General features: G+C 60.3%; 52 protein-coding genes and 2 pseudogenes (2 of these 54 running past the window's edge). 24 read left to right on the top strand and 30 right to left on the bottom strand.

Annotated elements, in window-relative coordinates:
* A protein-coding gene (locus tag BFP95_RS04470) for a DMT family transporter (protein ID WP_065880541.1) crosses the window boundary here: on the top strand, positions 1–596 show its 3' portion. It extends 298 nt beyond the left edge of the window; only the last 596 of its 894 coding nucleotides appear in the window; its start codon lies off the left edge, out of view; its stop codon occupies positions 594–596.
* A gap of 245 nt (positions 597–841) precedes the next feature.
* Entirely contained in the window at positions 842–1918 is a 1077-nt protein-coding gene (gene hppD / locus BFP95_RS04465; protein WP_065873052.1) for a 4-hydroxyphenylpyruvate dioxygenase, read from the top strand.
* A gap of 55 nt (positions 1919–1973) precedes the next feature.
* Here the strand turns inward: hppD and rarD are convergent, their stop codons facing one another.
* From rarD to BFP95_RS04450, 3 genes are all read right to left on the bottom strand, one after another.
* Positions 1974–2855: an EamA family transporter RarD gene (rarD, locus tag BFP95_RS04460; protein WP_065873244.1), complete on the bottom strand. Its 882-nt coding sequence runs from the start codon at positions 2853–2855 to the stop codon at positions 1974–1976.
* A 291-nt stretch (positions 2856–3146) separates the two neighbouring features.
* Positions 3147–4157, bottom strand: coding sequence for an aldo/keto reductase (locus BFP95_RS04455; RefSeq protein ID WP_065873053.1), 1011 nt, complete (start codon positions 4155–4157; stop codon positions 3147–3149).
* Positions 4158–4237: 80 nt separating this feature from the next.
* Entirely contained in the window at positions 4238–5140 is a 903-nt protein-coding gene (locus tag BFP95_RS04450; RefSeq protein WP_065873054.1) for a LysR family transcriptional regulator, read from the bottom strand.
* A 101-nt stretch (positions 5141–5241) separates the two neighbouring features.
* On the opposite strand from BFP95_RS04450, the gene BFP95_RS04445 reads away from it, so the two are divergent.
* Positions 5242–5946 (top strand): SDR family oxidoreductase, encoded by a 705-nt coding sequence (locus BFP95_RS04445; RefSeq protein WP_065909366.1) that lies wholly within the window; start codon positions 5242–5244, stop codon positions 5944–5946.
* A 95-nt stretch (positions 5947–6041) separates the two neighbouring features.
* Here BFP95_RS04445 and BFP95_RS04440 read toward each other — a convergent pair whose 3' ends face one another.
* Positions 6042–7352 (bottom strand): MFS transporter, encoded by a 1311-nt coding sequence (locus BFP95_RS04440; RefSeq protein ID WP_065873056.1) that lies wholly within the window; start codon positions 7350–7352, stop codon positions 6042–6044.
* A gap of 160 nt (positions 7353–7512) precedes the next feature.
* On the opposite strand from BFP95_RS04440, the gene BFP95_RS04435 reads away from it, so the two are divergent.
* From BFP95_RS04435 to BFP95_RS04420, 4 genes are all read left to right on the top strand, one after another.
* A complete protein-coding gene (locus BFP95_RS04435) occupies positions 7513–8619 on the top strand; it encodes a sugar diacid recognition domain-containing protein (RefSeq protein WP_065880536.1) in 1107 nt (368 codons plus the stop codon).
* A gap of 91 nt (positions 8620–8710) precedes the next feature.
* Positions 8711–9850: a glycerate kinase gene (locus BFP95_RS04430; protein WP_065909362.1), complete on the top strand. Its 1140-nt coding sequence runs from the start codon at positions 8711–8713 to the stop codon at positions 9848–9850.
* A 53-nt stretch (positions 9851–9903) separates the two neighbouring features.
* Complete coding sequence (locus tag BFP95_RS04425; RefSeq protein ID WP_065909359.1) at positions 9904–10968, top strand: DUF1176 domain-containing protein; 1065 nt, start codon at positions 9904–9906, stop codon at positions 10966–10968.
* 61 nt (positions 10969–11029) lie between these two features.
* Positions 11030–11542, top strand: a complete 513-nt coding sequence (locus BFP95_RS04420) for a GNAT family N-acetyltransferase (protein ID WP_065890961.1) — start codon at positions 11030–11032, stop codon at positions 11540–11542.
* Here BFP95_RS04420 and BFP95_RS04415 read toward each other — a convergent pair.
* The 3 genes from BFP95_RS04415 to ccoN all read right to left on the bottom strand — a co-directional run bounded on the left by BFP95_RS04415 (position 11539) and on the right by ccoN (position 13960).
* Positions 11539–12231 (bottom strand): aspartate/glutamate racemase family protein, encoded by a 693-nt coding sequence (locus BFP95_RS04415; RefSeq protein WP_065873060.1) that lies wholly within the window; start codon positions 12229–12231, stop codon positions 11539–11541. The two genes, BFP95_RS04420 and BFP95_RS04415, sit on opposite strands and share 4 nt — an antisense overlap.
* Before the next feature lie 90 nt (positions 12232–12321).
* A complete protein-coding gene (locus BFP95_RS04410; RefSeq protein WP_065873061.1) occupies positions 12322–12531 on the bottom strand; it encodes a cbb3-type cytochrome c oxidase subunit 3 in 210 nt (69 codons plus the stop codon).
* Position 12532: 1 nt separating this feature from the next.
* Complete coding sequence (gene ccoN, locus BFP95_RS04405; RefSeq protein ID WP_065873062.1) at positions 12533–13960, bottom strand: cytochrome-c oxidase, cbb3-type subunit I; 1428 nt, start codon at positions 13958–13960, stop codon at positions 12533–12535.
* A gap of 177 nt (positions 13961–14137) precedes the next feature.
* Between ccoN and BFP95_RS04400 the strand changes: the two genes are divergently transcribed.
* Together BFP95_RS04400 and BFP95_RS04395 are read left to right on the top strand one after the other, a co-directional pair.
* A complete protein-coding gene (locus tag BFP95_RS04400; RefSeq protein ID WP_065873063.1) occupies positions 14138–14632 on the top strand; it encodes a hypothetical protein in 495 nt (164 codons plus the stop codon).
* A 90-nt stretch (positions 14633–14722) separates the two neighbouring features.
* Positions 14723–15394, top strand: coding sequence for a DUF3313 domain-containing protein (locus BFP95_RS04395; RefSeq protein WP_065909358.1), 672 nt, complete (start codon positions 14723–14725; stop codon positions 15392–15394).
* A gap of 55 nt (positions 15395–15449) precedes the next feature.
* On the opposite strand, the gene BFP95_RS04390 is transcribed toward BFP95_RS04395, so the two are convergent.
* On the bottom strand, positions 15450–16850 hold the full coding sequence (locus tag BFP95_RS04390; RefSeq protein ID WP_065873065.1) for a DUF1254 domain-containing protein: 1401 nt from the start codon (positions 16848–16850) through the stop codon (positions 15450–15452).
* A 156-nt stretch (positions 16851–17006) separates the two neighbouring features.
* A complete protein-coding gene (locus BFP95_RS04385) occupies positions 17007–17372 on the bottom strand; it encodes a response regulator (protein WP_065873066.1) in 366 nt (121 codons plus the stop codon).
* Positions 17373–17610: 238 nt separating this feature from the next.
* Here BFP95_RS04385 and BFP95_RS04380 point away from each other — a divergent pair, with 238 nt between their 5' ends.
* From BFP95_RS04380 to BFP95_RS04360, 5 genes are all read left to right on the top strand, one after another.
* Complete coding sequence (locus BFP95_RS04380) at positions 17611–21108, top strand: response regulator (RefSeq protein ID WP_065909357.1); 3498 nt, start codon at positions 17611–17613, stop codon at positions 21106–21108.
* The gene (locus BFP95_RS04375) at positions 21109–21939 is read left to right on the top strand and encodes a CheR family methyltransferase (protein WP_371914101.1); all 831 of its coding nucleotides are present in this window, start codon (positions 21109–21111) and stop codon (positions 21937–21939) included.
* Positions 21936–22541, top strand: a complete 606-nt coding sequence (locus BFP95_RS04370; protein WP_065873068.1) for a chemotaxis protein CheB — start codon at positions 21936–21938, stop codon at positions 22539–22541. Before BFP95_RS04375 ends, BFP95_RS04370 begins: the two co-directional genes overlap by 4 nt.
* Positions 22535–23728: a hybrid sensor histidine kinase/response regulator gene (locus BFP95_RS04365; RefSeq protein ID WP_065873069.1), complete on the top strand. Its 1194-nt coding sequence runs from the start codon at positions 22535–22537 to the stop codon at positions 23726–23728. The genes BFP95_RS04370 and BFP95_RS04365 overlap by 7 nt, the downstream gene beginning before the upstream one ends.
* 78 nt (positions 23729–23806) lie before the next feature.
* The gene (locus BFP95_RS04360; RefSeq protein WP_049713300.1) at positions 23807–24184 is read left to right on the top strand and encodes a response regulator; all 378 of its coding nucleotides are present in this window, start codon (positions 23807–23809) and stop codon (positions 24182–24184) included.
* 364 nt (positions 24185–24548) lie between these two features.
* Here the strand turns inward: BFP95_RS04360 and BFP95_RS29360 are convergent, their stop codons facing one another.
* From BFP95_RS29360 to BFP95_RS04340, 4 genes are all read right to left on the bottom strand, one after another.
* On the bottom strand, positions 24549–24791 hold the full coding sequence (locus BFP95_RS29360; RefSeq protein ID WP_139115289.1) for a hypothetical protein: 243 nt from the start codon (positions 24789–24791) through the stop codon (positions 24549–24551).
* Between the two features lie 150 nt (positions 24792–24941).
* Positions 24942–26627 carry an ATP-binding protein gene (locus tag BFP95_RS04350; protein ID WP_065909353.1) on the bottom strand — a complete coding sequence of 562 codons (1686 nt, stop codon included), beginning with the start codon at positions 26625–26627 and terminating at the stop codon, positions 24942–24944.
* 2 nt (positions 26628–26629) lie between these two features.
* A complete protein-coding gene (locus BFP95_RS04345) occupies positions 26630–28132 on the bottom strand; it encodes an ATPase domain-containing protein (protein ID WP_065909351.1) in 1503 nt (500 codons plus the stop codon).
* Positions 28133–28276: 144 nt separating this feature from the next.
* The gene (locus BFP95_RS04340; RefSeq protein WP_065890966.1) at positions 28277–29332 is read right to left on the bottom strand and encodes a tetratricopeptide repeat protein; all 1056 of its coding nucleotides are present in this window, start codon (positions 29330–29332) and stop codon (positions 28277–28279) included.
* A 217-nt stretch (positions 29333–29549) separates the two neighbouring features.
* On the opposite strand from BFP95_RS04340, the gene BFP95_RS04335 reads away from it, so the two are divergent.
* From BFP95_RS04335 to BFP95_RS04320, 4 genes are read left to right on the top strand one after another with little or no spacing between them, the layout of a single operon-like run.
* A complete protein-coding gene (locus BFP95_RS04335) occupies positions 29550–30317 on the top strand; it encodes an SDR family NAD(P)-dependent oxidoreductase (RefSeq protein WP_065909349.1) in 768 nt (255 codons plus the stop codon).
* 12 nt (positions 30318–30329) lie between these two features.
* Positions 30330–31514 (top strand): acetyl-CoA C-acyltransferase, encoded by a 1185-nt coding sequence (locus tag BFP95_RS04330; protein WP_065873075.1) that lies wholly within the window; start codon positions 30330–30332, stop codon positions 31512–31514.
* Between the two features lie 12 nt (positions 31515–31526).
* On the top strand, positions 31527–32654 hold the full coding sequence (locus tag BFP95_RS04325; protein ID WP_065873076.1) for an acyl-CoA dehydrogenase: 1128 nt from the start codon (positions 31527–31529) through the stop codon (positions 32652–32654).
* 11 nt (positions 32655–32665) lie between these two features.
* Positions 32666–33439 carry an enoyl-CoA hydratase gene (locus tag BFP95_RS04320; RefSeq protein WP_065909347.1) on the top strand — a complete coding sequence of 258 codons (774 nt, stop codon included), beginning with the start codon at positions 32666–32668 and terminating at the stop codon, positions 33437–33439.
* 77 nt (positions 33440–33516) lie between these two features.
* Here the strand turns inward: BFP95_RS04320 and BFP95_RS04315 are convergent, their stop codons facing one another.
* From BFP95_RS04315 to arnC, 12 genes are all read right to left on the bottom strand, one after another.
* On the bottom strand, positions 33517–34668 hold the full coding sequence (locus tag BFP95_RS04315) for an acyl-CoA dehydrogenase family protein (protein ID WP_065909346.1): 1152 nt from the start codon (positions 34666–34668) through the stop codon (positions 33517–33519).
* A gap of 3 nt (positions 34669–34671) precedes the next feature.
* Positions 34672–35775, bottom strand: coding sequence for an enoyl-CoA hydratase/isomerase family protein (locus BFP95_RS04310; protein WP_065909345.1), 1104 nt, complete (start codon positions 35773–35775; stop codon positions 34672–34674).
* Between the two features lie 141 nt (positions 35776–35916).
* Entirely contained in the window at positions 35917–36624 is a 708-nt protein-coding gene (locus BFP95_RS04305) for an HPP family protein (protein ID WP_065873080.1), read from the bottom strand.
* Between the two features lie 175 nt (positions 36625–36799).
* Positions 36800–37033: a type VI secretion system contractile sheath small subunit gene (locus BFP95_RS29750; RefSeq protein WP_065909343.1), complete on the bottom strand. Its 234-nt coding sequence runs from the start codon at positions 37031–37033 to the stop codon at positions 36800–36802.
* A 166-nt stretch (positions 37034–37199) separates the two neighbouring features.
* Positions 37200–38822, bottom strand: coding sequence for an ArnT family glycosyltransferase (locus tag BFP95_RS04295; RefSeq protein WP_065909341.1), 1623 nt, complete (start codon positions 38820–38822; stop codon positions 37200–37202).
* Positions 38823–38825: 3 nt separating this feature from the next.
* Positions 38826–40205, bottom strand: coding sequence for a UDP-glucose dehydrogenase family protein (locus tag BFP95_RS04290; protein ID WP_049713316.1), 1380 nt, complete (start codon positions 40203–40205; stop codon positions 38826–38828).
* Positions 40202–40603: a 4-amino-4-deoxy-L-arabinose-phosphoundecaprenol flippase subunit ArnF gene (gene arnF / locus BFP95_RS04285; RefSeq protein WP_065909340.1), complete on the bottom strand. Its 402-nt coding sequence runs from the start codon at positions 40601–40603 to the stop codon at positions 40202–40204. Before arnF ends, BFP95_RS04290 begins: the two co-directional genes overlap by 4 nt.
* A complete protein-coding gene (arnE, locus tag BFP95_RS04280; RefSeq protein ID WP_065873084.1) occupies positions 40600–40947 on the bottom strand; it encodes a 4-amino-4-deoxy-L-arabinose-phosphoundecaprenol flippase subunit ArnE in 348 nt (115 codons plus the stop codon). The genes arnF and arnE overlap by 4 nt, the downstream gene beginning before the upstream one ends.
* The gene (gene arnT / locus BFP95_RS04275) at positions 40944–42599 is read right to left on the bottom strand and encodes a lipid IV(A) 4-amino-4-deoxy-L-arabinosyltransferase (RefSeq protein ID WP_065880526.1); all 1656 of its coding nucleotides are present in this window, start codon (positions 42597–42599) and stop codon (positions 40944–40946) included. The genes arnE and arnT overlap by 4 nt, the downstream gene beginning before the upstream one ends.
* A complete protein-coding gene (gene arnD, locus BFP95_RS04270; RefSeq protein WP_065880525.1) occupies positions 42596–43480 on the bottom strand; it encodes a 4-deoxy-4-formamido-L-arabinose-phosphoundecaprenol deformylase in 885 nt (294 codons plus the stop codon). Before arnD ends, arnT begins: the two co-directional genes overlap by 4 nt.
* On the bottom strand, positions 43480–45471 hold the full coding sequence (arnA, locus tag BFP95_RS04265; RefSeq protein WP_065880524.1) for a bifunctional UDP-4-amino-4-deoxy-L-arabinose formyltransferase/UDP-glucuronic acid oxidase ArnA: 1992 nt from the start codon (positions 45469–45471) through the stop codon (positions 43480–43482). The genes arnD and arnA overlap by 1 nt, the downstream gene beginning before the upstream one ends.
* Complete coding sequence (arnC, locus tag BFP95_RS04260) at positions 45468–46499, bottom strand: undecaprenyl-phosphate 4-deoxy-4-formamido-L-arabinose transferase (RefSeq protein ID WP_065873088.1); 1032 nt, start codon at positions 46497–46499, stop codon at positions 45468–45470. Before arnC ends, arnA begins: the two co-directional genes overlap by 4 nt.
* A gap of 412 nt (positions 46500–46911) precedes the next feature.
* Here arnC and BFP95_RS04255 point away from each other — a divergent pair, with 412 nt between their 5' ends.
* Positions 46912–47724, top strand: coding sequence for a M949_RS01915 family surface polysaccharide biosynthesis protein (locus BFP95_RS04255; protein ID WP_049713323.1), 813 nt, complete (start codon positions 46912–46914; stop codon positions 47722–47724).
* Positions 47725–47832: 108 nt separating this feature from the next.
* A complete protein-coding gene (gene xerC, locus BFP95_RS04250; RefSeq protein ID WP_065880522.1) occupies positions 47833–48747 on the top strand; it encodes a site-specific integrase in 915 nt (304 codons plus the stop codon).
* A gap of 125 nt (positions 48748–48872) precedes the next feature.
* Here the strand turns inward: xerC and BFP95_RS04245 are convergent, their stop codons facing one another.
* Both BFP95_RS04245 and BFP95_RS04240 read right to left on the bottom strand, forming a co-directional pair.
* Positions 48873–49730, bottom strand: a complete 858-nt coding sequence (locus BFP95_RS04245; protein WP_065880521.1) for an SDR family oxidoreductase — start codon at positions 49728–49730, stop codon at positions 48873–48875.
* Positions 49731–49844: 114 nt separating this feature from the next.
* Positions 49845–51053, bottom strand: coding sequence for a multidrug effflux MFS transporter (locus tag BFP95_RS04240; protein WP_065909339.1), 1209 nt, complete (start codon positions 51051–51053; stop codon positions 49845–49847).
* A gap of 158 nt (positions 51054–51211) precedes the next feature.
* Between BFP95_RS04240 and BFP95_RS30245 the strand changes: the two are divergent.
* The 4 genes and pseudogenes from BFP95_RS30245 to BFP95_RS29930 form a co-directional block, all read left to right on the top strand.
* A pseudogene (locus BFP95_RS30245) lies at positions 51212–51967 on the top strand (MCP four helix bundle domain-containing protein); the annotation flags it as partial.
* Complete coding sequence (locus BFP95_RS30240; RefSeq protein WP_371905344.1) at positions 51962–52825, top strand: methyl-accepting chemotaxis protein; 864 nt, start codon at positions 51962–51964, stop codon at positions 52823–52825. The pseudogene BFP95_RS30245 and the gene BFP95_RS30240, both read left to right, overlap by 6 nt.
* 328 nt (positions 52826–53153) lie before the next feature.
* A complete protein-coding gene (locus BFP95_RS04230) occupies positions 53154–53573 on the top strand; it encodes a hypothetical protein (RefSeq protein ID WP_065873094.1) in 420 nt (139 codons plus the stop codon).
* Positions 53574–53856: 283 nt separating this feature from the next.
* Positions 53857–54390: pseudogene (locus tag BFP95_RS29930) on the top strand (site-specific integrase); the annotation flags it as partial.
* A 24-nt stretch (positions 54391–54414) separates the two neighbouring features.
* On the opposite strand, the gene BFP95_RS04220 reads toward BFP95_RS29930, so the two are convergent.
* The 3 genes in view from BFP95_RS04220 to BFP95_RS04210 are tightly spaced (each overlapping or abutting the next) and all read right to left on the bottom strand, a layout consistent with a single transcriptional unit that may run on beyond the window.
* The gene (locus tag BFP95_RS04220; protein ID WP_065880512.1) at positions 54415–55491 is read right to left on the bottom strand and encodes a protein-glutamate methylesterase/protein-glutamine glutaminase; all 1077 of its coding nucleotides are present in this window, start codon (positions 55489–55491) and stop codon (positions 54415–54417) included.
* Positions 55454–55987: a chemoreceptor glutamine deamidase CheD gene (cheD, locus tag BFP95_RS04215; RefSeq protein WP_065873097.1), complete on the bottom strand. Its 534-nt coding sequence runs from the start codon at positions 55985–55987 to the stop codon at positions 55454–55456. The genes BFP95_RS04220 and cheD overlap by 38 nt, the downstream gene beginning before the upstream one ends.
* Positions 55984–56277, bottom strand: partial view of a CheR family methyltransferase gene (locus BFP95_RS04210; protein ID WP_065873098.1) — the 3' end only. Its footprint extends 516 nt past the window's final position; 294 of the gene's 810 nt are visible here — the last part of the coding sequence; its start codon lies beyond the right edge, outside the window; the stop codon is at positions 55984–55986. Before BFP95_RS04210 ends, cheD begins: the two co-directional genes overlap by 4 nt.

The raw sequence follows: 56277 nt of genomic DNA, 5'->3' as shown, positions 1-56277 counted from the left end.
TGATCGGCCTGGCGTCCTGGTGGTTATTCAAGGATCGCCTGAACACCAGCAAAATCCTGGGTATCGCGTTATGCCTGACGGGCGCCGCCCTGGTCATCGTCAGTCGCAACCCCCAGGTGCTGAGCGAAGCAACCAACACTTGGCGTGGGGATTTACTGATCGTCGGGTGCGTAGTGGGATGGAGCGTCTACTCGCTGTTTTCCCGTGGATTGAACCAGCGCCTCGGGCCGCTGCAGACGGTGACTTGGTCGATATTGATGGGCACCGTGATGCTCACCGCAACCACGCTGATCATGGGCCGCTTCTCGGTCGAGGCGATTGGCAGCCTGCATGCCCCGCAAGTACTGAGCCTGGTGTACCTGGGCGTTTTGGGGTCGGCGCTGGCCTATATCGGCTATTACGATGGCATCCGCCAAATCGGCGCGACACGTTCCGGCGTATTTATCGCGCTCAACCCGCTAACCGCCGTGATCTCTGGCGCTTTGCTGTTGGGCGAGCCGTTGACTGCGCCGATGCTGGCCGGTGGCGCGGTGATCCTGCTCGGCATCTACCTGTGCAATAAACCCCTTGCACGTGCCAGGGCATTGGGGATTTGATAAGAGTACGGACAAATACGGTTACGCTGTGTAGAATCGATTTACGCATACAAGAATATGACTTGCGCTCACGCAAGCCTCGGCCGTCAGAGACTGATGACACCATGAAGCTACTCGGCTCCCCCCTCATCTTTGGTGATTTCCTCGCCCGCAGCGTGCGAGGCCTCTCCTGTGCGCCGCCCGTGCCTCTCATCCTTGCTGGCAATTGAAACCGTCACTACACAAGAATGATGAGGCGCCAAATCATGGCAGATCTATACGAAAACCCAATGGGCCTGATGGGCTTTGAATTCATTGAATTCGCGTCGCCGACGCCGGGCACCCTGGAGCCGATCTTCGAGATCATGGGCTTCAGCAAAATCGCGACCCACCGCTCGAAAAACGTCCACCTGTACCGTCAGGGCGAGATCAACCTGATCCTCAACAACGAACCCAACAGCATTGCCTCGTACTTTGCGGCCGAGCACGGCCCGTCGGTGTGCGGCATGGCGTTCCGCGTCAAGGACTCGCAACAGGCCTACAACCGCGCGCTTGAGCTGGGTGCGCAGCCGATTCATATCGAAACCGGCCCGATGGAATTGAACCTGCCGGCGATCAAAGGCATTGGCGGTGCGCCGCTGTACCTCATCGACCGTTTCGGCGAAGGCAGCTCGATCTATGACATCGACTTTGTGTTTCTCGAAGGAGTTGATCGCAACCCGCAAGGCGCCGGTCTCAAGGTTATCGACCACCTGACCCACAACGTCTATCGCGGGCGCATGGCCTACTGGGCCAACTTCTACGAGAAACTGTTCAACTTCCGTGAAGCGCGCTACTTCGATATCAAGGGCGAATACACCGGCCTGACCTCCAAGGCCATGAGCGCGCCGGACGGCATGATCCGCATCCCGCTGAACGAAGAGTCGTCCAAGGGCGCCGGGCAGATCGAAGAGTTCCTGATGCAGTTCAATGGTGAAGGCATCCAGCACGTGGCGTTCCTCTCTGACGATCTGGTCAAGACCTGGGACGCATTGAAGAAGATCGGCATGCGCTTCATGACCGCGCCGCCGGACACTTACTACGAAATGCTCGAAGGCCGTTTGCCAAACCACGGCGAGCCGGTGGATCAACTGCAGGCGCGCGGCATCCTGCTCGATGGTTCTTCGGTTGAGGGCGATAAGCGCCTGCTGCTGCAGATTTTCTCGGAAACCCTGATGGGCCCGGTGTTCTTCGAATTCATCCAGCGCAAGGGCGACGATGGGTTTGGCGAGGGCAACTTCAAGGCGTTGTTTGAGTCGATCGAGCGCGACCAAGTCCGCCGTGGTGTGTTGACCGCCGACTAAGCGTAAAAAAGCCCGGCCGAGGATAACCTCGGCCGGGCTTTTTATTGCCTGCCAATCAGGCGCTGCGATGACGTACCAAGTGCTTGAACCCTTCAAACACCAGCACCATCACCGCCAGCCAGATCGGAATGTAGGTCAGCCATTCGCCGCCCTTGATCCCTTCGCCCAAGATCAGCGCCACACCGAGCAACAGTACCGGCTCTACGTAGCTGAGCAGCCCGAACAGGCTGAACGCCAGCAAACGACTGGCGATGATGTAGCTCACCAGCGCCGACGCACTGATCAGCCCCAGCAGTGGAATCAATGCGTAGAGCTTCGGGTAGGCATCCATCGCCGCAAAACCTTGCTCGCCACTCTGCACAAACCACCAGGCCACTGGCAGCATCAGCGCCATATCCAGCCAGAGTCCACCCAGATGATCGGTCTTAAGGTACTTGCGCACGATGAAGTACATCGGGTAGCCGATGATTACCACCAACGTTGCCCAAGAGAAACCACCGGCCTGGTACAACTCGTTGAGCACCCCAAGGCCTGCAAAAAATACCGCGACCCGCTGCAAGTACGAAAGCTGTTCGCCCCACACTAGGCGGCCGGTTAGCACCATGGTGAGTGGCAACAGGAAGTAACCCACCGACACATCCAGGCTGCGCCCGTTCAACGGCGCCCACATGAACAGCCACAACTGCACGCCCAGCAAGGCCGAAGACACCAGCACACCGGCAATCAAGCGCGGCCGGTCCGCCAACATCCGCACCAACTCCCACACCCGTCGCCATTCGCCGCTGACGATCATGAATACCGTCATGCAGGGCACGGTGAGCAACATGCGCCAGCCGAAAATTTCCAGGCCGCTCAAGGGGGTCAGCAATGATGTGAAGTAATACATCACGGCAAACAACACCGAGGCCAAGACCGATAACACAACACCTTTAGACACACTGTCCTCGCGAAAACCATTGATACACAAGAGGGGGGATTTCAAGAGGGTGATTATGGTGCTTTTGGCGGGAGAGGGGTGCTCTGTTTTGGGGCGTTTTTCAGGGAAATTTCTCGTGGGGCCAACGAATTGAGCGCGGTGTTCCAGGCGAAGCAGGTTGAATGTGGGCGCTGTCGAGCCTCAGCGAGGCTGCGATAGCGCAGTGTCATGCGATGAAGATGTTGGCAGTACCGCCGCCTTCGCAGCCTCGCTGGGGCTCGACAGCTCCCACATTGTGTTCACCAAAAAAGCCTAGGCGCGTGCCACGCGGCCCGAAACAAAATGCCCCACATCATTGAACCCCGGTGTGGACGCATGCCCCGGCGTCACCAGCGAATCAATGAACGCTTCATCTTCCGCCGTGATCTTCACATCCAGTGCGCCGATGTAGGCATCCCACTGCGCCTCGGTGCGTGGCCCGACAATCGCCGAACTCACCGCCGAGTTATTCAACACCCAGGCAATTGCAAACTCGACCATCCCGACGCCGCGCCCTTGGGTGTATTGCTGGATCTGCTGGGCGATGCGCAGGGACTCCACGCGCCATTCTGTTTCCAGGATGCGTTTGTCCTGGCGCGCCGCACGGCTGCCGACCTCGGGGGTCACGTCCGGGGCATATTTGCCGCTGAGCACGCCCCGCGCCAGTGGGCTGTAAGGCACCACGCCCAAACCGTAGGCAGCCGCGGCGGTGATCTGCTCGACTTCGGCCTGGCGGTTGACGATGTTGTACAGCGGCTGGCTGATCACGGGTTTGTCCACGCCCAGGCGATCGGCCACGCGAATCACTTCGGCAATGCGCCAGCCCCGATAGTTGGACAGGCCCCAGTAACGGACCTTGCCCTGGCGGATCAGGTCGCCAATCGCCGACACCGTCACCTCCAGCGGCGTGTTGTGGTCCTCGCGGTGCAGGTAATAGATGTCGAGGTAATCCGTGTCCAGGCGCGTGAGGCTGGCTTCCAGTGCGTTGAAAATGCGCTTGCGACTCAGGCCGCTGCGGTTGGGAAGGCCGTCCGGCGGGCCGAACCCGACTTTGGACGCCACGATCCAGTCTTGGCGCTGCTGGGTGATAGCTTCGCCGACAATTTCCTCGGAGCGTCCGCCCGTGTAGACGTCCGCCGTGTCAATAAAATTGATGCCCTGGTCCCAGGCCTTGTCGATGATGCGCAGCGAGTCTTCGGTGTTGGTCTGTTCGCCAAACATCATGGTGCCCAGGGTCAAGGCGCTGACCTTCAAACCGGACTGGCCCAATGTGCGGTAAATCATGGATAACTCCTCAAAGCGGGAAACGTGCCCCATGCAATACCAGACTCAAAGGCTCTGGGACAAGCCCTCTAAGCGTTTCTTCAGGTGCTCAGCAAGGCCTGACAACGCACATGTAAAAAGCGATGCAATACCTTCACCCGTTCCGATACTTGCAGGCGGTGGGGGCACATCAGGTTGAACGGCGTCGGCTCGCCTTGCCAATCAGGCAGCAAGGGCATCAGCCGACCGGCTTTGATGTCGCAGGCAATATCCAGATTGGCTTTATAGGCGATGCCGTGACCGGCCAATGCCCAGCGCCGGACGATTTCGCCGTCATCGCTCAAGTAGTCGCCCGTGACCTCGACCTCCTGAAGCAGCGCACCCTGGCGAAAGTACCAGGTACTGTTGGCCCGCCCCTGACGCATGTAGCGCAGCGTGTTGTGTTGCGCCAGATCGGCCGGTGTTCGGGGCGTGCCATGGCGCGCCAGGTAATCCGGGCTGGCACAGGGGATGCGGTGGTGATCGGGCACCACCGGCAGTGCCACGAGGCTGGAGTCCCGGGGTACGCCAAAACGCAAGGCAATGTCCACGGTGTCGCGGAACAGGTCGGCATTGCTGTCGTTGAGCAGCAACTGCAGGCGGATGTTGGGGTGTTCGCGCTTGAACTCATCCAGCCAGCCCAGCAGCACATTGCGCCCGAAATCCGACGGCGCCGCCAGTTGCAGCAAGCCGCTGAGGCTGTGGCCCTGCTGCCTGATCGCCTGTTCGCCCTCAGCCAGTGCTTCCAGCGCCACGCGCACGCTCTCGAGGTAGCGCCGGCCTTCCTCGGTCAGCCGCATGCTCCGCGTGGAGCGCGCCAGTAACCGGATGCCCAACCGGGTTTCCAGGCGCTTGAGGGCGATGCTCGCTGCCGCTGGAGTCAAGCCCAAGCCTCGTGCAGCGGCAGACAGGCTGCCGGTGTCAGCGGTGCGCACAAAGACTTCAAGGTCGAGGGTCGAGCTCATTTGTAAAAATCCTTTAAAGATCTTGTCGTTTTACCGGGATTTTTCGCTGATTGCCAAGCTGGGAAGATGAACACTCACTTTTTCAATCAGGAATTTTCCCCATGGCTTCTTCCTTAAACGGCAAAACCGTCATCGTGATCGGCGGCAGCAGCGGTATTGGCGCGGCAGTCGCCAAGGCCGCCGCCGCGCGTGGTGCACAGGTGGTAGTTGCCGGGCGCCGCTTGGCGCGTGGCGTCGAAAACGGCCTGCGCAGCGAACCGGTGGACGTCACCGATACCGCGTCGCTGCAACGCCTGTTTGAAAGCGTGGGGCGCTTTGATCACCTGGTCTATACCTCCGGGCCGAGCGTACGCGCCAAGACCTTGCTCGAAACAGATTTGCTGGAGGCTCAGGACAACTTCAACGTGAAGCTGTGGGGCTCGCTGCGGGCTGTCCAGCAGGCACTGCCATTTCTCGACGAACACGGCAGCATCTGCCTGACCTCCGGGCAATTGGGTCGAAAACTGGTGCCTGGGCAGTTCATCAAGGTCGGCATCAATGCCGCGACCGAAGCGCTGGGCAAGCAATTGGCCAAGGAGTTGGCACCGCGTCGGGTCAATGTGATCTGCCCGGGGGTGATTGATACGCCAGCGTATGCAGGGTTGGCTGAAGACCAGCGTCTGGCCATGTTTGCCAAGGCGGGCGGTGGGTTGCCGGTCGGCCGGGTAGGGCAGGCGGAAGAAGTGGCGGCGGGGTATGTATTGGCCATGGAAAACGGCTTTCTGACCGGCGCTGTCATCGACATCGACGGCGGCGGCCAGCTGTAAACACCGGACAACAATGTGGGAGCTGGCTTGCCTGCGATAGCGGTAGTGAATTCACCACCGCTATCGCAGGCAAGCCAGCTCCCACACGGACTGCATTAAGCCTTCAAGGTACGCGTCATCCGCAACGCCAACACACTACCCCCGACAATCACCGCCGCGAGCAGGTACAGCGCCATATCGGTAGACCCGGTGGCATCCTTCACAAACCCAACGATATACGGGCTGAGAAAGCCAGCCATCTGGCCCATGGAGTTGATCAACGCCAACCCGCCCGCCGCCGCGCCTGCACTGAGCATGGCGGTCGGCACCGGCCAGAACATCGGCAGGCCGGTGAGGGCGCCCATGGTGGCGATGGTCAGGCCGAGAATTGCAATCGCCGGGGTGGTGGCGAAATTCACCGCAATCACCAGGCCGATCGCGCCCATCAACATGGGCACCACCAAGTGCCAGCGCCGCTCTTTGCGCAGGTCCGCAGAGCGCCCCACCAGCAACATGAACACCGCCGCCAGTAGGTACGGAATGGCGCTGAGCCAGCCGATCACCAGGTTATCGCTGAAACCCAGGCTCTTGATGATCGACGGCAGCCAGAAGTTAATGGCGTACACGCCGCTCTGGATGCAGAAGTAGATCAGGCCGAACGCCCAGATCGCCGGGTTCTTGAACACCTCAGCCAGGGAGTCGGTGGTGGTTTTGGGTTTGTTCGCCAGGTCGGTGGCCTGGTCGGCTTCCAGCACCGCACGCTCGTGGGGCTTGAGCCACTTGGCATTGGCAAAGCTGTCGCTGAGCAGAAAGTAGGCGAGGGCGCCCAGGATTACGGTCGGAATGCCCTGCAGCAGGAACATCCACTGCCAGCCCGCGAGGCCACCTTGGCCGGCGGCGAAGTGGTTGAGGATCCAGCCGGAAAACGGGCTGCCGAGCAAACCGGAGACCGGGATCGCCGACATGAACAGCGCCATGATCCGCCCACGGCGGAACGTCGGGAACCACTGCGAGAGGTACAGCACCACACCGGGGAAGAAGCCGGCTTCAGCCGCACCGGTAAACAGGCGCAGGGTGTAGAAATGCGTCGGCGTGGTGACGAACAGCAGGCAAGTGGACAGCGTGCCCCAGACAATCATCATCAATGCAATCCAGCGGCGCGGACCGAACCGGGTCAACGCCAGGTTGCTCGGTACGCCACACAGCACGTAGCCGATAAAGAAGATCCCGGCGCCGAGGCCATACACGGTTTCGCTGAATTTCAAGGCATCGAGCATCTGCAGTTTGGCAAAGCCAACGTTTACCCGGTCGAGGTAATTGAACAGGTAGCAGATGAATATGAAGGGGATCAGGCGCAGGGTGATGCGCTTGTAGATGGCGTTTTTATCGTCATCGGTGGCCAGTGCGGTAGCGGCGCTCTGTGACATGGCGTTCTCTCTTTATTATGATTTTTCGCGATGCGAGGGTAACGTTGATCGCCCAAAGAGTCTCGGCCACCTGGCAGGCTGCTGTCTTTGTGCTCGCGCACAGCGAACCCTGCTTTGCGCTGTGCCTATGAACAACCCGCTTTCCAAGGAATTTAGCCCCATGTTCGAGCTGGATCATGACCTGGCGCAGAATATCGTCGATCGCACCATGGCGATTCTGCCCTACAACGTCAACGTCATGGACAGCCAGGGCCTGATTCTTGGCAGCGGTGAGCCTGAGCGTATCAACACCCGTCATGAAGGCGCGCAACTGGTGCTCGCCAATGGCCGCGTGGTGGAAATCGATGGTCAGACCGCCAAGCACCTCAAGGGCGTGCAACCGGGCATCAACCTGCCGCTGATGCACGACCAGCGCCTGATTGGCGTGCTGGGCATTACCGGCGAACCGGAAGGCCTGCGCACCTACGCCGAACTGGTGCGCATGACCGCCGAAATGCTGGTGAGCCACCGCCACCAGCAGGCGGAGCAGCAATGGCGGCGTCAGCGTTGTGATGACCTGCTCGCCTTGCTGCTGGCCGAAACCGGCGACTCGCCGCGCCTGGTGGATGAAGCCCAACAGTTGGGCCTCAAACCGCAGCTGGCGCGCACGCCCTACCTGTTTGAGCTGGGCGCGGGGCAATCGGCAGAGGCCTTGAGTGCCTGGCTGACCTCACGTTATCCGGACAGCTGGTGTGTCAGCTCGGCGCAATATTCACTGCTGTGGTGCCGGCCGGCGGCGGTACAGGTCGATAATCCTCGCCTGCTGGAAAAACTCGAAGGGCTGGGCTGGAATATCCTCCGCGTGGCCGTTGGCGGGCAAGCGGACGGGCTGGCTGGGTTGCGCCGCTGCTATCGACGCGTGGGTGACCTGCTCGCCTATGGTCGCGATGTATTGCCGCAGTCGCGCTTGCTGACGCTCAACCGTTATCGCCTGCCGGTGATGCTCTGGCGCCATCGCAACGACGATGCCCTCGACGAGTTGCTCAACCCGCTGCGCAAAGTCCTCGCCAAGGACAGCAACGGCCAACTGCTGGCAACGCTGCGCAGTTGGTGCGAACACGATGGGCAAAGCCAGGCCTGTGCCGATGCGCTGGGCATTCATCGCAACAGCCTGCGTTACCGCATGGAACGCATCGCCGAACTCAGTGGTGTCGACCCGCTGACCCTCGACGGCATGCTCGCGCTCTATCTGGGCGTGCAGTTGCTGCCCCAGGCTTTGTCGGAATGAACAACAAAGCGCAGCCGTACTTGTGCATTGGACCGGCGTCAGCGGCGGTGCCAACTGGCAGCATGGGCGTTATAAAAACCGGAGAAAGCCCATGAAAATCATCATCGCCCCCGACTCGTTCAAGGACAGCCTGAGTGCCGAGGGCGTGGCCCAGGCCATTGCGGCAGGCCTGGCCCAGGTGTGGCCGGATGCCGAATTGGTCCAGTGTCCGATGGCGGACGGTGGTGAAGGCACAGTTGAAGCGGTACTCGCCGCGTGCAATGGCCAACTGCGTCGCCAGACCGTCCGGGGTCCGCTGGGCGCCACGGTCGAGGCGAACTGGGGCTGGCTGGCCGACAGCCACACCGCCATCATCGAAATGGCCGAAGCCAGTGGTCTGCAACTGGTCCCGTCGGGCCAGCGCGATGCATGCACAACCACCACATATGGCACCGGCGAACTGATCCGCGCAGCCCTGGATGCCGGTGCCCAGCGCATCATCCTGGCGATTGGCGGCAGTGCCACCAACGATGGCGGCGCGGGTGCGATGCAGGCGCTCGGCGTGCAACTGTTCGACGCCGCAGGCCAAGCGCTGCCACCCGGTGGTCTCGCCTTGGCTCGCCTGACACAGATCCGCCTTGAACAACTCGACCCGCGCCTGGCGCAGGTGAGCTTCGACATCGCTGCCGACGTCAACAACCCGCTGTGTGGCCCCCACGGTGCCTCGGCGATATTCGGCCCGCAAAAGGGCGCGACTCCCGAGCAAGTCCAACTACTGGACGGCGCCCTCGGCCACTTCGCCGACCACTGCGCCCAGGTGCTGCCCAAGGATGTGCGCGACGAACCCGGCAGCGGCGCCGCCGGCGGCCTGGGCTTTGCCGCCAAAGCGTTCCTGGGTGCACAGTTCCGTGCCGGTGTGGAGGTGGTTGCCGAACTGGTTGGCCTGGATGCAGCCATACGTGGCGCCGACCTGGTGATCACCGGCGAAGGCCGCTTCGACGCCCAGACCTTGCGGGGCAAAACGCCGTTCGGTGTGGCGCGTATTGCCCAACAACACAACGTGCCGGTGATTGTGGTTGCGGGCACATTGGGCGAAGGCTACGAACAGATGTACGCCCACGGCGTGGACGCCGCATTCGCCTTGCCTTCCGGGCCGATGAGCCTGGAGCAGGCGTGCAGTGAGGCGCCGCGTCTGTTGAGTGAGCGCGCGGCGGACATCGCGCGGGTATGGCGCACCGCTTCCAGGCACTGACGTAACGCCCCATACATGGGACAATCCGCGTCTTTTCGACACGGAGAGTCCCCATGCTGCGCCCCGCACTCCTGGCCCTGATACTGACCGGCACCCCCGCGCCAGCCTTCGCACAACCCCCCTCGGAAACCGTACCACTGCTGCGGGAAATCAAGGAATGGGTGGTCGGTTGCGACAACTTGCGCAACTGCCATGCCCTCAGCGCACCCAGCGGCGTTGATGAAGAAGACTACAGCTCGCTGACGTTGCACCTCTGGCACCAGGCCGGTCCAAAGGGGTATCTGCGTCTGCGCTTCGATCACCGTGGTGAAGCCGTGGACCTTTCCACCTTGCTGCTGGACGGTCAGCCGCTGGGCCTGGCGTTGACCCGCGATTTGCACGTTGAGTTGGACGATCAGGGCGGGGATCCCGAGGTGCAGTCCTATGGGGTGATTAAGGACGCTTCGGCGCGGCGCTGGTTACAGCGTTTGCGCAACGGTCAGCGACTGCAGTTGCCAGGCGATGAGCACGCGCATGTGTCATTGAGCGGGCTGAGTGCTTCGCTGCTGTTAATGGATGCGGTGCAGGGGCGCGTGGATAACGTGACGGCGCTGGTCCGACCCGGTAAGGGCGCTGCCAATGAGGTACCGCCACGCCTGCCGACGCCGGTGCTGCGCAAATTTGTTTCACCGCCGCCGTTAAACGCGCAGGAGCAGGCGGGCCTGGTAGCGGTCGCGTTGAAGGCGGCCACGCCCGAGGAGGGTGACGCCGAAGCACAAGCAGGTGCCTTGACGGCGCAGCAAGCGATGACCGTGGTGAGGTACGACTGTGCGGCCTACAACTGTGAGTACGACGTCAACAGCCGCCAGCGACAAGCGCCCTACACAGAAACGCCTCTCAATGTGCAGCCGTTGCCCCTGGATGGCGCCGCGCTGCAAGGCTCGGTGTGGTATGACGAAGCCTCCGGCACCCTGAGTTATTTCTACAAGCAGCGTGGAGTCGGTGATTGTGGTGGCGCAGGTTCCTGGGTGTTTGACGGCGAGCGTTTCCAGCTCAGCGAGTTTCACATCATGCCGCGCTGCACCGGGGTCGCTTCGGGGGATTGGCCAGCCTTGTGGTCGACCATGCCGGCGCCCTAGCCATCGGGCAGGCTTGGCCCCTACACTGGCCGGCCACGTGTCTTTCAAAGGATGAAACACCATGCACACACCTGAACCCCACATCGTGATCCAGCGCTTCACCGAGGCCCACCTGGAGGGCGTCGCAGCGCTCTATAACGAACCGGCGGTGTGCCGTCAGGTGCTGCAAATGCCTTTTCAGTCGGTCGAGGCGTGGCGCAACAAGCTGGTCCAGGACAACGAGCGCCGTCTCCAGCTGGTGGCCGTGCACGGCGGTGAAGTGATCGGCCAGCTTGGCCTGGAACAATACCAGCGTGTACGCCGGGCCCACGTCGGTTCCTTCGGCATGGGCGTAGCGACGGCGTGGCAGGGCAAGGGGGTTGGCTCCCGGTTGTTGACGGCCGCGCTGGACGTCGCCGACAACTGGATGAACCTGCGCCGAGTAGAACTTACCGTGTACGCCGACAACGAAGCGGCGCAAGGGCTGTACCGTAAGTTCGGCTTCGAGGTCGAAGGCGTATTGCGCGATTACGCCCTGCGCGACGGCCAGTTTGTCGATACCGTGAGCATGGCGCGCCTGCGCACCTCGGCTTAGTCCTGCAAGGCAAACGCCACCGCAGCCTGCGCATGCAGCTCGGTGGTGTCCAGCAATGGCAGGTCGCTGTGCTCCGGCTTGATCAGTAGGCTGATTTCCGTGCAACCGAGGATGATCGCCTGGGCGCCACGTGCGGCCAGGGACTCGATCACACCTTGGTAAACCTTGCGTGACGCGTCACTGATCACGCCAACACACAACTCCTCATAGATGATCCGGTGCACGGCCTGGCGCTCGTCCACCTCAGGCACCAGCACGGTCAACCCCTGGGCGGCCAGACGCGACTTGAGAAAGTCCTGCTCCATGGTGAACGCGGTGCCCAGCAAACCGACCGTCAGCGTGCCGGCGTCCACCGCAGCCGCACCCGCCGCATCGGCAATATGCAGGAACGGAATCGACACCGCGGCTTCAATACGGGGCGCCACCAAATGCATCGTGTTGGTACACAGCACGACACAGTCAGCACCGCCCGCCTGCAAGCGGCGTGCGGCCTCTTCCAGAATCAGCGCGGCGTCATCCCAGCGGCCGGCGTGTTGGGCCTGTTCCACCGGGCCGAAATCCACGCTGTACATCAACAGTTGCGCCGAGCGCAGCGGGCCGAGCGTGTCGCGCACGCGTTGGTTAATGATGCGGTAGTACTCGGCGCTGGACTCCCAGCTCATGCCGCCGATAAGGCCGATGGTGCGCATGCGATGCTCCTGACACGGAAAGTCGCTTCACCTTACGCATTGACGCCTGGATAGTCATACGCAGTTGGCCGCGAAATGACCGGTGCAGTTTCACATGTCCAGATTGGCCCAGCCCGGCTTGGCCTCTTCCGGCGCCACCGCGTTGATCTGCTTGCCAGTCGCCTGCTCCACGCGCCGCGCCGCCTCCGGGTCATCGGCGAAAGGCATCAAGCTGGCGTCGTCCAGGCTCTTGTCCGTCTGACCGCGCAAGCAGTACTCCACCGCGCCATACAGGCACGCCACCATCAGCAAACCCCACATATCAGGCGATCCGCGCATCAAGCTGGGCCAGTTTCAAGTCCGCGACGCGTACCGTGCGCCAGGTGTTGTAGGCCATCAACACCATCCCGGTGAGAAAGAACACGCCACCGGCAAACCGCACCACAAAACCCGGATGACTGGCCTGCAAGGCTTCGACAAACGAGTAGGTGAGGGTGCCGTCATCGTTGATGGCCCGCCACATCAGGCCCTGGGTAATGCCATTGACCCACATCGAGGCGATGTACAGCACGGTGCCAATGGTTGCCAGCCAGAAATGCAGGTTGATCAGCGCCACGCTGTGCATCTGCTCGCGGCCGAACACCTTCGGGATCATGTGATACAGCGAGCCGAAGGTGATCATCGCCACCCAGCCCAGTGCCCCGGCGTGCACGTGGCCGATGGTCCAGTCGGTGTAGTGGGAGAGGGCATTGACGGTCTTGATCGCCATCATCGGCCCTTCGAAGGTCGACATCCCGTAGAACGCCAGGGACAACACCAGGAAACGCAGGATCGGGTCGGTGCGCAATTTATGCCAGGCACCCGACAAGGTCATCATGCCGTTGATCATCCCGCCCCAGCTCGGTGCCAGCAGAATCAACGACATTGCCATGCCCAGGGACTGCGCCCAATCAGGCAGGGCGGTGTAGTGCAGGTGGTGCGGGCCGGCCCAGATATACAGGGTGATCAGCGCCCAGAAGTGCACGATCGACAAGCGATAGGAGTACACCGGGCGTCCGACTTGTTTTGGTACGAAGTAGTACATCATCCCCAGAAAGCCAGTGGTCAGGAAAAACCCTACGGCGTTATGCCCATACCACCACTGCACCATGGCATCCGTCGCCCCGGAATACACCGGGTATGACTTGAACCAGTCCACCGGGATCGCCAGGTGGTTGACCACATGCAGCATGGCGATCACCAAAATGAATGCGCCGAAAAACCAGTTGCCCACATAGATGTGTTTGGTTTTGCGCCGCACCACGGTGGTGAAAAACACAAGGGCATAGGCCACCCACACCACGGTCATCCACACCGCGCCGGAGAACTCGATCTCGGCGTACTCCTTGGTGGTGGTGTAGCCCAGCGGCAGGCTGATCAACATGATCACGATCACCGACTGCCAACCCCAAAAGGTAAACGCGGCGAGGCGGTCGGAAAACAACCGTACCTGGCAGGTGCGCTGTACCGCGTAATAGCTGGCGGCAAACTGCGCACTGCCGGCAAAGCCAAAGATCACCAGGCTGGTGTGCAAGGGGCGCAAGCGGCCAAAGGTGGTCCAGGGTAAATCCAGGTTCATTTCCGGCCAGACCAGCTGCGAGGCGATCCACACACCCATGGCCATGCCGACCACGCCCCAGACGATGGTGGCGATAACGAATTGGCGGACGACTTTATAGTTATAGGCCTGCCCGATTGTTGCTGTGCTCATGCTCAGTCCTCCCACGGTTCCAAGTGGCGGCACTGTAGGAAGCGTGGGTAAAACAAAACAGACTCAGAGGAACCTCATTGCAGCGGATCAGTTGCTTTGCCAGCGTTAGTCGCACGGCCGGCCACCGCATCTGCCATGATTGAGCTTCGCAACCTGGCTCACCGGAGGAGATCCGCAATGGACGATGTACAGCAACTGGGCGAGATGCTTCGTCATTACGCCGATAGCGAAGCGCATAAAAAACAGCAATTCGACGTGCAGTCGGCCCGCTGGGCGCAAAAACTCGACGCGTTGTTCGGGCAGATCGAGCAATGGCTGGAACCGGTGAAAACGGTGGGGTTGCTTGAAGTGCACCGAGAGCCTTACGTGGCCAGCGGCCCAAGCATCCCGGTGGAGACGTCGACCTTCAAGACCGAGAAACTGACCGTGCAGATCACCGGCAAACCGGTGGAGTTCGTGCCGGATGTGATGGGGGTGGGTGGGTTGATCTCCGTCTCCGTAATGGGTTTGACCGCCGCGCGGCATGGCAGCGTTTCCCTGGTGCTGCCTGCGGATAAAAACGATTGGCTGTGGAAGAAGACCAATGGCCTTAAAGACCCGGACACGTTCGGCTTTGACGCGAACTTCCTGGCGTCGCAGTTGCAGAGCCTGATTCCTCGCGAACGCGCCTGAACGGCAGGTGATTGGAGCAGGGCTATTTGCCCAGGATTAGCTATACCTACAGCTCAATGTTCCAACGCCGACCGCCAGGGAGTTCAAAAGATGAAATTAAGGCAAGTCGTTACCGTGCTGTGCGTCGCTTCGCTTGGGCTGGCGGGCTGTGCCAGCAAGATTACGCAACCCGATGAATACTCGGGTTTTCTCTCGGATTACAGCCAACTGAAGCAAGGCAAGTCGCCTTCGGGCGCCGAAGTGATGCGCTGGGTCGACCCAACACTGGATTTGAGCCGCTACAGCGCGGTGTACATCGAACCGACGCAGTTCTACCCCAAGCCCCAGGCCACCGCCAAGATTCCGGACAGCACCCTGCGTGGCATCAACGATTATTTCAACCAGGCGCTCAAGCGTGAACTGGCCAAGTCGTTGCCCCTGGCCAATGGCCCAGGTCCAGGCGTCATTGTGGTGCGCGCGGCGATTACGGCGGTCGGCAGCAAGACCGAAGGCCTCAAGCCCTATGAGTTTATTCCGGTCGCTCTGGTGGCTGCGGCGGTCAGTACCGGTACCGGCATCCGTGACCAGGAAACCACCCTGGGCACCGAAGCGCAGTTTCTCGACGGCGCCAATGGCAAGGTACTCGCCCAAGTGGTACACAAAGGCACCGGCAAGCCGTTGGCCAATGATTCCCAAGTGATGCAGTCCAGCGATGTGAAAGGCGTTATCGACGGCTGGGCGTCGGACCTGCACCAGTCCTATGTGAAGCTGAAAAAGCACTGAACCTCAACCCCATCCTGGCCGGCTCGTTGGTGTCACAACTGCCGGCCAGTCGCTGCTACTTCTGGGGTGTCAGGGGTGGCAGCTTCCATTGGCCATTAACTGCTTCCGGCTTGGGCAGGTACATGCGCAGTACCGCGTAGAAGGGCGCGGGCGGCGCGGGCAGCCAATTGCTCTGTTCTGCCTTCGGCGGCTCGTGGTGTTGCAGCGCCAGGGTCACGCCGCCGTCGGCGTCGCGCTTGAGGTTGGGCAGCATCCGTGAATTGATCAGGTAGCGTTTCTTGTGGTTGGGCACCAGTTGCCCGGTCTTGGCTTCATACATGGTCAGCGACCAGAATGCATCGGCCGGTGGCAGTTGGTCTTTGGCAAAGTGAACGGTGTAGCTATGACGCGCACCATTGGCCGGTTTGCCTTCGCTGTCGACGGCGTAAGTCATGTAGCTGACTTCTTCGGCCGAATTGCCGAACAAACGCTGGATAGCGCCGGCGTAGCGGTACAGGTAGTTGTTTTTCAGGCGATCACGGCTGCCATGCAGTTCGCCACTGGTGACCTGAAGGGTGTCGAGCTTGTCTTTCTTGAAGGCTGCAAACTCGGCTTTGCCATCTGCTATGCCTTGTTCCAGGGCTTTGCGCTGTTCCGCGCTGAGCTGGCTGACCTTGAAGGGCGCGCCAGGCGCGATGCCGATGGTGGCAAAGCGGGCCAGCAGGTCTTTCTCGCTGTCCTGAGGCTTGGCGTAGGCCAGCATAAAGTTCAGGTAGCGAAACAGTTGCGGGCTGTCTGTCATCGCCGCCGTGGGCTTGGGCCACTCGATCTTTGCCACCTTGGCCGGTGCGGCTTGCTTCACATAGCCGCTCAGCGGCTGCACCTTGTAGCCGTTCTGGATCTGCTTGACCTTGTTCAGGTCTTTTTCATCAAACAACTGCGTGCGGTAGAGCGCGTAGACCAAGTTGCTTTCGCTGTAGATCACCCGGTCCACATCCACAGGCTGCTGGCCCTTCCAATCAGGACCCGCGACCATGTAGTGGCCGCCATGGTTGCCGGTACTGCGAGTGCCCAGGTACGCAATGTTCTGGCTATAAAGGTCGATCAACTGCACCGAGTAATAGCGATCGTCCTCAATCCCGGGCAACGTCAGCACCATCGGCTCCCTGCGCAGGTCCATCCAGACGAAGGAATAGGGCGTGTCAGGGTTCGCCTTGGCCTGCGTGGTGTCTTTCGGGCTGAGCACTTGGGCGGAATGCCCCAGCCGATTGATCGGCGCCTTGAAGTTGGCGCCGCCTTGATCAACGGCCTGCGTATAGAGCGTCTTGTACATCTCCACCACCGGGTAGCCATACAGGTAGGCTTCCTTGGCAATCGCCCGGGCCTCACTCGGTGTTGCCGTGAAGTCAGCCCAGGCGCCGGTGCTCATGAGTATCGAGAGGCTCGCCAACAGCAGGCGCGTCGGTTTTCCAATCATGTTGTTGCGTCCTTCGTGAGTGCGTTTTGAAGAATGAGTAGGGGTGGCGCGGGGAAGCGCTGAGTTTCCGGTTTTATTGGTCGAAGGTCACGTTAATCTCTGAACATCTGACGCAAAAATGCCGCCCATGCAGGCGGCACTGAAGACAAGCCGGGATTACAGCGCAGGCAACATCGATTTGACTTTGTCGCGCAGTTGATCGATGGAAAACGGCTTGGCGATGACCTGCATGCCGGCAGACACGTCGATATTCTCGGCATAGCCGCTGGCGAACAGGATTGGCAGGGCAGGGCGTAGTTCGCGGACCTTGATCGCCAGTTGCTTGCCGTCCATGTCTGGCAGGCCGACGTCGGTCATCAGGAGGTCGATCACCTGGTCGGTGTTTTGCACCAGAGCCAGCGCCTCCTCGGCATCGGCCGCCTCTACCACACTGAATTCCAGCTCCTCCAAGACATCGACGATGAGCATGCGCACGATGGCATCGTCTTCGACGACAAGGATGGTGGAGGTGACTGCAGACATAATCGAATTCCCAAAAAAGGCAAGGGTTTACACGCGGCCGTTCTGACAGGCCTCTTCCTTGAGTAAGCGGGCACTCATGACAAGTTCCCGCTGGCCGTAAAAACAATGCGATAGAAAAGACGAGAGAGAATAGCGGGTTCCTTCGCAGGAATCTGTACAAAACCGTTCTAGAAAAATAGTCTTGCCCGCCACTTTGCGGCAAACTCCCGGTTTTTCCACCTTTGGCCAAGGCATTTCCATGACTCCCGCGTCGTCCGTCGATGAAAAGAGCTTTCGTAACCTCCTGAGCCGAAACGTTGCACTGCCCCTGAGTGTGGGTGTGCTCAGTGCAGTGTTTTTCGTCGTGCTGATCACCTACCTGTTGTCGGTAATCCAGTGGGTGGAACACACCGATCGGGTTATCAATAACCTGAATGAATCGTCCAAGCTGACGGTGGACCTGGAAACCGGCATGCGCGGCTTCCTGATCACCGGTGACGAGCATTTCCTCGACCCCTACGAAGTGGCCAAGGCGCGAATCATCGCCGACCTGCGCAATTTGCAGGAGTTGGTGGCGGACAATCCGCAGCAGGTGGACCGCCTCAAACGCCTGGAAGCATTGCAGGCCGAGTGGAACAACTATGCCCAGTCGATGATTGATCTGCAGCGTACGAGCGGCGACTACCGCGATGCGGTCAAGGCCGGCCGCGGCAAGCGCCTGACTGACGAAATCCGCAAGGAATATGACGACGCGGTGGCGATGGAGCAGCAGTTCCGCATCGCCCGCAATGAAGAGGTCACCCGCACAACGGTGATCAGTGTCACCTTGTACTTGGCATTTGTGTTGGGGTTAAGCGGTTTCCTGGCTTATATCGGCCGTAAGAATCTTGTTTCATTATCAGACAGTTACAGCGAAAACCTCGCGTCACAACAGAAGATCGCGCGACGCTTGGAACGGCAAGCCTGGCTGCGCAATGGCCAGACCGAACTGGCTGAACAGGTCCTCGGCCAACTCACCTTGAACATGCTCGGCCGCAATATCCTGCAATTCTTTGCCCAGTACATGGGCTCGGTCGTTGGCGCGCTGTACGTGCGCGAAGAACACGGCGGCCTCAAGCGCGTGGCCACCTACGGTTTCTCCCGCGAGCAAGAGCAACGGGAGCAGGCCATCTACAGCGACGAAGGCATCGTTGGGCAGGCAGCCCATCTGGATCGGCTGATTCGCCTGGACGACGTGCCAGTGGATTATTTCAAAGTCAGTTCTGGCCTGGGTGAAGGCGCTGCCCGTAGCGTACTGGTGGTGCCGACCAACAATGACGAGCGGGTCAATGGGGTGATTGAGCTGGGTTTCCTGCGCCCACTGGAAGAGCGTGACGTCGAGCTGCTGGAGCTGATCTCCAGCAATATCGGCACCTCCATCGAGGCCGCTCGGTATCGTCAACGCCTGCAGGAAGTGCTGGCCGAGACCCAGCAGCTCAACGAAGAGCTGCAAGTGCAACAGGAAGAGCTCAAGACCGCCAACGAAGAGCTGGAAGAACAGTCACGCATCCTCAAAGAGTCCCAGGCCCACCTGGAAACCCAGCAGGCTGAGCTGGAGCAGACCAACGAGCAACTGGCCGAGCAAACCGAGACCCTCGCCGAGCAGCGCGACGCCATGGACCGCAAGAATATCGAGCTCAACCAGGCCCAGCTCGCACTGGAAGATCGCGCCGAAGAGCTGCAGCGCTCCAGCAAGTACAAGTCTGAATTCCTCGCCAACATGTCCCACGAGCTGCGCACACCGCTGAACAGCTCGCTGATCCTGGCCAAGTTGCTGGCCGAGAACCCCCAGGAAAACCTCAGCGCTGAGCAGGTCAAGTTTGCCGAGTCGATCTATTCCGCCGGCAATGACTTGCTCAACCTGATCAACGACATCCTCGACATCTCCAAGGTCGAAGCCGGCAAGCTGGAAGTGCGCCCGGAAACCTCCAGCGTGGCGCGCCTTGTAGACGGCCTGCGCGGGATGTTCGAGCCGCTGGCGGCCGATCGTAAACTGGGTTTCCAGGTGGACGTGCAGGAAGGTACGCCGACCCTGCTGTTTACCGACCGCCAGCGCCTGGAGCAGATCCTGAAAAACCTGCTGTCCAACGCGCTCAAGTTTACCGAGCAAGGCGAGGTCAGCCTGTCGGTGTCCCGTGCACCTGGGGAAGGCATTGCCTTCACGGTGCGCGATTCCGGCATCGGTATCGCCCCGGACCACCAGGAAAGCATCTTCGAAGCCTTCCGGCAGGCCGACGGCACCACCAACCGCCGTTATGGCGGCACCGGCCTCGGGCTGTCTATTTCCCGCGACCTGGCCACCCTGCTGGGCGGTTACATCAGTGTGACCAGCGAGCCAGGCAAGGGCAGTGTCTTTACCCTGGTATTGCCGGAGCAGTATGTAGAGCGCGAAGCAGACGCGGCACCGGTCGAACAACCACGCCAAGCAGTCGTGGTGCCTGCGCCAATGCCGGTCAAGGTAACACCGCTGCCGGTAGCCGATGCCAAGCAGATCCCGCGTTTCGCCGACGACCGCGACAAGGCCCCCTTCACCACGCGCTGCATCCTGGTGGTGGAAGACGAGCCGAATTTCGCCCGCATCCTGTTCGACCTGGCCCACGAGCTCGGCTATAACTGCCTGGTGGCCCATGGCGCAGACGAAGGCTACAGCCTGGCCGAAGAGTACATCCCTGACGCGATCCTGCTGGATATGCGCCTGCCGGACCACTCCGGGCTGACCGTGCTGCAACGCCTGAAAGAACACGCCAACACCCGCCATATCCCGGTGCATGTGATTTCCGTTGAAGACCGTGTCGAGGCGGCCATGCACATGGGCGCCATTGGTTATGCGGTCAAGCCCACCACCCGCGAAGAGCTCAAGGACGTCTTTGCACGCCTGGAAGCCAAGCTGACCCAGAAGGTCAAGCGCGTACTGCTGGTGGAAGACGATGACCTGCAGCGCGACAGCATTGCCCGCCTGATCGGCGACGATGACATCGAGATCACCGCCGTTGGCTTCGCCCAGGAAGCCCTCGACCTGCTGCGCAACCATGTCTACGACTGTATGATTATCGACCTCAAGCTGCCCGACATGCTCGGTAACGAGCTGCTCAAGCGCATGGCCACTGAGGACATCTGCTCGTTCCCGCCGGTGATCGTCTACACCGGGCGCAACCTGACCCGCGACGAAGAGGCCGAACTGCGCAAGTATTCGCGCTCGATCATCATCAAGGGCGCGCGTTCACCGGAACGCCTGCTGGATGAGGTCACACTCTTTCTGCACAAAGTCGAGTCCCAGCTGTCCCATGATCGTCAAAAGATGCTCAAGACTGCGCGCAGCCGCGACAAGGTCTTCGAGGGGCGCAAGATCCTGTTGGTGGACGACGATGTGCGCAACATCTTCGCCCTGACCAGCGCCCTGGAGCACAAAGGCGCCGTGGTGGTCATTGGGCGCAATGGCCGTGAAGCCATCGACAAACTCAACGAGGTCGAGGATATCGATCTGGTGTTGATGGACGTGATGATGCCGGAAATGGACGGTTACGAGGCTACCGCCTTGATCCGCCAGGACCCGCGCTGGAAGAAGTTGCCGATCATCGCAGTCACGGCCAAAGCGATGAAGGACGATCAGGAACGCTGCCTGGCCGCCGGCTCCAATGATTACCTGGCCAAGCCGATTGACCTGGACCGCCTGTTTTCTTTGATTCGCGTGTGGCTACCGAAGATAGAACGCATTTAAGTGGAGCGACGTTTTTTGGAAACAAGCAGTGACATTGAGTTGCGCCTGTTGATTGAGGCGATTTACCTCAAGTACAGCTACGACTTTCGCGACTACTCCGGTGCGTCCGTCAAGCGCCGCGTGGCCCATGCGTTGCGCCAGTTCGACTGTGCGACCATTTCCGCCTTGCAGGAGCGTGTGCTGCACGACCCGGCGGCGTTCATGCAGTTGCTGCAATTTCTGACGATCCCGGTGAGCGAGATGTTTCGTGACCCGTCGCACTTCCTGGCGATCCGCCAGGAAGTGGTGCCGTTGCTCAAGACCTACCCGTCGATCAAGATCTGGATCGCCGGCTGCAGCACGGGCGAGGAGGTGTACTCCATGGCCATCCTGCTGCGTGAAGAGGGCTTGCTGGAGCGTACGATCATCTACGCCACGGATATCAACCCGGCGTCGTTGGAGAAGGCCAAGCAAGGCATCTTTTCCCTGGAAAACGTACGGGCCTACACGGCCAACTATCAGCAGGCGGGCGGGCAACGCTCATTTGCCGACTACTACACGGCAGCCTACGATTACGCGATCTTCGATAAGACGCTGCGCGAGAATGTCACGTTCGCCGACCACAGCCTGGCGACTGACAGTGTGTTTTCAGAAACTCAATTAATTTCGTGTCGTAACGTGTTGATTTATTTCAATAAAAAATTGCAAGATCGCGCGTTTGGGTTGTTCCATGAGTCGCTGTGCCATCGCGGCTTTTTGGTGCTGGGCAGCAAGGAAACCTTGGACTTCTCCGCGTACGGCAAACAGTTTGAACCCTTGGTCAAACAGGAACGGATCTACCGAAAACTATGAATCAAGCGGCTGCCAGCCCGGCATCGGTCCGGGGCATAGAGGCTATCGTCATCGGTGCGTCTGCCGGTGGCGTGGAAGCCTTGCTGACGGTGTTCAGCGAATTGCCAGCGGATTTCGGCTTGCCGATCATCACCGTGCTGCACTTGCCGGATGAACGCCGCAGCCAATTGGCCGAGGTGTTCGACCGGCGTGTTGCCATGCGAGTGGTGGAGGCCCGTGACAAGGAAATGCTCAAGCCCGGCACCCTGTACTTCGCCGGGCCCGGCTACCACCTGTCGGTGGAGCAGGATCGCAGCCTGTCCCTGAGCCAGGAAGACCGTGTGCACCACTCGCGGCCGGCAATTGATTTCCTGTTTGAATCGGCCGCCGATGCGTACGGCAAAGGCTTGATGGCTATCCTGTTGACCGGCGCCAACCATGACGGCGCCCGGGGTCTGGCCCACGTCAAGCAGCAAGGTGGAACTACTGTGGTGCAAGAACCCACTGAAGCACGCATTGCTGTCATGCCCCGTGCAGCGCTGGCGCTGCATACACCCGACCACATTCTAACGTTGAGCCGGATTGGCTCACTGCTGGCTTCCCTGGAATATTCCCCATGTTAAGTACTGTGCAGGCCAAACTGCTGATCGTCGACGATCTGCCGGAAAACCTGCTGGCCCTCGAAGCGCTGATCAAGCGCGAGGACCGGCAGGTGTTCAAGGCATTGAGCGCTGACGAGGCCTTGTCCCTGTTGCTGGAGCACGAGTTCGCCCTGGCGATTCTCGATGTACAGATGCCCGGCATGAATGGTTTTGAGTTGGCCGAATTGATGCGCGGCACCGAAAAGACCAAGAACATCCCGATTGTGTTTGTCAGTGCTGCCGGCCGTGAGCTCAATTACGCCTTCAAGGGCTATGAAAGCGGCGCCGTCGACTTCTTGCACAAGCCGCTGGATATCCATGCGGTAAAGAGCAAGGTCAATGTGTTCGTTGACCTGTACCGCCAAAGCAAAGCCATGAAGCTTCAGGTAGAAGCGCTTGAGCGCAGCCGTCGCGAGCAAGAACTGTTGCTGTCGCGCCTGCAGGCCGCGCAGGCCGAGCTGGAGCAGGCGGTCCGTATGCGTGACGACTTCATGTCAATCGTCGCCCACGAAGTGCGCACGCCTCTCAATGGCCTGATCCTCGAGACCCAACTGCGCAAGATGCACCTGGCCCGGGATAACGCCGCCGCATTCACCCTGGACAAGATGCACGCCATGGTCGACCGCGACGAGCGCCAGATCCAGAGCCTGATTCGCCTGATCGAAGACATGCTCGATGTGTCGCGCATCCGCACCGGCAAGTTGTCGATCCGCCCGGCTCGTTTCGATCTGGCGCAGCTTGTGAGCAACCTGGTAGAGAACTTCGGCCCCCAAGTCGCGGCGGCGGGCTCTTCCATGGAACTGATCGTCGACGGCCCCGTGGAAGGCAACTGGGACGAGTTCCGCATCGAACAGGTGGTGACCAACCTGTTGACCAACGCACTGCGCTACGGCGCCAAAAGCCCGGTGCAGGTGCGCGTGTACAGCGAACACGGCGAAGCTCGCGTGGAAGTGCGTGATCACGGGATCGGTATCAGTGAAGAAAACCAGAAGCGAATTTTCCAGCAGTTCGAGCGTGTGTCTGCCAGCCAAGTGGCTGCGGGCCTCGGCCTGGGGCTGTTTATTTCCGAGCAGATCGTTGCAGCCCATGGCGGCACTATCGAGGTCGAGAGCCAGATAGGCGAGGGCGCCTTGTTTCGGGTGTGTTTGCCCCTCGAGGCATTGGCATGAAATCAATCGTCACCTCGACGCAACCTCTGCGTGACCCCATGGTCGTAATTGCAGCAATTGACCGGACAAAGGCTTCCCATGAGTGAAGATGCGCAAGATGTCGTTCTGATCGTCGAGGACGACGAATCCATTATGTTTGTGCTGGGCGAGTACCTGGCCGGCCTCGGCTATCGGGTATTGAAGGCCATCGATGGGGAGCAGGCCTTCGAAATCCTCGCAACCAAGCCGCACCTGGACCTTATGGTGACCGACTACCGCCTGCCCGGCGGGATTTCCGGGGTGCAGATCGCCGAGCCGGCGATGAAGTTGCGCCCGGAACTGAAAGTGATCTTCATCAGCGGTTACCCGCAGGAAATCCTTGACTGCAACAGCCCCATCACGCGCAACGCGCCGATCCTGGCCAAGCCGTTTGACCTGGATACGCTGCAAGAGCATATCCAGCGGTTGTTGGCCTGAAGGATACGGCGCCTGCCGGCAGGCGCCGCTCATTTCCCCCTCTCAGGGCGTAAGCTTCTGTACGTTTGCGTTGAGCACACTTGAAGGTGTAAACGCGAACCTGATCGCGATGGTAGGACGAGTGTGGATCGATGGGCAGGGTGATGACACCCAGGACCGTTTCCAGATCATTTTTGACCCTGGCCGCGAGTTGATCTGGCGTCATGTAACCCACAGAACCGGGTGGTAATTGCGCCTTCTTGAGCGTCCAGATGTATTGTGGCAAATGCAGCCAACACTCGATTAATGATCTGGTCGTTAAATGTGTGTCGGTTATTGATATCCCCCATCTCTCGCTTTTGGTGTTCGAACGCATCTTCATGGTTCAAGTGCGCGCCGCCTGCGAAAACCTTCTGCTGCTCCAAATGCGCAGCACGGTCGTTTGCAGCGTCAACGGTTGTTGGGCATATCGCTGAGCCAGTTGACTGTCACCATCAACGCTTGGCGGCTGTACAGAAGCGTCGGTTTGCAGAGCCGCCAGCGACAGGCGCGATGTCTGGATAAACGGGGGTTCAAATGGGACAAAATGGGCAAGCGACGGAGTGGAGAGGTGTGCAGACAGGGTCATCAGTGCATGCTCAGTCGGGACTGTCGAATAGGTTCGCAGCGTCCTTACGCGAGGGTTTCCTACCTGTTCGTGTACCGAAGGCACTAAATGATTCCACGATTACCCTGCCTGCTAATTACCAAGTAATGCAGGACGAGTGACGGTTGCTCGTCAGCGGTCCGTCATGTCGACTGACTGTTTGATCATCTCCCGGACCTTTACGGTCAACAAATCAAAGGTGAACGGCTTGGTGATCAACTGCATCCCAGGATCAAGGAAACCGCCACGCACCGCTGCATGCTCGGCGTAACCGGTGATGAACAGCACCTTGAGATCCGGACGGATCTGCCGGCCGATTTCCGCCAGTTGGCGGCCATTCATGCCGGGCAGGCCAACGTCGCTGATCATCAAGTCAATACGTTGCTCCGACTCGATGATCGGCACCGCCGTGTTGGCGTCACCCGCTTCGACATAGCCATAACCCAACTCTTTGAGTACCGCGCTGACCAGCACGCGCACGGCGGGGTCGTCCTCGACAATCAGTACCGTTTCCCCCGCATTGGCGGAAGGCAAAAGCGCTGGGTCAGCCACTAACTCGGCGGCGATTTCGCCGATGAACCGTGGCAGAAACAGACTGACCGTCGTGCCTTTGCCCACTTCGCTGTGAATGGTCACATGGCCACGCGACTGGCGGGCAAACCCGTAGATCATCGATAAACCCAGTCCCGTGCCCTGGCCGATGGGCTTGGTCGTAAAGAATGGGTCGAACACGCGGCCGATAACACTTTCCGGAATGCCACAGCCCGTGTCGCTGACGCGCAGTTCAACGTAGTCACCCGGCAGCAGGGTGCCGTAGGCGGCGGTGAACACACTGTCGAGGTGGCGGTTATTGGTTTCCACGGTCAGGCGGCCACCGTTGGGCATCGCGTCACGGGCATTGATCACTAGGTTGAGCAGGGCGTTTTCCAACTGATTGGGGTCGGCCTCGGCGGTCCACGGTTCGTGGGCGAGTTGCATGTCCAGGGCGATGCTTTCGTTGATACTGCGTTGCAGCAACTCACCCATCGAAGTTACCAGTTGGTTGATCTCCACGGGCTTGGAGTCAAGTGATTGCCGGCGCGAAAACGCCAGCAGCCGATGGGTAAGGCTCGCCGCACGGTTAGCGGAGGTGACGCCCAGATCGATGAGGCTGTCCAGGTCGTCCAATTTGCCTCGGGCAATACGCCTTCGCAGCATTTCCAGGCTGCCGATGATCCCCGTCAACATGTTGTTGAAGTCGTGCGCGATACCGCCAGTGAGCTGGCCGACGGCTTCCATTTTCTGAGATTGGCGCAGGGCTTCCTCGTTGCTGCGCAGCTGCATGGTGCGTTCTTCGACCTGCTGCTCCAAGGTTGCCAACGTACGTTGCAGGCGCAGTTCGCTCTCACTTAAGTCAACCAGGCGGTCGCGCGCCTCATACTGCCGGCGCCGGCTGCGCACGGCAGTAGTAACCAGGCTGATCAGCGTGGAGGGGTGAAACGGTCGTTCCAGAAAGGTCACGTTGCCAAGCAAATTGCTCAGGTGAGACGAGCCGCTTTGCTCCTTGCCGCCATGGTGAGTCATCAGCACGATGGGCAAATCGGACCAGGGCGGCTGGCGACGCAGGCAATCAAGCAACGTATTGAGGTCAACACCGCGCAACGCTTCGACCGCCACGATCAGCAGGCCGGCGCCTTGCTCCAGCGCCTCGCACAGTCGTGGCAAGTCGCTGGCAATCAGGCTGCCATACCCCGCTTCTTTGAGCATCATTGACGCGAGTACGCTATCGCGTCCCATCGGCGCAAGAATGATTGCTCGCTCGGATACAGGTAACGACATACTCACTCTAACGGGTCCACGAGCAGCGGGGCTTCACTCCCCATGTACGTCGGCACCCCGCGCAATACGCCCTGGAACGACTCGAGTGGGTCACCAACGGCCATGCCGCCGGCGCCGATGCGGTACTCGCGGATGGTCGACTCGTGGGTACCGGTACGTTTCTTGATCACGGAAATAGCCCGTCGGACTTTGCCGAGTGCCTCGAAGTAACGCAACAGGATCACCGTGTCTGCCAGGTAAGTAAGGTCGACAGGCGCCTGCATGTCACCGACCAGACCGTGCTGGGCAACGGTCATGAAGGTCGCGGCACCACGTCGGTTGAGGTAAAGCAACAGTTCGTGCATGTGCAGGATCAGCGAGTTCTCTTCCGGCATGGCGGCCTGGAAACCGTTGACGCTGTCGATCACCACCGTCTTGATGCCGCGTTCGTCCACGCAACGCCGCACGCGGTGAGAAAACTCACCCGGTGACAGCTCGGCGGCATCCACTTGCTCAATGAAAAGATTGCCGGTTGCCTGCAGTGCTGGAAGATCGATGTTCAACTGCCGCATGCGTTCGAACAACAGGCCGAGTTCTTCATCGAAAATAAACAGCGCGGCTTTCTCTCCACGCGACACGGCGGCAGCAGCGAACAGAATCGAAATCAGCGACTTGCCGGTGCCGGCTGGGCCTAGGATTAACGTGCTGGAGCCGGTCTCGATGCCGCCACCCAGCAATGCATCCAATTCGCCAATGCCGGTGGTGAGCGTTTGACGGACATAGCCGGCGCGATGTTCGGCGGCCACCAGTCGCGGGAATACGTGGATGCCATCGCCGGCAATGGTGAAGTCATGAAAGCCGCCGCGGTATTTTTGCCCACGGTATTTGACGACGCGCACCCGGCGCCGCTCGGCACCGTAGACCGGCGTCAGCTCTTCCAGGCGGATAACGCCATGGGCAACGCTGTGTACGGTTTTATCCAGCGCTTCGGTGGTCAAGTCATCCAGCAACAGGACCGTGGCGTCATAGCGCACAAAGTAGTGCTTGATCGCCAGGATTTGCCGGCGATAGCGCAGCGAACTCTGCGCCAGCAAGCGGATTTCCGACAAACTGTCGATCACCACGCGGGTCGGCTTGACCTTTTCCACCACTTCGAATATCTGCCGGGTCGCTTCGCCCAATTCCAGATCGGACGAATACAACAGACTTTGCTGGTGATCAGTGTCGAGAATGCTTTCGGGCGGCGTCAGCTCGAATATGTGAATGTTTTCATCGAGGTCCCAGCCATGGGACTTGGCACCCTGGCGCAACTCGCGCTCGGTTTCCGAGAGTGTGATGTACAGGGATCGCTCGCCGCATTTGGCGCCGTCCTGAAGAAAGTGCAGGGCGACGGTGGTTTTGCCGGTCCCAGGCTCACCTTCGAGCAGGAACAAATGGCTGCGAGACAAACCGCCGGCAAGAATGTCGTCGAGACCGACGATACCGGTGGCTGCTTTGTCACTTGATAGCGCATTGGATGTAGACAAGAAGTGCCCTCAGGTCACATACGAGTAGAGGTGCGCGTTCGTTCGAACGCGCCATATTCTCTTGACCGTTGTGTATTCCGGGGGTTCAACCGTTTCAGGAGGTTTGTGCGGCGCGTCGGCTTTTCAGAACATTTTGCTGAAGCGCTATAGACCTTGTTGCAGCGCCGGATCGTCGGGATTCTGCTGTTCCAGTTGCGCGAGCAGCACTTGCACGTTCTGGAGCTGGCCGCTTTCCTTCCAATAGTTGACCAGCAAAACCCGGGCTTTGCGATTGGCGGGGTGGCGCTGGATGATCTCTTCCAGTTGTCGCTGGGCGGCTTCCAGTTCCTGCTGGGCGTGCAGGGTGGTGGCGAGGTCGTAGCGGTAATCCTGATTGCCCGGTTCCAACTCCACCGCTTTGGATAGACCCAGCAGGGCATAGGGGCGCTCGCCATGGTGCAGCAGCCACATCCCCAACGCGTGTTGCAGATACGCTGATTCCGGGTGCGCCGCCAATTGGCGCGCCAGGAGCTGGCGGGACTCGTCGGTCTTGCCCTGTTTATCCAGCAGCTCGATCTGCGCCACCACGGCTTGCAGGTTGTCCGGCTGCAGCCGCATGGCCTGTTCCAGGGCATCTTGTGCTTGCGGCAACAGTGCGCTGTGAATGTACAGGCGCGCCAGTTGAATCCAGCCTTCAGCCGTTTCGGGTTGGGCCTTGAGCTCTTTCACAAACTCATCCAGCACCTGCTGCAAAGGCCCGAAGTACAGGCCCAGGGTGTCGGGGGACAGACCCAGCAGGGCGTTGGCGGCGGTGAATCGGACAGCTTGTTCGGGATCGTCCAGTACCGGGCCGAGCAACAGCGTGCGCTGGCCGGTGGGCACCAGGCCGACAATGCTGTGGATGGCCGCCTCGCGGACCAGCGCCGATTCGCTGCTCAGGTCTTTATCTGCAAGCTTCAAGGCTTGAGGGCTAGGGTAATTGGGCAGTTCGGCGTGCAACGCCGCGCGGCGCTCGGGCGACAGGTCCGGCCGACCGAGTTGCTGGTACAACACGCGGGCGGCGCCTGGCTCACCGTTGCGCGCCTGTTTCAGGGCTTTGGAGTAACCCTGGGCAATCGCAGGAGGTACGGCCACCGGGGTGGAACGGGAGAAATACCAGATCAGCACAATAGACAACAGGGCGCACAGGCCGATGATGGAGTAACGGCGTGACTTTGACATGCAGGCGTCCGAAAGCGTGGGCAGGAGAGCAAAGCCGTCAGCTTCGGTCAGAGCATGGCAGGTGTCAAACCCGTGAGCAGCATGCGTCCCATCGCTTGTTGAGCGGCGGGGTCGATGACTGGCCAAAACAGTCAGCTAGCTTGAAGGTTTTGACCATTGCCGCCCTGGCGCTCCAGAGCGACTATTCCGACCATTCGGACCGTTCAAGGGAACAATAATGCAGATTGAAAACAAGATCTTCCTGGTCAGCGGCGGCGCTTCCGGTCTCGGTGCGGCTACCGCTGAAATGCTCATTGCCGCTGGTGCCAAAGTGATGCTGGTGGACCTCAACGCCGACGCGGTGGCGGCGAAGGCCCAGCAGCTCGGCGAGAACGCCCGCAGTGCAGTGGCAGATATCAGCCAGGAAGCGGCTGCCGAATCCGCCGTGCAGGCCACGGTTGCAGCGTTTGGCGGTTTGCATGGGCTGGTGAACTGCGCCGGAGTGGTGCGTGGCGAAAAAATCCTCGGCAAAAACGGCCCCCACGGGCTGGCGAGTTTTGCCCAGGTGATCAACGTCAACTTGATCGGCAGCTTCAACCTGCTGCGCCTGGCGGCTGCCGCCATTGCTGAAACCGAGGCGAATGACGATGGCGAGTGCGGTGTGATCATCAATACCGCTTCCGTGGCCGCATTCGACGGGCAAATCGGCCAGGCCGCCTACGCCGCCTCCAAAGGCGCTATTGCCAGCCTGACGTTGCCCGCCGCACGTGAGCTGGCGCGCTTTGGCATTCGCGTGATGACCATCGCCCCCGGCATTTTCGAAACACCGATGATGGCCGGCATGACGCCCGAAGTGCGCGACTCCCTGGCCGCCGGCGTGCCATTTCCGCCACGCCTGGGCAAACCCGCCGAATACGCCGCGCTGGTGCGGCACATTATTGAAAACAGCATGCTCAATGGCGAGGTGATCCGTCTCGACGGCGCCTTGCGCATGGCTGCCAAGTAAGGAGTATTTCCCATGACTGATCCCATCGTTATTGTCAGCGCCGTGCGCACGCCCATGGGCGCGTTCCAAGGCGACCTCAAGGGCCTGACGGCGCCGCAGCTGGGTTCCGCCGCGATTCGTGCCGCCGTTGAGCGTGCCGGTATTGCCAGCGACGCCGTGGATGAAGTGTTGTTTGGCTGCGTGCTACCCGCAGGCCTCGGCCAGGCGCCCGCTCGCCAGGCCGCATTGGGTGCCGGGCTGGACAAGGGCACCCGTTGCACCACCCTCAACAAGATGTGCGGCTCGGGCATGGAAGCGGCGATCCTGGCCCATGATGCGTTGCTGGCCGGCAGCGTCGACGTGGTGATTGCCGGCGGCATGGAAAGCATGTCCAACGCGCCGTACCTGCTGGACCGCGCGCGCAGCGGCTACCGCATGGGCCACGGCCGCGTACTTGACCATATGTTCATCGACGGCCTCGAGGACGCCTACGACAAGGGCCGCCTGATGGGCACCTTTGCCGAAGATTGCGCCTTGCATAACGGTTTCAGCCGTGAGGCCCAGGACGCGTTCGCCATTGCCTCGCTGACACGTGCACAGGAGGCGATCACCCATGGCAGCTTTGCTGCGGAGATCGTCCCGGTGCAAGTCACCGTGGGCAAAGAGCAGAAAACCATCCTGCATGACGAACAGCCGCCCAAGGCCAAACTGGACAAGATCGGTGGCCTCAAACCGGCGTTCCGCGAAGGCGGTACCGTCACGGCGGCCAACTCCAGCTCGATTTCCGATGGTGCGGCGGCGCTGCTGCTGATGCGCCAGTCCGAAGCTGAGAAGCGCGGACTGAAACCTCTGGCAGTGATCCATGGGCATGCGGCATTTGCCGATGAGCCGGGGCTGTTTCCGGTGGCACCGGTGGGGGCGATTCGCAAGCTGATGACCAAGACCGGCTGGAGCCTGGGTGAAGTCGATCTGTTCGAGATCAACGAAGCCTTTGCCGTGGTCAGCCTGGTGACCATGAGTAAGCTGGAAATCCCCCACGCCAAGGTCAACATCCACGGTGGCGCGTGCGCCCTGGGCCATCCAATCGGCGCCTCAGGGGCGCGGATTTTGGTGACGTTGCTCTCGGCCTTGCGCCAGAACGGCCTCAAGCGCGGCGTCGCCGCCATTTGCATCGGCGGTGGTGAAGCCACAGCCATGGCCGTCGAATGCCTGTACTAAGGACTTATCATCATGCTGGCGAATGAAGAACAACTGCAGATCAGCGACGCCGCCCGGCAATTTGCCCAGGAGCGCCTGAAACCCTTTGCTGCCGAATGGGACCGCGAGCACCGTTTTCCCAAGGAGGCCATCAGTGAAATGGCCGAGCTGGGCTTTTTCGGCATGCTGGTGCCGGAGCAGTGGGGCGGGTGCGACACCGGTTACCTGGCCTACGCCATGGCGCTGGAAGAAATCGCCGCAGGCGACGGTGCCTGCTCGACCATCATGAGCGTGCACAACTCGGTCGGTTGCGTGCCGATCCTGAAATTCGGCAACGACCAGCAGAAAGAGCAATTCCTCAAACCCCTGGCCAGCGGCGCGATGCTCGGTGCCTTTGCGCTGACCGAACCTCAGGCCGGCTCCGATGCCAGCAGCCTGAAAACCCGCGCGCGCCTGGACGGCGACCATTACGTACTGAACGGCTGCAAACAATTCATCACGTCCGGGCAGAACGCCGGTGTGGTGATTGTGTTTGCCGTCACCGACCCGGCTGCCGGCAAACGCGGGATCAGCGCGTTTATCGTGCCGACCGACTCGCCGGGCTACAGCGTGGCGCGGGTCGAAGACAAGCTCGGCCAGCATGCGTCTGACACCTGCCAGATTCTCTTTGAAGACCTGAAGGTGCCGGTCGCCAATCGGCTGGGTGAGGAGGGCGAAGGCTACAAGATTGCCCTCGCCAACCTCGAGGGTGGCCGCGTGGGCATCGCCTCGCAAGCAGTGGGCATGGCGCGCGCAGCCTTCGAAGCGGCCCGCGACTATGCCCGCGAGCGCGAAAGCTTCGGCAAACCGATCATCGAGCATCAGGCCGTGGCCTTTCGACTGGCCGACATGGCCACGCAAATCGCGGTTGCCCGGCAGATGGTGCATTACGCCGCCGCCCTGCGTGACAGCGGCAAGCCAGCGCTGGTGGAAGCCTCGATGGCCAAGCTGTTTGCCTCGGAAATGGCCGAGAAAGTCTGCTCGGCTGCCTTGCAAACCCTCGGCGGTTACGGTTACCTGAGCGACTTCCCCCTGGAGCGGATCTACCGCGATGTGCGGGTCTGCCAGATTTACGAAGGCACCAGCGATATCCAGCGCATGGTCATCTCACGCAATCTTTAAGGAGCCGATACATGAGTTACGAAACCATCTTGCTCGAAGTCCAGGGCCGCGTCGGGCTGATTACCCTCAATCGTCCGGAAGCCCTTAACGCCCTGAATGCGCAACTGGTCAGCGAATTGAACCAGGCGCTGGATGGCCTGGAAGCCAACCCCGAAATCGGCTGCATCGTGTTGACGGGCTCGAAAAAGGCCTTTGCCGCCGGTGCCGATATCAAGGAAATGGCCGAGCTGACCTACCCACAGATTTATCTGGACGACCTGTTCAGCGACAGCGATCGCGTAGCCAACCGTCGCAAACCGATCATTGCCGCGGTCAACGGCTTCGCTTTGGGTGGCGGTTGCGAACTGGCGTTGATGTGCGACTTCATCCTGGCCGGTGACAACGCCAAGTTCGGTCAGCCGGAAATCAACCTCGGCGTACTGCCAGGCATGGGCGGCACGCAGCGCCTGACCCGCGCGGTGGGCAAGGCCAAGGCCATGGAAATGTGCCTGACCGGACGCTTCATCGACGCCGTGGAAGCAGAGCGCTGCGGAATTGTCGCGCGTATCGTGCCGGCCGATGAATTGCTGGAAGAAGCGCTGAAAGTCGCCACCCTGATTGCCGGCAAATCAGTGCCGATCAGCATGATGGTCAAGGAAAGCGTGAACCGTGCGTTTGAAGTGAGCCTGTCGGAAGGCGTGCGCTTTGAGCGCCGGGTGTTCCACGCAGCGTTTGCAACGCAGGATCAGAAGGAAGGCATGGCGGCGTTTGTGGCCAAGCGTGCGCCGGAGTTTAAAGATAAGTAACACAATTGTATAAACACTGAAGATCAATATGTGGGAGCGAGCAAGCCCGCTCCCACATTGGTTTTGTGGTGCGTCAGTCAGATCTGATAATTCTTCAGTTCCCTGGCGATCACCATCCGCTGAATCTCGCTGGTCCCTTCGTAAATCTGCGTGATCCGCGCATCCCGGTAGTAACGCTCCACCGGGTAATCCTCCAAGTACCCATACCCGCCGTGAATCTGCATGGCTGACGAGCAGACTTTCTCCGCCACTTCCGAGGCAAACAGCTTGGCCTGGGAGGCTTCCGACAGGCATGGCTTGCCGGCGCTGCGCAGTCGCGCGGCGTGCAGGATCAGCAGGCGCGCGGCATTCAGCTGGGTTTGCATGTCTGCCAGCAGATTGGCCACGCTCTGGTGTTCGATGATCGCCTTGTTGAACTGCACGCGATCACGGGCATACGCCAGCGCCGCCTCAAACGCCGCACGAGCGATTCCCAATGCCTGGGCAGCAATGCCGATGCGCCCGCCCTCCAGGTTGGACAGGGCAATCGCCAGGCCCTTGCCACGCTCGCCGAGCAGGTTGGCCTCGGGCACCGTGCATTGGTTGAGGGTGACGGCGCAGGTGTCCGAAGCGCGGATACCCATCTTGTGCTCGGTGCGATCCACTACGAACCCGGGAGTTGCCGTAGGCACCAGGAACGCCGAAATGCCTTTCTTGCCCAGCTCCGGGTCCGTCACGGCGAACACAATGGCCAGCTTGGCGCGCTTGCCGTTGCTGACGAACTGCTTGGCGCCATTGAGGACCCACTGGCCGTCACGCAGTTCGGCACGGGTGCGCAGGTTGTGGGCTTCAGAGCCGGCCTGGGGTTCGGTCAGGCAGAAGCAGCCAATCGCTTGGCCGCTGGCCAGGTCCGCCAGCCAGGTTTGCTTCTGTGCATCTGTGCCGTAGTTGAGGATTGGTCCGCAACCCACTGAATTATGGATACTCATCAATGCGCCAGTGGCACCGTCCCCGGCGGAAATTTCTTCCACGGCGAGGGCGTAGGCGACGTAATCGACATACGTACCGCCCCATTCTTCCGGCACCACCATGCCCAGCAGGCCCAGTTCGCCCATCTTCGCCACCAGAGTGTCGTCGATCCAGCCGGCTTTCTCCCAGGCTTGCGCGTAGGGGGCGATTTCGCCACGGGCAAAGTCGCGCGCCATGTCGCGGATCATCACTTGTTCTTCTGTGTATTCAATGTCTTGCATGGCTTAGTTTGCAACCTGCTTGAAGTGATGAAAGAAGCTTTCTACATGGCTGGGCGCCAGCCCATGCAGGGTTGGCGGGTTCCAGCGGGGGCTCTTGTCTTTGTCGATGATCAGGGCGCGAACACCTTCGATCAGGTCGCCGCGCTCGAACCATTGCCGGTCAAGGTGCAACTCCAGGGCAAAACATTGCTCCAGGGGCAGGCGGCGGCCGCGACGTAACATTTCCAAGGTGACGGCCATGGCCAGCGGCGAGCGGGTTTTCATCAGGTTGGCGGTGGTCAGCGCCCATTCGTGGCTATCGGCGACGGTGACTTCCTGAAGCTGCTCAACGATGCTCGGTACATCCGGCAGCGCGAAGAAGTGGTCGATGGCCGTGCGCAAAGCGGCCAGCGGTGGGTCGGGCAGTTGCTGCACAGCCAGTTTGGCGAGCACGCCTTGCAGGTCTTTAAGTGGTGAGTCATGCCATTGCAGGCGATCAAGCTTCTGGTCCAGCTCGGCGAGCTTCGCGCTGTCGAGATACCAGTCTGCCAACCCGCAATACAACGCATCGGCTGCGCGGATCTGCACCCCGGTGACGCCCAGGTAGGTGCCCAGCTCGCCGGGGATACGCGACAGGAAATAACTGCCGCCCACGTCAGGGAAGTAACCGATCGCCACTTCCGGCATCGCCAGGCGACTGCGTTCGGTGACGACGCGCAAATCGGCGCCCTGCACCAGGCCCATGCCGCCGCCCAGGACAAACCCGTCCATCAGTGCCAGCACCGGTTTGCGATAATGGTGAACGGCCAGGTCCAGCGCGTATTCCTCGACAAAAAAGTCTTGGTGCAGGCTGTCGCCGTTCTTGAAGCTGTCGTATAGGGAACGTATATCGCCGCCGGCACAAAAGGCCTTCTCGCCCGCACCGCGCAGGACCACGGCGTGCACCTGGGGGTCATCGGCCCACGCCTGCAGTTGGGACGCCAGGCGGCGCACCATGTCCAGGGTGATGGCATTCAAGCCGGCGGGGCGATTGAGGGTGAGGTGGCCGATATGGTTGCGAATCTCGGCGAGCACTGCGTCCTGATGCGTATCTGCGTGGCTTGCCTCGGTTGAAACCTGAGCAGTCATCGATAACTCCCTGCTTTTATTGTTCTTTATCAAGATGTTCGCGAACGAAACATCCCTTGATCGTACCAGTGCAAATTTGCCCAGTACAACCTTCAATCATGCAGGTCGTTTTTGCATTTATGCAGCGAGTGGGTGACGGCCTCAAGGCACCCGACTGGCCAGCACTTCACCAATACTGCGGCGCCTGGCGTGGGTTTCCGCTGCGTGGATCAGTTGTTCCAGCGCTGTGGGCTCCACGTCATAGAATTGCTCCATTTCGGCCAGCGCGAGTTTTAAATCGGCGGCGGTAATGGCGGGGTCTCGATCAGCGTTGGGGTAGGGCAAAAGGGGGGCCGGTGATTCGGCGGCTTTCGGATAGCGCGTGCGCGTAGCGTTGTTATAGGCCAGTGCGCAGGTCAACAAGGCGCCGGCTCCGAGTAGCACCGCGCCTAACTCATACCAACCCAGTGCGGCGGACGCCGGGTCAGCCAATACCAGCGTCATGGCTAGGCCACCGGCCGGCGGGTGCAGGCAGCGCAGCCAGCACATCAGCACCACCGTCATGCCCGCCGCCAAGCAGGCGCCACCCAGGGACGGGCCGAGAACTCGGGTCACCAGCAGGGCGACGACACCCGCGCAAAGGTAGCTGCCGATGATCGACCAGGGCTGCGCCAATGCACCCGATGACACGGCGAACAGCAACACGGCCGAAGCGCCAAGCGGGCCGAGCAGGTGCAATGCGACCTCCATGCCAAACACTTGGGCACATAGCCAGACACTGAAGAGTGTGCCCACGGCCATGCCGATGGCAGCACGGCTCCATTCGGTGGGGCGGGTGTTGATTGCAGCGGGGAGCCAGCGAGCGAGCATTGAAAGGGAGTCCATAAACAGCGGGCAAAAAAAAGGCTTGTCTGGTCGCCCGGAAAAGCCCTTTGAGCGTTCCAACCGTTGGGGGAAAGAACCTCTGCAGTGTGCCGACCCTGGAGAAAGGGTGCCAATGCATATTAATGAAGCTTGAGTGCAAGAATAATGAATTGTAACGGCGTTAATTGGGCAGAGAGCAACAGACCTTACCGAGCACGCGATTACGGGTTTCTTCGTCCAAAAAACGTCTGTGAAGGTTTTCCTGTAACCCCGGTTCACTGGCCAACGGTCCTTTCAATGCCACCAAGGCATCGCGCAACCCCATCAGCCGGTCCAAAGGCAGCTTGGACACGTAGGCGGCCTGCACTTCGGCACGGGTCAGGGCAGGCTTATCAAGCGAAACATGATCTGGCACGGTGTTGTCCTCTCGTCCTTGTTATGACCCATGACCTGTGGCGGTAAATAAATACCGCACCCAGGCGAGTTTACAGTCGGGTTTTGGGCGCAGGAAAGGGAAAAGGCACCAGCCATTACGTAAAGCTACGTAGGAGTTTTCTGCGTCGGGAGCGCCGGCGCAGGGGTCAAGGTTGCGCGGTTTTCGCCAGGTGCAGGAGCACGTAAGGGTTGCGGTCGAATTCGCCGGTCAGGGTTGGGGTAATGGAACGAAAGCGCGGGTCCGTCAAACCTTCGTAGTCCGCAGCGCTCATCACCAGCCAAGCGGGCCCTTGGATCGGCTTCAAGTCGGCCGCTTGCTGGGTGAACAACGGCACTTGGTCGCAGTCGACGTTGACCATGTATTTGATGGCCTTGGCGTCCTTGCCCAAACCGTGCAAAACCACCGGCGCCCGTTGTTGCATCACCTGCTCATGGACCTCAAGGGTAAAGGTGCGGGTGTCGTAGACACTGCGTTCCAGCGGTTCGACCACCAGAATATAGGTGGCCCAGACCGCCAATACGGCTGTAAACGCTGGCCCGACCGGGCGCAGCCGCGTCTTGAACAACGCCAGCAGCGCCAGGACCTGCAGCCCCCCAAGCACGCCGAACACCCAGCCAAGATGGCTCATTTGTTCAGGATAGCGCGGTCTCGCGAACAGCAACCCGACAATCAACAGCGTCGGTAACACCGTCCAGATACCCAGCATCAACCCGCGCAGCCAGGCGAAGAGGCGCCCGTGCGCTACGTGGAAGGGATACGCCGCAATAATTGCCGCCATGGGCAACATCGGCAGTACATAGCGCGCCTTTTTAGCCTGGGGAATCGACAGGCCAAGCATCACCAGAAGCCCCGCGCCCGCGCAGTACCACACCAACTGCAACGCCGGCCCTGGGGCACGCCGCCCGCTGATCAGCATCGCCAGCAGCACCAACACTGCCATCGGGTACGCCATGGCATAGTTGCCCAGGGAACTGGTGAAGTAATACAACACGCCACTGGAGCCTTCGCTGCCATCCATGCGTCCGAGGAACTGCATGCGGATCACGTCCTGCATGAAGCCTTCGCCACCACTCAGCTTGGCCATCAGCAACAACAGGCCAACACACGCCCCCAGTAACGCCAGCGCGAGTAAGCCGAAGCTGAACAGCTGGCGCCATTGCCGGTTGATCAGGTAGTAGCTGCACAACACGCCAGTGGGGATGACCAGGCCAATCGGCCCACGCACCGCAAAGCCGACAATCAGCAGCAGGTACAGCCAGTGCAGGCGTTTTCCCGCACCGAAGTGGTCATGGGCATAACCCAGGTAGAACACCGCCAGGGAGATCGCGGCCAGCATCTGGTCGAGGGACACCGAGCGGGTTTCGCTGATAAACGTGCTGCTTAGCAAGAGTAGTGCAATGCTCAGCAGGCCCCAGCGTTGGGAGTGGGGCGCGGTCAGGCGATACACCAGGGTAACGATAAACGCCGAGGCAATCGCCGTGGGCAGCCACGCGGTGAGGCTGGTGACCTGGCCCAATGGCAAGGACAGCAACCACGTCAGCAGCGTCGACGTAGCCAGGTAATCCGCATAGGGCTGCCCGTACGTGGTGGGGAAAAAGCTAGGCCCATGGCGCAACATCTCCTGGGCGAACACCACGAAGCGTGAGTCGAAGCCAATAATCGCCTGGTGCCAGCTGCCGGCGATAAACAGCAACAACGCCAGCAACCCCACACCAAGGGATTGGCGACGGATCGTTGGGTTTAACAAGGGCGGTCGAGCTTTGTTCACGTCTCAGGCTTCCACGACCTGTGGCAGCCACTGCTGCTGGGGGATCGGCAAGTTGCACGAGTCGCCGCGGCCAATCGGGTAGTACTGGAAGCCTTTGCGCGCCAGGCGTTCGCCGTCGTAGAGGTTGCGACCGTCAAAGATCACCGGGGTTTTCAGGCGTTGGTGGATCAGGTCGAAGTCCGGCGCCTTGAACTGTTGCCATTCGGTGCAGACGATCAGCGCATCGGCCCCACCCAGGGTCGACTCCGGGGTGCCCATCAGCATCAGTCGTGGGTCATCGCCGTAGAGGCGCTGGGTTTCTTGCATGGCTTCCGGGTCGAACGCACGCACACTGGCGCCGGCGGCCCACAACGCTTCCATCAGCACCCGGCTTGGCGCATCACGCATGTCGTCGGTATTGGGCTTGAACGCCAGGCCCCACAGGGCAAAGGTCTTGCCGCGCAGGTTGCCCTTGAAGTACGCATTGACCCGTTCGAACAGCTTGCTCTTCTGGCGCTGGTTGATGGCTTCCACCGCCTCAAGCAGGTCGCTGGAGCAGTTGGCTTGCTTGGCGCTGTGGATCAGGGCGCGCATGTCTTTGGGGAAGCATGAGCCGCCGTAGCCACAACCGGGATAGATGAAGTGGTAACCAATGCGCGAGTCGGCGCCGATGCCAAGACGCACGGCTTCGATGTCCGCGCCCAAGTGTTCAGCCAGCTCGGCGATCTGGTTGATAAAGCTGATCTTGGTCGCGAGCATGCAGTTGGCGGCGTATTTGGTCAGTTCGGCGCTGCGCAGGTCCATGAAGATGATGCGGTCGTGGTTGCGATTGAACGGCGCGTAGAGGTCACGCATCACATCGCGTACTTCTTCGCGCTCACAGCCGATGATGATGCGGTCCGGGCGGCGGCAGTCGGCAACGGCCGAGCCTTCCTTGAGAAATTCCGGATTGGAGACGATGTCGAACTCCAGGTGCCGGCCAGCCAGGTGCAGGGCTTTCTCGATATGCGCACGCAGGGTGTCGCCGGTGCCGACGGGCACGGTGGATTTTTCCACCAGGATTACCGGTTCCTTGCGGTGACGGGCCACTGCATCGCCGACTGACAGCACGTACTTAAGGTCAGCCGAGCCGTCTTCATCCGAAGGCGTGCCCACGGCGATAAACAGCACTTCACCATGCTCGACGGCCAGCTTTTCATCAAAGGTGAAATGCAGGCGCCCGCTCTCCAGGTTTTCCTTCACCATCGCCGCCAGCCCCGGCTCGAAGATGCTCACATGGCCTTGCTGCAGCAGCTTGACCTTGTTCTGATCGACGTCCATGCAGATGACATCGTGACCGACTTCGGCCAATACGGTGGCCTGCACCAGGCCGACGTAACCACTACCAAATACACTGATTTTCATGGGGCATTCCTGGGACTTGTAGCGCTAGCACGACGAGAGTTGATAACCAGCACACCGAGGATGACAAGCGCCACCCCCAGGGTTTTTGAAACGGAAAAATCTTCGTTGAACGCCGGCAGGCTGGCCGCCAGCAGGTACACCAGGGCGTAGCTGATGCTCAACAGCGAATAGGCGCGGCCCAGCGGCAGGTGCTTGAGCGCGCCGAGCCAGCAGAGCATCGACAGCGCGTAGGCCAGGATCGCCAGGACGACGACGCCGAGGGCACCGAGGTCAATGCTTGCCGTGAACCATTCATTGGGCTGCGGCAGGCGCGTCATGCTCCAGCGCATGCCCAACTGGGCAGCACTGACCAGGCCGACGCTGCCCGAGGCCAAGGCAAAACCTTGTACCCGGCTCATACGTGGCGCCCTAGCAGCACGACACCGCCGATCACCAGCGCCACGCCCAGCCAGTGACGGCCGTCGATGGGCTCATGAAACACAAACCGCGCCACCAGTGTGACCAGCACGAAATTCAGGCTGAGCATGGGGTAGGCAATGCCCACTTCAAGGCGCTGCAGCACCAGCAGCCACACCAGCAGGCCCAGGCCCAGGCACACCAGCGCCGACCACAACCACGGCGAGCGCAGCTTTAACGCCCAGCCCTGCGGCAGGTCGCGCCAGCTTTCCACGGCGAACTTCTGTGAGACCTGGCCCATGCACGTCAGCAGGCAGGCGGCCAATAACAGCAGCAGGGTGATCATGGATTCACCTGCGGGAAGATCAGAATCACGATGTTGCCTTGCTCATAGCGCTTGCCGTCAGTCGGCAGCAAGGCGACTTCGGCGATTTCATCGTCACCTTTAACGCGCATCACCACGCCGACCGGACCTTTCTGGCGCGCATCGCTCATCCATTGCTGGACTTGGGTGGTGTCTATTTTGTGGTGGCCGGCATCCGGGTAGGCGAGGCCGTATTTGACTTCGCCGACGGTGTTATAGAGCGTCACGTCCGGACGTGCCAGGCGCCACGACAGCGCCGACGCCGCGCCCAGGTCATTGCTGAGCAATGCGGTGGCGGGTTGCAGTTCCTGCAGGTGGTCGATGATGAATTGATCCGGGGTCTTGTTGTACACCACCGAGTGCGGCAACGCGGCCGGCAACAACGCGACCATCAACCAGCTGCCGAGTATGGGGGCAGCCCACAAACGCAATGGCTGCGCGGCCTGCAGTAAGTTGACCAGGATCCAGCCGAACAGGAAGGTGAACACCAGCACCAGGCTGAGGGTTTCCTGGCCGTGCGCGTACACCGGTTTTTTCAGTTGAAACCAGCTCAGCGCCAGCAGCACCACTACACCAATGACCAGGTTCAGCCAGCCGTTGATCCGCAATGCCCGGTAGCGGCCCTGGGCCAGCTTGTCGGCCAGGGTATTGCCCATCAGCAAGGCCAGCGGCAGCAGGCACGGCATGATGTAGGAGGGCAGCTTGCCCTTGGCCAGGCTGAAAAATGCCAGGGGTATCAGCAGCCACAGCAACACAAAGCCGATTTTCGCGCTGCGCTTGTCCAGCCACGCCTGTTTCAAGGTGGACGGCAACAGGGCGACCCACGGCAGGCTGAACGCAACCAGCAACGGCAGGTAGTACCAGAACGGCTCGGCGTGCTGCGCATCGTCGCCGGCGAAGCGTTGGATATGCTCGTGCCAGAAGAAGAAGTTCCAGTAGTCCGGCTCTTGCAGGTGCACCGCCAACGCCCACGGCACGCTCACGACGATCGCCACGATCACGGCGACCACGCCGTAACCCAGCAGCTCACGCAAACGCTTTTGCCAGATCGCGTAGGGCAGGGCGATCAACACCGGCAGCAGCCAGGCCAGGAAACCCTTGGTCATAAAGCCCATGCCACAGGCCAGGCCGAGTAGCGCCCAGGACCCGAGACGACCATTGCGAGTGGTGCTGTCGAAGCAGAACCACAAGGCCACGCCGGTCAGGTTCACCCAGAAGGTGAATTGCGGATCGAGGTTGGCGTAACCACCCAGGGCTGCAACGCTGATAAAGCTCATGTAGAGCACGGTGCTGACCAGGCTTTTTTGCGGGTCGTTCCACAAGCGGCGGCTGACCAGATAAACCAGCACAATGCTCAGGCCGGTGCTCAAGGCCGACGCAAACCGCACGCCAAACAGGTTCTGCCCGAAAATCGCCTGGCCCAGCGCGATCATCCAGTAGCCCGCTGCAGGCTTCTCGAAGTAGCGAATGCCCATGAAGTGCGGCGAGGCCCATTTGCCGGTCAGCAGCATTTCCTGGCTGATCTGCGCGTAACGGGTTTCATCCGGAATCCACAGCCCGTGAGTGGCCAGCGGCAGCAGGTAAAACACGCCAAACGCCAACAAGAGCAAAGGCAGGGCCATGCGACGGATCATGCCTGCTGCACTCCGAGCCAACCTTCACGGCCACTCAAGGTGCCGCGCACCAGTTGTTGCTGGGGCAGGGTGGTCAGGTCGCTGGGCAGCAAATCGCCCAGCGGCTTGAAGTCGATGCCGCGCTGCGCTGCCTGGGCGAGCAAGTGGCGAAAATCATTGGCCATCAGAATCCCTTCTACTTCTGCGTGGATCGTGTAGACGTTGAGCTTCGACGCGGCAAAGCGGTCGAGAATGAACGCATTAAAGTCTTGGGTAGACACCACCGGCCCGACGACTTCGTCGAAGGTCGGCAGGTCTACCGGAATTTGTGGGGTACCCGCGCTGCCATCGGCCAAGGTAGGACGAAACAGGCTGGTGCCCCGGCAATCGCTGTTGTAGCGAAAGTTGAAGCCTTGCTTGGCTTGCACCACGCGCTCGTCCGCACGCCAACCGGCGGCGGCCGAACAGTCGACGCGTTCGCCGAGGATATCGCTGAGGGTGTCGACGCCACGACGGATCTGTTCGACCAGCTGTGCTTCACTCCAGCGCCCGGTGTTGGCCTGCCAGCCGTGGTGATCCCAGGCGTGCAGGCCGACTTCATGCCCCGCCGCCTTGGCCTGGCGCATCAAATGCCCCAGGTCACGGCCGATCGGCTTGCCCGGCCAGGCGGTGCCGGCCAGCAGGATATCCAGGCCATACAGCCCGACGGCGTTGGAACGCAGCATCTTCCACAGGAATTGCGGGCGGATCAGGCGCCACAGGTGGCGCCCCATATTGTCCGGCCCGACACTGAAGAAGAACGTCGCTTTCACCCCCGCTTCATCCAGGGTTTCGAGCAACCGCGGCACACCTTCACGGGTGCCACGGTAGGTGTCGACGTCGATGCGCAAGCCTGCCTGCATTAGTGCTTATCCGCGATTTCAAGCATGGCTTCGCGCAGGAAGAAGTCCAGCGTGTTGCCGATGGTTTCGCTCATCTCTACGGTTGGCTCCCAGTTCAGCAGGCGCTTGGCGTTTTCGATGCTTGGCTTGCGGTGCGCCACGTCCTGGTAACCGGTGCCGTAGAACGCCTTGCTCTCAACGTCGCGGAAACCGGCGAACGGCGGGAAGTTGCCACGCAACGGGTGCGCTTCGAACTGACGCAGCAGCTCTTCGCCCAACTGCCGGATGCTGGCTTCGTTTTCCGGGTTGCCGATGTTGATGATCTGGCCGTTGCACGCATCGTTGTCGTTATCAATGATGCGTGCCAGGGCTTCGATGCCGTCGGCGATGTCGGTAAAGCAGCGCTTCTGCTCGCCACCGTCGAACAGGCGGATCGGCGTGCCTTCCACCAGGTTGAGGATCAGCTGGGTGATGGCGCGGGAGCTGCCGATACGTGCCGAATCCAGGCGGTCCAGGCGTGGGCCCATCCAGTTGAAGGGACGGAACAGGGTGAAGTTCAGGCCCTTGGCGCCGTAGGCCCAGATCACGCGGTCCAGCAGTTGCTTGGAGACCGAGTAGATCCAGCGCTGCTTGTTGACCGGGCCGACCACCAGGTTCGAGGTGTCTTCGTCGAAGTACTGGTCCTGGCACATGCCATAGACTTCGGAGGTCGACGGGAAGATCACGCGTTTGTTGTACTTGACGCAGTAGCGCACCAGCTTGAGGTTTTCTTCGAAGTCCAGTTCGAACACGCGCAACGGGTTGCGGGTGTATTCGATTGGGGTGGCGATGGCCACCAGCGGCAGGACCACGTCGCACTTCTTGATGTGGTACTCGATCCACTCGGTGTGGATGCTGATGTCGCCTTCCACGTAATGGAAGTTCGGGTGGCTGCGCAGGCGCTCGATGGCGTCGGAGCCGATGTCCAGGCCGTAGACTTCGTAACGGTCGTCACGCAGCAGGCGCTCGGACAGGTGATTCCCGATAAAGCCGTTCACACCCAGGATCAGCACGCGGGTACGGCGTGGCTTGCGGCCGGACTCGGCGCCGCGCAGCACGGAACCGTCGACCAGGCCCAGTTCGTTGGCCAGGGACGGGCCGGCCAGGTACAGGCCGTTGTCGTTGCGCTGGCCGAACTTGATCACCAGTGAGTCTTCGCCGCAGGCAATGCGCAGCGGGTTGACGCTGATCACTCGGCCCGGCGCCAGGCCTTCGTTGCCCTTGAGCACTTCGGCTTGCCACACGATCAGCTTGTGCTCGCCCACGGCGCAGAAGGCGCCAGGGTACGGTTGGGTGACAGCGCGAACCAGGTTGAACAATTCTTCAGCCGGTTTTTTCCATTCCAGTTTGCCATCGGCGGCGGTGCGGCGGCCGAAGTAGGTGGCCTGGCTTTCGTCCTGGGCAGTTTCAGCGAGTTTGCCGGCGGCCAATTGCGGCAAGGCATCGCGCAGCAGGTTGCTGGCAGCGTCGCGCAGTTTGGCGTGCAGGGTCAGGCCGGTGTCGCTGCGCTCGATGAGGACTTTTTGCTGGGCCAGGATCGCGCCGGCATCGGCACGCTTGACCATGCGGTGCAGGGTCACGCCGGTTTCGGTCTCGCCATTGACCAGCACCCAGTTGGCCGGGGCACGGCCACGGTACTTGGGCAGCAAGGAGCCATGCAGGTTGAACGCACCTTTGCGCGCGGTGGCCAACAGTGGCTCGCTCAGCAGGTTGCGGTAGTAGAACGAGAAGATGTAGTCCGGGTTCAGCTTGGCGATACGCTCGATCCACAGCGGGTGGTTGGCGTCTTCCGGGGCGTGCACAGGAATACCGTTGCGCGCACACAGTTGGGCGACGGAACCGTAGAAGTTGTTTTCCTTCGGGTCATCGGCATGGGTGAACACGGCAGCAATTTCGTAACCGGTATTGAGCAGCGCTTCAATCCCTGCACAACCAATGTCGTGGTACGCGAATACAACAGCTTTTGAACTCATGATTGGACCTGATCAGCAGAAGTAGAGGTATGGGAGGACACCAGGCCGTCAACGACGACCACCGGAGCCGGTGCTGCCGGCGTGTTGCGCAGCACTTTTTCGATAAAGAAGCGTGGGCGGGCACGCACGTCGCTGTACATACGGCCCAGGTATTCACCCAAGAGCCCCATGCCGATGAACTGGCCGCCGGTGAACACGAACAGCACCGCAAACAGCACGAACAAGCCATCGCCGGCCCAGTCGGCACCGAACACCAGGCGCAAGATGATCAGGGCGAAGGCGAACAGCATGCCCAGCGCCGCCAGGCTGAAGCCGACGATGGACAGCAGGCGCAGTGGGGTCGTGGTCATGCAGGTCAGCAGGTCGAACATCAGGCTGATCAGGCGCATGGCGCTGTATTTGGATTCGCCGTGTTCGCGCTCGGCGTGGTGCACCAGGATTTCCGTGGTGTGGCGGGCAAAGCCGTTGGCCAGGATCGGGATAAAGGTGCTGCGTTCGCGGCAGGCGAGCATTGCATCGACGATGGTGCGGCGGTAGGCACGCAGCATGCAGCCGTAGTCGGTCATGGCCACGCCGGTGGAACGTTGTACGGCCAGGTTGATCAGGCGCGAAGGCCAGCGGCGGAAGGCCGAGTCCTGGCGGTTGTTGCGCACCGTGGCGACCACGTCGTAACCCAGGGCGGCTTGTTCTACCAAGCGCGGGATTTCTTCGGGCGGGTTCTGCAGGTCGGCGTCAAGGGTAATCACCACTTCGCCCCGGCACTGCTCGAAACCGGCCATGATCGCCGCATGTTGGCCGTAGTTACGGTTGAGGATCACCGCCACCACGTTGCTGCCGTCTTCAGCGGCGGCGTCTTCCAGCAATTGGGCCGAATTGTCGCGGCTACCGTCATCCACCAGGATGATTTCGTATTCGTAGGCCAGTTGCTTGCAGGCTGCCGTCGTGCGACGCAGCAATTCAGGCAGGCTCTCTTGTTCGTTGTAGACCGGGATAACGATCGACACGCAATGAATAGGGTAGGGTTTCAAAGATTCATGACCTCGGGGTTAGAGCAACTTGGAGCGTGGAAACAGCAGCTGTCATTGGGCAAAAGCCCGGTCCGCAGATTTAGAAGCGGCGCCAAAGGTGAAGCATAATCAATAGGTTAGACGATATAGCGCGGTTTGCTATGAAGTGCTGTGTTTAAGATTAAGCGTAAAAATGTGGAACAGATATGAAAGGCTGATGAAAAACTCGTTTATTTGACAGGTAGACAGCTAGGGTTCAGCTAAACAACTAAGGGGCTTAGGGCTTTAGTTGGTTGGCGAAATAGGAACTGTTTCTGGTGCTTAGGGTTCAACTTGGGCACGCACGCTCGGCCACCGAATTTTAGTGAAGAATCTTCTCTGCAATGCACCCCAAGTGCCGGTAAAGTAAGCCGTCTCTTGCCAGGGTGATCGGATGAATAGCGTGCAGCTTTTACGCGGCCAGTTGCGGCCAGTGTTGATGGGTTTGTTGATGAGCGTGGCGTGTGTCACGACCGTGCAGGCCGATGACGGGGTGGCGCTTACCAGCATCGACCAGGTGCCGGAGGGTGTGGAAGTGCGTGGCAAGCAGATCGCCGCCTATACCTGGGACGATAAACAAGGCAAGAACTTGCTGGTGCTCGCCGAGCAAGTCAGCGAGCGTGACGACGACGGTACCCAGTCCGCCTTTGTGTACGCGGCCCAGTACCTGATCGACGGCAACCGCCCTAAACGCGTGTGGATGCTGTACGACGATGTGCAGCATTGCGAGTTCGACGCGTCCCTGCGCTTCGACCGGGCCGCCACCAAGGTCACCGACTTGACCGGCGACGGCATCACGCAGGCTACCGTGGGGTATTCGCGCACCTGCACCAGCGACGTCAGCCCTAACGAATTCAAGCTGATCATGCATGTCGGCAAGTCGCAGAAGTACCGTCTGCGCGGTGTCGACCGCGTCGGTGCGGCCTGGTGGGACGAAGAGGCCGGCGCACTGCGTGGCATGCCATTGCCCAAGGATTGCAGCGTGGCCGGGCAGCAGGCGCTGGTCAGCCAATACAAGGAGCAGGGCACCGAATTGCCATTGCCGGGGTGTTATGGCGACGAGAAGGACTTTGCCAAGGCGCCGGAAGCGTACCTGACGTTCATGCGCCAGCACTGGTTCGCGCTGATGCAGAAGCAGGACAGCGACTGGAGCCAGACCCTGGTCCAGCCGCAGGAGCCCACCGAGGATGACGACACCGCCCCGTGACTTTGTGCCAGGGCCCGTCCTGGGTTAGACTCGGCCTTCGCCAATTCACTAAATACCTCGATTAAACAAAGGCTTGCTCGAGGTATTTAATCCAAAGGCTGATTTACTTTGACTGAGTCTATCCGCAACCCGCTGACCCTCTACCTCACCCGCCTGGCCCCCTCCAGCCAACTGACCATGCGCTACGTACTGCAAGATGCAGCCGACCGCCTGGGCTTCGAGGACATCAACCTCGAAGACATCGACTGGCATCTGCTGCAACCCGAACACGTCATCGCCCTGGTCGCCGCTTTGCGCGAAGATGGCTATGCGCCAAACACCTCGTCGCTGTACGTGAATGCCGTGCGTGGAGTGATGAACGAAGCCTGGCGTATGAGCCTGATCAGCCAGGAACACCTGCTGCGCATGCGCACCGTCAAGGCCACACCCGGCACGCGCCTGAGCCAGGGCCGCAACCTGCGGCGCAGCCTGATCCGCGAAATGATGGAAGTCTGCGCCGCCGACCCACGCCCGCAAGGCCTGCGGGACGCGGCGGTGATCGGCATTCTGTATGGCTCCGGCATGCGCAAGTCGGAGTCGGTCAACCTCGATTTGGCGCAGATCAACTTCGAAGAGCGCAGCCTGCGGGTGATCGGCAAGGGCAACAAAGCGTTGATCAAGTACGCGCCGGACTGGGCGTTCGCTAAGTTGCAGGCGTGGCTGGCGTTTCGACGTGAGCAGCTCAAGGAGGGTGAGCAGGACGACAGCTTCCTGTTCAACCGCATTCGCCGCGGCAGCCATATCACCCGCGAGCGCATCACGAAGCATGCGATTTACTACATTGCGCGCCAGCGCGGCGAGCAGGTGGGGGTGAAGATCATGCCCCATGACTTCCGTCGCTCGTTTATTACGCGGGTGATCGAGGAGCATGACCTGTCGATCGCGCAAAAACTGGCGCATCACACCAATATCCAGACCACTGCCAGCTATGACGTGCGCGATGACAATGAGCGACGGCGGGCGGTGGATCGGTTTGATCTGTAGAACCGGCGAAGGGGATCCCCTGTGGGAGCCGGGCGTGCCCGCGATGCAGTCACCTCGGTATTTCTGGTGTACCGAGGTGATGCAATCGCAGGCAAGCCAGCTCCCACAAGGGTATTGGGCAGGGTTTAGAGGATGGGTTTGCCGCCGGTCACCGCGTAGCGCGAGCCGGAGATATAGCTGGCCTCATCCGAGGCCAGCAACACGTAAATCGGCGCCACTTCCACTGGCTGCCCAGGCCGACCCAGCGGCGTTTCACTGCCGAAGCTCTTCACGTCTTCATCGGTCATGGTCGCCACAATCAACGGCGTCCAGATCGGGCCCGGCGCGACGCTATTGACCCGAATGCCTTTACTGCCGAGCAATTGCGCCAGACCACCGGTGAAGTTGGCAATCGCGCCTTTGGTGGCGGCGTAAGGCATCAGCGTTGGCTTGGGCATGTCGGAGTTGACGGACGACGTGTTGATGATCGAGCTGCCGGCCTTCATATGCGGCACCGCCGCCTTGCACAGGCGAAACATCGCGGTGATGTTGATATCGAAGGTCTTGACCCATTCCTCGTCCGAGATTTCATCCAGCGTTTCATGGCTCATCTGGAACGCAGCATTGTTGACCAACACATCGATATGGCCGAATTGCTCGACCGTCTTGTCGACCAGCGCCTGGCAGACGCTGCGCTGCGCGATGTCGCCGGGCAGCAACAGGCACTGGCGACCGGCTTCTTCGACCCAGCGTGCTGTTTCCTTGGCGTCTTCGTGTTCGTCCAGGTAAGCGATGGCCACATCGGCGCCTTCGCGGGCAAACGCGATGGCGACCGCGCGGCCGATACCGCTGTCGGCGCCGGTAATCAGGGCGATCTTGTTGGCCAACCGACCAGCCCCTTTGTAACTCTGCTCGCCGCAATCGGGGTACGGGTCCATTTTTTTCTGGGAGCCGGGCACGGATTGAGCCTGCGGGGTGAAGGGCGGGCGAGGGTAGTCAGTCATTTCAATCTCCATAGGTTTCCAAAGGTGCTATGGGATTAGTAATGAGCAGGCCGGCGATAGTTGTAATGGATGCCGGTTGGGCCCGACGAATGGTTTACGTCGGGCCTGAGCCTATCAGGCGGAGGGCGGGGCGCTTGCCAGGTGCGCGGGCAAGCGTCGCAACGTCCACCACGTGGTGAGCATCGCCGCGATGGCACACAGTGCGATGCCGACCAACATCGGCGCGGGCGTGTGATCGGCAAACACGCCGACGAGGGTCATGGACAGCGCGGCGGTAATCATCTGGATCGCTCCGAGCAAGGCCGACGCCGAACCCGCTATCGCACCATGATCCTCCAGGGACAACACGCCGGCCGCCGGCAGCAACAGGCCGAGAAAGCCGAAGCCGATAAACAGCAGCGTCATCATCAATGCCAGGCTGTCGACCCACAACGTGGTGATTGCCAGCAGCACCATGACCGCCGCCACGGCCACTACCGACCAACGAATCAGCGGCGCCAGGCCAAAACGCGCGCTGAGGCGGGCGGTCAGTTGGCTCATCGCAAAGAACGACGCGGCGTTCAGGGCAAAGCACAGGCTGAATTGCGTAGGTGTCAGGCCGAAGTACTCGATGTACACGAACGGCGCACTGCCGATAAACACGAAGAATGTGGCCAGGCCGAAGCCGCAGACCACCGATAAACCAATGAACACCGGATCGCGCAGCAACGCCCCATAACTGCTGAATGCGTTGCCCAGGGTTTTGCCCAGCCGGCGCTCGGCGGGATGGGTTTCCGGCAGTTGCACGATGGTCATTATCAGGCACGCCACGGCGACCACCGCCAGTACGGCAAACACTTCACGCCAGCTCCACAGCGAGATCACCAGGCTGCCGGCCAGCGGCGCGAGGATGGGCGAGACACTCATCACCAGCATCAGCAGCGCCATGAGTCGCGCGGCTTCATGCCCGGTGTACAGGTCACGCACGATAGCCCGGGGAATCACCATGCCCGCGCACGCGCCGAACGCCTGCACGGCGCGAAAGGCGATCAGGCTTTCGATGGTGGGCGCCAGCGCGCAACCCACACTGCCCACGGCAAAAATCACCAGGCCGGCATAGATCGGTGGCTTGCGCCCGAACACATCACTGATCGGCCCGTAGAACAACTGGCAAACCCCAATGATGACAAAGAACACCGTGAGGCTCATTTGTACCAGCGCCGGCGAGGCGTACAGGCTGGCGCCCAGGGTTGGCAGGGCCGGCAAGTAGATGTCGATGGCAAAGGGGCCGACGGCAGTGATCAAGCCAAGGAGCAAGGCAAGGTGGGCGATACGTTGAGGCATGGGGCAGTTCCGGGCGAAGCAAAGGTCGATCAGCTTAAGGGATCCGTACAAAACCGCAAACGTGGGCTTCAATAACTCGTGGTAGCGGCCGATAACGTGACCAGTGGCGCTTCTGCGGTTGACTTTCCAACCGGCTCACCAGATACGGGGATATCTGCATGACGATCAAATTACGCTTGATTCTGTTGATTGTGACAGGACTGCTTACCGCCTTGATCATGAGCTTTGTCAGTTACCTGGGAAATACCCGGATGGGTGACGCCGTGCAGGAAAATGAAGTCAGCATGACGGTGCTGCGCAACCACATGGAAGCCGACATGATGCACGACGCCCTGCGCGCCGATGTGTTATCGGCCATGCTGGTGGGCTTGGGTAAAAGCACCAGCACCAAGGCCGAGGTCAACAGTTCGCTGCAGGAACACGCCGAGCATTTTCGCCAAGTGTTGGCGGACAACCTGAAACTGCCACTGGACGATACGCTCAAGGCAAACCTGGAAAAAATCCGCCCGAGCCTCGATAGCTATATAGGTGCAGGCGAGCGCATCGTCGCCCTGGCGCTGGACAATCCGGAAGCCGCTCGCAGCGAACTGGATACGTTCAACACCGCTTTCACCCGGCTTGAAGAACAAATGGCAACCCTGAGTGAGCTGATTGAATCCAACACCCAACAGACCAGCGTTGGCACTCACCATACCATCAGCAACGCCAACTTCACCCTGGGCACCGTGCTGATCGCCAGCCTTTTATTGCTATTGGCTCAGGGCCGCTGGGTCATCCTCAGCATCATGGGGCCGCTGCAGACGGCCAGCCGCATTGCTGCCAGCATTGCCAGTGGCAACCTGAGCGAACCGATTGTCGAGCCCAAACGCAAGGACGAAGCCAGTTCATTGATTCGCAGCCTCGCCACCATGCAGCGGGATTTGCGCGGCATGATCGAAGTGGTGCGCAGCAACGCTCATGGTGTCAATGACATGAGCGAGCAATTGAGCCACGGTTGTCATGAAGTGGCTGGCAGCAGCCAGCAACAAAGCGCAGCGGCCAGTACCATGGCTGCTGCCGCGAGTGAAATGACCGCCAGCATTGAAGAAATCACTCGGCACGCCGGGCGCGCATTGGACATGGCCAACCAGGCTGAAACCTTGGCCAAGGACGGCGGCCGGGTGATTCATCAGGTGGTCAGTGACATGGACGGCATTGCCCGTTCCGCGCAGCAATCCGCCCAGGTTATCCGCACGCTGGACAAGGAGTCCGAGGCGATTTTCAGCATTATCCAGGTGATCAAAGGGATCGCCGATCAAACCAACCTGCTCGCCCTGAATGCCGCAATCGAGGCCGCACGCGCCGGTGAGCAAGGGCGTGGTTTTGCTGTCGTCGCCGATGAAGTCCGCAGCCTTGCCGGACGCACCAGTGCTTCGACCCAGGAGATTGCCAGCATGGTCGGGCGTATCCAGCAAAGCACGCGGGAAGCGGTGACCAGCATGGAGGAGGGCGTAGCCCAAGTGGATAAAGGCATGGCGGTGACCGCCGAGGTGGAGCGGGCGATTCGCGAAATTCTCCAGGCCACCTTGAACACCACGGAAATGGTCAACGATATCTCCCGTACGATCGGGGAACAAAGCCTGGCCAGCAATGAAATTGCGCATCAGGTCGAGATGATTGCGGGTATGTCGGAGGGTAATAGCCGGGTCATCGCAACGACGGCGTCAACCACGGACGAGTTGTCGTCGTTGGCGGGCAAGCTGTCGCAGTCAGTTGATCGCTTCACGCTTTAGGCGCTTAACTATTTGATTTTAATGGTTATTTTTGTGCTTGCTATCAGGGCAGGGGACTTAAGGTTCCGTGCCCCTTTGGCACACTGCACACCGGGCTGCCTCCAACTTTCCACGAATCTCCTTAGCTCAGGCGGCGGTCTACAACCGCCTTTGTCTCGCTGACCTTTTCTCACCCATTTGTTGGTCAACATATATAACTAAACTAAATGACTATTTAGTTGAGTTATACCTTAATTGCATTAATAAAGAGCAGGGTACAAGCGTTGGGGTAACCAGTTCATTGCCCTATAATTCCCGACCATGCCCAACACTTAGGAGCAACATCGCTATGGAAACAAGCACCTCCCAACCTTGGTACAACACACGTCCCGCGCCGGTCTTCATGACGGTTTTCTACTGCACTATTGTCTTGCTGCAAGCCGGTCTCTGGGTGGGATACGTAGGATTTCCAATGGTCCGGATGGGCGACATGTCGATCTTGCTCTTTATCAATGTCTGTGCCGTCACGCTGCTGACCTTCGCAGGCGGCTTGATGCTGCTGTGCAGGAAAAAGAGCAACTCGTTGTGTTTTATTCTGGCGTTGGCGTTGGGTGCGGTTTCTACACTGAGCCTGTTGAGCAGTAATTCCTTCGGAGAGGTGTTGTCGCTTCCAGTATTCAAGGAGTACGCCTTGGTGTTCGGCATTTGGATTTACAGCCTGCAACTGCGTACTTGCGGCTATTACGATTCCAAGCACGTTGCCAGTTAGTCAGCGTCGCTGAGCTGGGCCGTATCGAGTTAACCGTCGCAGGGCTTTTTTGGCGTCGCCAGATTTAGAGTGAGGCGTCGCTGGATATTTGTGGGTGGCGTTTGCTCTGATGCGAGAAGTTCGGCTTGGTCAGCCTGGTCAGCTGGTAAAAGCAGCCTTCAGGGCTGCCCAGCTCTATAGATAAAACTTCGCATAATGTATATTATGTTAAATTGTGTATTATGCTGTGGGTGGTTAATCCCTGTATCTCAGCCACTCTCATTTGGTGTGCTGGCCCGATGGGGTTTGTGGCAGTTTTTTCCAGTACACAATCGACGAAGGCCTGACCACTGACGCCAATCCTATTCGGTCCGTCAAACAAGAATCCAACTTTAAGCAGCGCAACACGGTGATCAGCCCTGGTAAGGCGCTGACTCCGCTCCAGTGGAATTATGTAATCGAGACCGCAGAAGTCATGGCTGCAGAGGATCCTAGGCACGAGCCTACGCTATTCATTGTGGCCACCCTCTCTCTACCTCCGAATCTCTGATCTCGTCGGTTGGGACAACTGGAAGCCTACGATGGGTTCGTTCAAGTACGACGGTGAAAACGGGTGGTTCAACGTTGTCGGTAAGGGCAACAAGGCCGCGAAAATTAGCGTGCGAGACGAATATATTGAAGCCTACTTGAAGCGTTATCGGACCACACTCTCCCTTCCCCCCTTCCCCCTTTGCCGTCTTACAAGGAGAGTACTCCACTAGTCACAACGGTCAGAGGTCGAGCTGGCCTGTCAGATCGTTACATTCGTGCCCTCATTCAGAGGGTGTTCGATAAATCACAGGAGGTGTCATGCGCCTCAAGTTCACTTATACAAAATCGCTTGATGAATATCCTCCAGTGCCATGATGCGCTGGGCGGCGTTGAGTTTGATGGCTTCCTTGGGCATGCCGAACACCACGCAACTGGCTTCGTCCTGGGCGACTGTCGCGGCCCCGGCCTCAAGCATTTCTTTGAGTCCGCGCGCGCCGTCGTCGCCCATGCCGGTCATGATGATGCCGGTGGCGTTCTTGCCGGCGAACTTGGCCACCGAGCGAAACAGCACATCCACTGATGGCCGGTGCCGGTTGACCAACGGTCCATCAATGACCTGGGCGTGATAATAGGCGCCGCTGCGAGTGACCATCAGGTGCTTGCCGCCAGGGGCGATCAGGGCCAGGCCAGGCAGGATGCGGTCGTTGTTGCGCGCTTCGCGCACCTCGACCTCGCATAAGCTGTTGAGGCGCTCGGCAAACGAGGCGGTGAATTTTTCTGGCATGTGCTGCACGATCACCATGCCTGGGCACACCCTCGGCAATGCCGTCAGTACCGCCTCCAACGCTTGGGTACCGCCGGTGGACGTGCCGATGGCGACGATACGCTCGGTGGTCTGTGCCATGGCATGGCCATTGGCGGCAGGCAGGATCGCATCCGCACTGAGCTTGCTGGCCGGGACCCGTGCCGGGCTGGCGCTTCGCTTGCCCAGGTTCCTGACGTTGGAATTCGCTGCGGCGCGGATCGCGGTAACCAACTCGGCCGCCGACTCGATCAGGAAACTCTTCAACCCGGTGCTGGGCTTGGTGATGATTTCCACAGCACCCGCCGACAGCGCCTGCAGGGAAGTTTCCGCGCCTTTCTGGGTCAGCGAGGAACAGATCACCACCGGTGTCGGCCGCTCGCTCATGATTTTCTTGAGAAAGGTGATGCCGTCCATACGTGGCATTTCCACGTCCAGCACGATCACATCCGGCCATTCCCGGGCGAGTTTGTCCATGGCGAAAATCGGGTCGGAGGCGGCGCCCATGACGTGAATATCCGGCGTATCGCTGAGGATCGCCAGCAGTACCTGGCGCACCACGGCCGAGTCATCGACCAGCAGCACACTGATTTTTTTGGTAGGCATCTTGTTGAATTATTCCCATTGGTTGGTGCCGGACCCAGACGTTGCCGTTCCACAGGTCGAACATGATCGTGCGGTAACCGGTACTGCCCATGTCCTGGGCTGTCAGGTGCAGGTGATAGTGCTCGGCAAGGGCCAGCGCTGCGCGAATATTCAGGCTGGCCACGTCCTGCGTTGGCAGGCGGCGCTGCTGCTCGGGAAACATCTTGCCGCCGCCGAACAACTTGACCTGGTAATCCCGTGCATGCGTGCCATTGACCTCGGCGTGGCGCAGCAGCAGTTCCAGGGCTTCGTCGGCATATCGGCCATCCAGGGGCTGGTGGTCGCGCAGGCGCCCCGGCAGCATGAAGTGACACATGCCGCCGATCAGCCGTTGCGGGTGCCAAAAGGTGATCGCCACGCAGGAACCGAGCAAGGTTCGTAGGCGCGTCGACTGCGTCGCAAAGCTGACCTGCCCAGGGGCTAATACCACTTCGGCCGTACCGACAGGCTTTTTCATGGCTTGCGGTAAATCGACGGTGCCACCAGCTTCAGGGTGTCATTGACGCCGTGGAGGCTTTCCGAGTGACTGATGATCAAGTAGCCGCCGGGTCTGAGCAGCGGCAGCAGGCGCGCGATTACCTGGCTCTTGGTCTGCTGGTCGAAATAAATCATCACGTTGCGCAGGAAGATCACCTCGAACTCTCCCAGGGCGGGCAGCGCTTCGTTAAGGTTGACCTGGACAAAATTGACGCGGCTACGCAAGGCCTTGTCGATCAGCAAGGTGCCCTCCTGGCGACCAATGCCCTT

It is taken from the genome of Pseudomonas sp. 58 R 12, from assembly GCF_900005865.1.
Lineage (GTDB): Bacteria > Pseudomonadota > Gammaproteobacteria > Pseudomonadales > Pseudomonadaceae > Aquipseudomonas > Aquipseudomonas tritici.
This window is presented reverse-complemented; position numbering and strand designations above follow the sequence as displayed.

Excerpts from the sequence above, each read along its gene's own strand:
- BFP95_RS04445 (WP_065909366.1), top strand. The coding sequence starts at position 5,242 with ATGGCTTCTTCCTTAAACGGCAAAACCGTCATCGTGATCGGCGGCAGC.
- BFP95_RS04455 (WP_065873053.1), bottom strand. The coding sequence starts at position 4,157 with ATGATTTACCGCACATTGGGCCAGTCCGGTTTGAAGGTCAGCGCCTTG.
- arnF (WP_065909340.1), bottom strand. The coding sequence starts at position 40,603 with ATGAGCCGGGTACAAGGTTTTGCCTTGGCCTCGGGCAGCGTCGGCCTG.
- BFP95_RS04310 (WP_065909345.1), bottom strand. The coding sequence starts at position 35,775 with ATGACTGCTCAGGTTTCAACCGAGGCAAGCCACGCAGATACGCATCAG.
- BFP95_RS04320 (WP_065909347.1), top strand. The coding sequence starts at position 32,666 with ATGAGTTACGAAACCATCTTGCTCGAAGTCCAGGGCCGCGTCGGGCTG.
- BFP95_RS04240 (WP_065909339.1), bottom strand. The coding sequence starts at position 51,053 with ATGCCTCAACGTATCGCCCACCTTGCCTTGCTCCTTGGCTTGATCACT.
- BFP95_RS04315 (WP_065909346.1), bottom strand. The coding sequence starts at position 34,668 with ATGCAAGACATTGAATACACAGAAGAACAAGTGATGATCCGCGACATG.
- BFP95_RS30240 (WP_371905344.1), top strand. The coding sequence starts at position 51,962 with ATGCAGCGGGATTTGCGCGGCATGATCGAAGTGGTGCGCAGCAACGCT.
- BFP95_RS04335 (WP_065909349.1), top strand. The coding sequence starts at position 29,550 with ATGCAGATTGAAAACAAGATCTTCCTGGTCAGCGGCGGCGCTTCCGGT.
- BFP95_RS29360 (WP_139115289.1), bottom strand. The coding sequence starts at position 24,791 with ATGACCCTGTCTGCACACCTCTCCACTCCGTCGCTTGCCCATTTTGTC.
- BFP95_RS04255 (WP_049713323.1), top strand. The coding sequence starts at position 46,912 with ATGAATAGCGTGCAGCTTTTACGCGGCCAGTTGCGGCCAGTGTTGATG.
- BFP95_RS04365 (WP_065873069.1), top strand. The coding sequence starts at position 22,535 with ATGTTAAGTACTGTGCAGGCCAAACTGCTGATCGTCGACGATCTGCCG.
- BFP95_RS04400 (WP_065873063.1), top strand. The coding sequence starts at position 14,138 with ATGGACGATGTACAGCAACTGGGCGAGATGCTTCGTCATTACGCCGAT.
- arnA (WP_065880524.1), bottom strand. The coding sequence starts at position 45,471 with ATGAGTTCAAAAGCTGTTGTATTCGCGTACCACGACATTGGTTGTGCA.
- BFP95_RS04290 (WP_049713316.1), bottom strand. The coding sequence starts at position 40,205 with ATGAAAATCAGTGTATTTGGTAGTGGTTACGTCGGCCTGGTGCAGGCC.
- arnE (WP_065873084.1), bottom strand. The coding sequence starts at position 40,947 with ATGATCACCCTGCTGCTGTTATTGGCCGCCTGCCTGCTGACGTGCATG.
- BFP95_RS04340 (WP_065890966.1), bottom strand. The coding sequence starts at position 29,332 with ATGTCAAAGTCACGCCGTTACTCCATCATCGGCCTGTGCGCCCTGTTG.
- arnD (WP_065880525.1), bottom strand. The coding sequence starts at position 43,480 with ATGCAGGCAGGCTTGCGCATCGACGTCGACACCTACCGTGGCACCCGT.
- BFP95_RS04325 (WP_065873076.1), top strand. The coding sequence starts at position 31,527 with ATGCTGGCGAATGAAGAACAACTGCAGATCAGCGACGCCGCCCGGCAA.
- BFP95_RS04420 (WP_065890961.1), top strand. The coding sequence starts at position 11,030 with ATGCACACACCTGAACCCCACATCGTGATCCAGCGCTTCACCGAGGCC.
- BFP95_RS04245 (WP_065880521.1), bottom strand. The coding sequence starts at position 49,730 with ATGACTGACTACCCTCGCCCGCCCTTCACCCCGCAGGCTCAATCCGTG.
- BFP95_RS04360 (WP_049713300.1), top strand. The coding sequence starts at position 23,807 with ATGAGTGAAGATGCGCAAGATGTCGTTCTGATCGTCGAGGACGACGAA.
- BFP95_RS04350 (WP_065909353.1), bottom strand. The coding sequence starts at position 26,627 with ATGTCGTTACCTGTATCCGAGCGAGCAATCATTCTTGCGCCGATGGGA.
- BFP95_RS04330 (WP_065873075.1), top strand. The coding sequence starts at position 30,330 with ATGACTGATCCCATCGTTATTGTCAGCGCCGTGCGCACGCCCATGGGC.
- BFP95_RS04440 (WP_065873056.1), bottom strand. The coding sequence starts at position 7,352 with ATGTCACAGAGCGCCGCTACCGCACTGGCCACCGATGACGATAAAAAC.
- ccoN (WP_065873062.1), bottom strand. The coding sequence starts at position 13,960 with ATGAGCACAGCAACAATCGGGCAGGCCTATAACTATAAAGTCGTCCGC.
- BFP95_RS04370 (WP_065873068.1), top strand. The coding sequence starts at position 21,936 with ATGAATCAAGCGGCTGCCAGCCCGGCATCGGTCCGGGGCATAGAGGCT.
- BFP95_RS04425 (WP_065909359.1), top strand. The coding sequence starts at position 9,904 with ATGCTGCGCCCCGCACTCCTGGCCCTGATACTGACCGGCACCCCCGCG.
- BFP95_RS04430 (WP_065909362.1), top strand. The coding sequence starts at position 8,711 with ATGAAAATCATCATCGCCCCCGACTCGTTCAAGGACAGCCTGAGTGCC.
- BFP95_RS04305 (WP_065873080.1), bottom strand. The coding sequence starts at position 36,624 with ATGCTCGCTCGCTGGCTCCCCGCTGCAATCAACACCCGCCCCACCGAA.
- BFP95_RS04435 (WP_065880536.1), top strand. The coding sequence starts at position 7,513 with ATGTTCGAGCTGGATCATGACCTGGCGCAGAATATCGTCGATCGCACC.
- BFP95_RS04450 (WP_065873054.1), bottom strand. The coding sequence starts at position 5,140 with ATGAGCTCGACCCTCGACCTTGAAGTCTTTGTGCGCACCGCTGACACC.
- BFP95_RS04385 (WP_065873066.1), bottom strand. The coding sequence starts at position 17,372 with ATGTCTGCAGTCACCTCCACCATCCTTGTCGTCGAAGACGATGCCATC.
- BFP95_RS04220 (WP_065880512.1), bottom strand. The coding sequence starts at position 55,491 with ATGCCTACCAAAAAAATCAGTGTGCTGCTGGTCGATGACTCGGCCGTG.
- BFP95_RS04415 (WP_065873060.1), bottom strand. The coding sequence starts at position 12,231 with ATGCGCACCATCGGCCTTATCGGCGGCATGAGCTGGGAGTCCAGCGCC.
- cheD (WP_065873097.1), bottom strand. The coding sequence starts at position 55,987 with ATGAAAAAGCCTGTCGGTACGGCCGAAGTGGTATTAGCCCCTGGGCAG.
- BFP95_RS04230 (WP_065873094.1), top strand. The coding sequence starts at position 53,154 with ATGGAAACAAGCACCTCCCAACCTTGGTACAACACACGTCCCGCGCCG.
- BFP95_RS04395 (WP_065909358.1), top strand. The coding sequence starts at position 14,723 with ATGAAATTAAGGCAAGTCGTTACCGTGCTGTGCGTCGCTTCGCTTGGG.
- arnT (WP_065880526.1), bottom strand. The coding sequence starts at position 42,599 with ATGATCCGTCGCATGGCCCTGCCTTTGCTCTTGTTGGCGTTTGGCGTG.
- BFP95_RS04390 (WP_065873065.1), bottom strand. The coding sequence starts at position 16,850 with ATGATTGGAAAACCGACGCGCCTGCTGTTGGCGAGCCTCTCGATACTC.
- hppD (WP_065873052.1), top strand. The coding sequence starts at position 842 with ATGGCAGATCTATACGAAAACCCAATGGGCCTGATGGGCTTTGAATTC.
- BFP95_RS04380 (WP_065909357.1), top strand. The coding sequence starts at position 17,611 with ATGACTCCCGCGTCGTCCGTCGATGAAAAGAGCTTTCGTAACCTCCTG.
- BFP95_RS04410 (WP_065873061.1), bottom strand. The coding sequence starts at position 12,531 with ATGTGGGGTTTGCTGATGGTGGCGTGCCTGTATGGCGCGGTGGAGTAC.